This is a genomic window from Variovorax sp. 10L426, from assembly GCF_056395305.1.
In genome coordinates this window covers 1-57,253 of sequence record NZ_JBFTJF010000006.1, presented here as the reverse complement: position 1 = coordinate 57,253, position 57,253 = coordinate 1, and the positions used below count along the sequence as shown (strand labels likewise).

The following is a 57,253-nucleotide window of genomic DNA, read 5'->3' as shown; positions in this document are numbered from 1 at the left end:
CGGCTGCGTCGGCATCACGGTGCCGCGGCCGGATCTGCCGTTTTCTCCTTGCGTGGAAGTCGGGTGGCGGCTGGCGCAACGGTACTGGCGCCAGGGCTACGCCTTGGAGGCCGCCCTCGGCGCCTTGCGCGTGGGCTTCGAGCGCCTCGCGCTCTCCGAGATTGTTTCGTTCACCGCGGTGCCGAATCTGCGCTCGGAGGCGGTTATGAAGCGTCTGGGTATGACGTCCGATGGTGTGTTCGAGCATCCAGCGCTGCCGGTGGGCCACGCGCTGCGCCTGCACAAGCTCTATAGGCTGCGCGGCGACGCCTCGTCCCTATAGGGGCTGTCGTACTTCCCGAGCATGTATGGACCCGACGCTTCTCCTCGAGGAGACGGTGCGCGATCAACCACTGCTGTTCGGAGGCGCATCATGCAAATCGACATTCCTGGCATCGGCTTGGCCAAGCGCGTGTTCCAGCTTCATGGCGCCGATCACCATGGGCATGCGCGGCATCGTTCGAAGGTGGCCGCGCGCCGCGCTATTGCAAGCCGTACAAGAACTGCGGCCGCGGGTGATCGCGATGGAGGCATGCAACTCGGCCCACTACTCGGCGCGGCGCTTTCATGGTGGGCATTGAGGTGCGGTTGATCAGGCCGCAGTACGTGACGCCCTTCGTGAAGACCAACAAGAACATCGACGGTGCTCCCATGTCCGATGGGGGCCAGACCCGGTATCTCGAGGCATCGAGATCGCATCAGCCGACTTCCCGAGGCTAGCCCCGGCCAACCCAGTGAGTCTTCACTATAGAAATCTATATTGCTATATCAGCCATCAACTGATCAAGAAACTGACGCATGAATACAGAACGCTCGCGCGCCATTCTAGCGCCAAATTCCGTCATCATTTCATTTTCCAAATGCAATAGCTTTTCGTGGAAATGATTTACAACAGATGAGGATTTTCCGTGGACAAACTTTTCCGATGCCGTGCTCGCTGGTGTCCACATCGGCTCTCCCAGAAAACCGCCAAACATAAATGCCCTCGCAACACCAACTGCCCCTAGTGCGTCGAGCAAGTCGGCGTCTCGCACTATTTTGGCCTCCAGTTCAATTTCGACGTCCAATACAGTGTCGCCAGCGCACTCGTAATATTCTGTGAAATTGATCGCGCTGCAGATAGCAGCGTAAAGTTCCCTGGGGATGCAGTCAAGACGCTGAAGAATGCTCACAACTTCACCCTCGACTTCCGCCGGCGCGACATGTCTACCGAACCGCTTCTCTGCAAAGCGATGATAGTCGTGAAGGTACGAAGCAGCGACAACAGTAATTGGGTTGCCGCCCGTCGTTTCACGAATTGAATTTGCCAAATGTGCAACGCGATCCAAATGGTGCAAGTCGTGCGCCACGACGGATGCATCAAACAATCCGGAAATTTCTCTAAGAATATTTGAGCGAAATGAATCAAAATCAAATACAACAGATGAACTCTTCACTTCATCGCTCCCTCATCGCTATAAGTGTCTCTTGTAATTCTTTGTAAAGCTGCTTTTTGACGTCACCAATAGTCCTTTCCCCCTTTAGCTCTCGAACGTTAATGGGTTTTCCGATGTTGATTTTGATCTTCGATGGAAAGCCGATGAGAAAATTGAAGCAATGCGCGGGCACGCCACATAGGCTCGGAAGCACAGTAAGCACGCTCTGAGGTGTTACTGGATAGAGATTACGGTCGAATTTGAAAGCTTTTCCTAGGAGCTTCGATGTAAAAAGCGTCGGCAATGCTTCCTCGCAACCAATGGTTGCGACGGGGATAAGGGGTACATCGTGTTCAATAGCGCCACGGATAAATCCGCCGCCGAACTGATGGATAGGACATAGACTTCTACGTTCAGAGAAGGGCTTTGACGAACTGTTTCCCCCTTCCGGGTATGTAAGAACCAACTCTCCTTTCTGCAAAAGGTATTCCAAATTTCTCGGATGCCCTATGGTTGCTCCAAGTCTATTGTTCAAAAAAGGGCCGAACAGTGGGAGTTTCTCCGAACCAATATGATAGAGCGACCTAATGAATCTTTTCGATGACGAGTGTTTTCTGGCGGCCACAGTTAGCATCAAGCCGTCGAGAAGATTGAAGCCAGCGTGATTTCCAAAAAGAATGGCTCCGCCGTGTGCTGGAATGTTCTCAAGGCCCGTGGCTTCAACCCGATGCCAAAACGAATAATAGTGGTTGAAAAAATTCAATGTTTTGTCAATAGTGTTCTTATCAAAACCGAAGGCGTCGTACCGCTCCACATTCGCTCCTTTTTGTTACCGCACCGAGAACTGATCGAGCCAACGATCGGCGATAAAATTCTTTGATCCGTCATTCAATTGTCGAATGCCGGTTCGTGAAATCTTTTGAAGTTGGGAAAGTGCAAAAATGAGCTCAGCCTGAACAAGCATGATGAATGGACCAACTATTCCGCCATGCATGAAATTGGCAGAATTGCCGTCATTGCAAAGCAAGACTTTTTTGCCGTTTTTTTGAACTATTGAAATTCTCGGGTGGGCGGACGGGCTAGCACTTGAAATTGTTGAGTGGTAGTCTTCGATCTCATCATCTCCAGACGTTGCTGTAAAAATCATCGCGTTTTGTTTCATCCGCTGGAAGTCGGTCGACCTCAGCGACTTGTTCCCGGTTGCGCAAAAAAACAGATCTGCCGCCGAGATCAAATTTGCCTTGTCCCCACCTCTGAAGCCATGCGCTAGTGCGAGAGCTTGGCGCGCAGGATTTTTGTCGAATACGTCCACTTGAACGAATTTTGCTCGGAGGTGAGTGGCGATACTGCTCCCGATCTTGCCATATCCCATAACTAAAGCTTTTCTTCCAGTAAGCAATCGACCGGTCTCTCTGAGCAAAGCGTCCGCTGAAAATACGACCGCTTGCCCTACTAAAAAATCTTCTGGATCCTTGAGTCGGCTCCTGGCCACAGAAATCACAGGGCAGGGGTAGGAAGCAGAAGCTTCGAGTAGACACTCGTATTTTTGATGGCCATTTTCAGTATCTTCAACTACCCCCAGCAATTGGCTATTTGATTCGGCTGCCATTTCGAACAGTACATGGGAGAAGTATCCGCCAGTATCGATGATTGCAAATGAATCACCTTTCACGTGGCTCATTATTTTGCAGACGAACTCCTTCTGGTTATTTTTGATTTGATCTCTGGTGTACCTTAGTATGGGTATGAACGGCTGAATTTTGCTTAACACGCCGTGGTCGACCGAATTTGGCTTGGGAATTACTGCGGCGACTCTTATTCTTGAGTTGACGGCAAGTAAAAAATCATCGACTCCCGGGACAAGGTGCGTTACGATCACTAAGCTCTGAATATCACCGGGTACGTGCTCCAGAACCGATTGGAAAAATTGCTGTGAATACATTAATTTATTGTGATTCGTAGTGTTTTTATTTTTTTGATGAGCCGTTTTAAGTTCGGCTCGCTAATGTTCGGTATCTCAATCCAAGAAGCGTGATGTTCGCCATTCATTGCGGCGTGCGGTATTGTGCTCAATAAATATCGAAAGTCGAAATGGAGATGAGTCGGCTCCAATTTTTTGGTGTTTTCTGGTATTTCGTGAATATCAATGTCGATAGGGAAACGGTTTGTGTGATGCCACGAGTGGATACTCGATGTCAGCCCTGTTTCTTCTCGCACCTCACGTTTTGCTGCGGCTATAGGCGTTTCCCCCGGTTCAACATGTCCGCCCGGCTGCAACCATTTACCAAGCACCGGGTGTGCGATCATTAAGAGTGAGTCACCCTGTAAAACGATGCCACTTGCAGTGATGTGGCCGGGAGTATTTTTGCGATCGAACAAGTTTTTCCCACCGGTCGATTTAATGTGATCGAACAGCGGCGCAAGCCGATCCCTTTCGGAAGAAAAGTGATCAAGGTACTGCCTCGTTTCTGCTTCTGAATTTTCCATTGCTCACCTTCCTTTTCTTGAATCAGCGTTTGTAGCGCTGTCGCGTGTTGGTTTGGAATCTAGCCCGAATTTGGCGAGTGCGACTATGTCGGGGAGTACTGATCAGCAAATAGAGAAATTTCTCGAGCGAATTGAGAATGTGCTCGTAGGCCGAGTCATCCCACAACACCGGCATCAATGGCGCTGATTTGCACGCCGCGGTAGACACGGCACCCAGGCGCCAGGTGGGCTAGGCCTTCTCGCGTTCCTGCGCCCAGCTGTTGCCCTGGACTTCAGGCAGGCTGTACATCGCGAGCCGTGGCAGGCCGGCTTCGACCAGGTGGTCGCGCGCGAGCTTGACGAGTTTGAAGTTGTCGGTGGCCGCATAGGGCACGCCAACGGGGTAGTCGGCCGGTTCGGCATATGAGCCGCCCACCGCCACGACCGGCAGCGTGCCGGTTGCAAGTGCCTCGAGCGCAACGCTTCCCTATAGCACCTCGTCGCCAAGCTGCGGAAACACCTTTGAGACTTTCGCCAGCAGGTAGTCGCCGTACTTGCCATTGAACGCATGCACGTTCGCGCGATCCCAGCGCGCGGCGCTGTCGTCGTGCGCGTCGGCGCCCGCGAGTCCCTCGATGCGCTGCACGCGCGCCTCGAAGTTCGGGTCGAAGAAGAGCGGGAAAGAGAGCCTGTCGCGACCCGAGGTGTTGCGCGTCACGCGGTGCGGCGTCGACTTGTAGAGCCCGCCCGTCATGCGGTCGAGCATGTCACCGATGTTGCAGACGAAGGAGCCCGCGATCGGCGGCGCCTCGATCCAGCCTTCCGGCGTGCGCACTTGCAGGCCGCCGACGTCGTCCTGGTGCAGGATCGTGAGCAGGCCGTAGTCGGTATGCTCGCCCACGCCCCAATGCACGTCCATACCCTCGGGCACGGGTTGGGTCGGGTAGTTGAAGATGCGGAACAGGATCAGCGGGTCGGCCGTGTAGCGCTGTGCGAAGTACGCGGCGGGCAGGCCGAGGCTCGATGCGATGCCTTCCATCAGGCGATGGCCGAGCCGCGTGACCTGGTCGATGTAGGCGAGCACCGTCTCGCGGAATCCGTCGATGTCGGGAAACAGGTTGGGCCCGTGCACCGGCGTGCCGGCGCGCACCAACGGATGGTCTGCGGGCAGTTCGGTGCCGAGGTAGAGGCCTTCCTTCCAGTCGGGCCGGCCGGAAGTCAGTTCGCCCGCAAGCGGAAAATAGCCGCGCCAGGCACGGCCCCCGAGCGCCATTCGCCAGCGCATCTTGGCGGGTTCGTCGAGCGAGAAGAAGCGGTGGCTGAGGTCTTCCAACTGATGGACGAGCCCTTCGTCGACACCATGCCCGACGACGTAGAAGAACCCGTGCGCACGGCACGCGGCGCCGATCCGCGCCGCGACTTCGCTGCGTGCGTCGGCGTCGCCGGTGCCCGTGGTGAGTGCGGAAACATCGATGACCGGCAGGCCGCCGGCGGAGGGAAGGGGCATATCTCGCATCCCCGGATGTTGCCCCAACTCTTGGGGACAATGTCGACCATGCAAATTCAGGAAAAACCGCCTTTCGACACCCCGTTCGAGTGGATCGGCGGCGAAACCAAGGTCCACGCACTGGTCGAGCGTTTCTATGACCTCATGGACCTCGAACCCGCCTATGCGCAATTGCGGGCCGTGCACGGCACGACGCTCGACAACGCGCGCCAGAAGCTCTTCTGGTTTCTCTGCGGATGGCTGGGCGGCCCGCAGCATTACACCGACCGCTTCGGGCATCCGATGCTGCGCGCGAGGCATCTGCCGCAGAGCATCGGCGGCCACTCCATCGGCATCAAGGAGCGCGACCAGTGGCTGGCGTGCATGGACCAGGCGATGGGCGAGACCGGCGTGCCCGAAGATTTGCGCGAACGGCTGCGCGGGTCCTTCTTCCAGACGGCCGACTGGATGCGCAATCGCTAGTCATCGCAGTTTTGTTCCTGCGTCCGGAGCTTGACGACGAAATGGCGAGCATGCAGACTCCATTGCCATGAACACGGCGTTCACCTCACCCACCATGCTTGCTCGCGCAGATATGCGGCCGTGCGCGGCTTCCGGTCGTGCGCGCCCGATGCTGGCGCTAGTGATGGTCGCTGTCTCGCGATCGTGGAGGGCGGGTTAGGGTCCCCGTTCACTTCTCATCATCGATTCTTGAAAAAGGCCCGCATCCGCGGGCCTTTCGCTTTTCAGCCCCTTCCTACATCAGGAGTCTTCATGGACGACCACGACGCAATTCCAGCCGAGCGACGACGAAGCGCTACCAACCCGGCCATGCATGTGCGCAAGGCCCGTGTTGCGGATGCCGAGGCGTTCGCTCGGATGATGTCCGATCCTGAGATCTATCCGCACCTGTTGCAGATGCCCTATGGCGATGCCGATCTCTGGCGCCAACGCTTGACTGAGATGTGCGCTCCTGGCAAGGGCGATCTGTTGCTCGTCGCCGAAGTCGACGGTGAAGTTGTGGGAGCCGCAGGGCTCCATTCAACTGGTCCTTCGCCGCGACGTCGTCATGCCATGGGAATGGGTATCCAGGTTCAGCCTCAATGGCAGGGCCGCGGGGTGGGCACGTTGCTCATGCAGTCGCTGTGTGACTATGCGGACCGGTGGCTCGGACTCTCCCGGCTCGAACTGAACGTCTACACCGACAACCTGCGCGCGCAGGGCCTCTATCGCCGCTTCGGCTTTGTTGATGAGGGTGTGCATCGCGCCTACGCGATGCGCGACGGTGAATATGCCGACTCGCTGTCGATGGCGCGATTGAGGCCGAAACCTTGACGGGCTCTCAGCGCCGCGACGGCGCCAGCAGCACCACCAGCGCACCAGCGCCTCCTTCCGCAGGCTTGGCCTGCACGAAGGCCAGCGTCTCGTTCTTCTGGATCAGCCAGCGCTGCACCTTGGCCTTGAGCACAGGCTGTCGGCCCGGAGAGCCGAGGCCCTTGCCATGCACCACGCGCACGCATCGAATCCCCTGCTTGTGCGCTTCGCGAATAAAGGCGCCGAGCGCTTCGCGCGCCTCGTCGCTGCGCATGCCGTGCAAGTCGATCTGGCGCTGGATCGACCATTCACCCGCGCGCAGCTTGCGCGTCACGTCGGTATTGATGCCGGGGCGGCGAAAGCTCATCGCGTCGTCGGCGTCGAGCAGCGTGCTGACGTCGAATTCATCGGAAAGCGATTCGCGCAGCACGCGTTGTTCGTCCAGTTGCTGCTGCACGGGTATCGGCGCTGGCGGTTCGGGCGCGAGAGGAACGGCGGCTTTCTGCCGCAGCGGTTGGGTCGCGCCGATCGCACGCGCGAACAGGTCCTGGTCGGCGGCGCGCTTCTTGTGCGCCGCGGCCCGTGCAGCGGCCTCGGCGGCCTCGCGTTCACGCTGTTCGGCGAGCGAGCGCTGAACGTCCTTGAGGTCTGCAAGGCTCTTGAGGTTCTTGGGCTTGGAGGGCATGCGTGACGGGCGGGTTCAGGCGGCGATGGCGGTGTCGATCGGGCAGCGCAGTTCGAGGGTGGTGCCGATGGTGCTGGAGCGGATCTCCAGCGTGCCACCCAGGCGCGCGGCCCGTGCGTGCATGTTCTGGAGTCCCATGCCGCCGGAAGCACGCGACGTGGTCTCGTGGGCGAAGCCGCGTCCATTGTCCCGCACGGAGAGGCTGAGCTGGCCGTTCACCGCTTCGATCCTGACGTCGACGTGGTCGGCGCCGCTGTGCTTGAGCACGTTGGCCAGCGCCTCCTGCAGCACGCGCAGGAAGTCCAGGCCGCGCTTGCCGTCGAGTCGGCAGGCTTGCAGGCCTTCGAGGTGCCAGCGGCATTCGATGTCCGCGGCCTCCAGCAAGCGTGTGCAGCGATGGCGCAGCGGCACCAGCCGCTCGGCAAGCTCGTCCGTGTCGTCGAAGGCCGAGCTCTCGATGATCAGGCGCAGGTCGTCATTGACTTCCCTGAGCGCCCACAGCGCGATGTCGCCGCTGCTGTCCTGCCGATTGCCGAGCGTGTGGATATGGCTGTTCAAGGTCATGCCCAGTCCGTCGTGAAGATCGCGCACGAGGCTCAGGCGTTCGGTCAGTCGTGTCTGGATCAGCTCGGCGGCGTGTTGCCGGCTCAGGCCTTCGGCCAGGCGCCGGGTCGCTTCGTCCACGCGCTGTTGGAGCTCGACATTGAAATGCTCGACCAGCCGCATGTCCTTGACCATGCGCCAGGTCAGCGCGAAGGAGATGCCCAGCAGCGTGGCGCTCGACGATAGCGCCGCATAGTAGCGATTGCCGGGAAGCCATTCGAGCAACACGAGCGTGTCGTGCGCAGCGGCGACCAACGGGATCGTCAGGCACGCGGCCAGCACGACGGCTTCCAGCCGGCGCGAGGCGAAGGCGTGGCGCACGATCAGCGCGCAGCCGCCGAGATAGGTGAACAGTGCCGCGAGCACGGTGATGTTGCGCACCGTGACTTGCATGTCGGGCGGGCCGAGGGCGACCGCCGCGATGCACAGGCCACCGGACGCGAAGACCACCCGCCGCAACCGTTGCCAGTCGAAATGGCAAAAGCTCAGCGCAAACATGAAGAAGCACACGATGCTGGCGAGCAGCAGGATGTGGTCGGTGCGCTGATAGGCCTCGGTGCTGGTAAACGGCCATGGGCTGACCGCTACGTAGTTGTATGAATACAGCGCCCACAGCAGCGTGAAAAGGCTGAACCAGCCGTACGACACCTCCTTGCGCCGCAGAAGCCAGAGCATGCCGTAGAGGACGCCCATGACCAGCGTCAGCCCGATGCCGAGCAGCGGCAGTGTCTGGCGCGTGAGCCGGCTCTGGTGATACACGCTCTTCACCTCGGCGAGTTGGCCGAGTTGCACGGGACCGAGCCCGGGCTGGTACGCCGACAGGCCCGAGACGCGGATCAGGAGTTCGTTGGCGCCGGGCCGCAGCAGAGGTTCATCGAGCAGCCAGAAGCGCGGCACGTTCCAGGAGCGCGAGAGTGGTTCCGTCAGGCGAGTGTCGCTCCCGATCAGGCCCCCGTTGAGATACACCGCCCCAGCCATGTTGAAGTATTCGATCGCGAGGCCCATGGGGGACACGCGGCCGGACCCGGTGGATTCGTTCCATCGCAGTCGGTACCACACCACGCCGTCGAAGCCGGGCCACCGCGTGGTCCAGCTGTCGGGCAGGGTCACGCGGGTCCAGCCTTCGGATGGGGGAGCGGTGGCGTTCCAGTCGGAACGCACGGCCTCGACTTGCTCGAAGCTGTGGACGCCGGCTGCATCGGCGGGAGCGCCGTGCGCGGCCGTGAGGAAGAAGATGCAGGCGAGAAGTGTGGAAAGAAGGGCGCCCGCCGCGCGCATCAGGGCAGCAAGCCCTGCGTGCGCGCACTGTGCACCGCGCCAGCGCGTGACCGCACCGCAAGCTTGCGGTAGATGTTCTTGGCGTGGCATTCGACGGTGTTGATGGACAGGGACAGGCTGTTCGCGATCTCGCGATTGCTATGGCCCTGTGCAACCAGTCGCAGCACATCCAGTTCGCGCTCGCTCAGTTTCGCAGCCGGTGCAAGGCCCGGCGCGGCGTGGATGGTAGCAAGTGCGGCGGCCGCGGGCTGGGGAGCGGCCATCAGCTGGAGGATGCGGCGCGCGATCACCGGATCGATGGGCGCGCCGCCGCGCTGCATGCTGCCCAGCGAGAGTTCGAGCTCGGTGTCGCTGCCGTTCTTCAGCAGATAGCCCACCGCGCCGCCGCGAATCGCCTCCAGGACGGTGGCGTCGTCGCCCAGGCTGGAGACCACGACCGCATCGACCTCCGGCGCGTTCGCCTGGAGCCACGGCAGCAGTTCGAGCCCGCTGCCGTCGGGAAGGCTGACGTCGAGCAGGGCCAGGTCGAACCTGCCGTTGGCGAGATGTTCGCGTGCCTCGGCCAGCGTGGAGGCCATGGCGCAGCGCGCCTGCGGAGCGGCCGTCGCAGCCACGCGCTCGAGGCGCTGGCGGACGGCGCGGTCATCGTCGACGATCAGGATGTCTTCCACGGTCATGGCGGGCTTGTCGCTTACTTCGGCTTGGAGATTCCCTGATTGATCACGACGCCGCCCGTGCCGCCGTCGATGTGCGTGGCTTGCGAGCTGCTGCTCTTCTGATTGTCCACGTAGACGTCGACCACGCCGCTCCCCTTCTGCTGGGCGTTGGGCGAGACCGGCGCCTTGGCGGTCGGCGCAGGCGCGGCCGTTGGGGTGGGCGGCGGTGGCGTCGACGGCGGCTTGCTCGCGCCGGTCGTGGTACCGGTCGGCTTTGGCGCAGGGGTCGCCGCGGGCGTGGAAGCCGGCGCAGTGGACGAGCCGGTGGATCCGGTCGTGCCCTTCTTGGTCGGCGTCATGCTCGAACCCGAAGCGGACGCCGAGAAACCGACCGTCTGCGAGCTCGATGTGCTCTTCGCTTCCTTCTGGATGAAGGCGCCGCCCGCGTCGGCGGTGACGCCGTTGGCCGCCTTCACTTGCGTGCCTTCGAGCGTCGTGTTGCCGCCGGACGAAAGCTTGATCGCGCCGCCGCTCGTGATGCCGCCGCCGGTCGCGGTGTCGCTGTCGGACTTGGAAGTGCCGACGCCGAGCGAAGCTGCACCGCTGCGGGTGTCCATGGTCTCGCCGCCGGTCTTCTTGCCATCGGTACCGCGCGTGCCGCCGACGTTCTCCTTCTTGCCGCCCGACGCGGATGCGGAAACATCCACGCTGAGGCTGCTGCTGCTTTCCACCTTGTGCGCGGCATTGAAGTTCAGCGCCCCGCCCGCAGAGACCGAGACATCGCCGTTCGTGCTGGAAATCTGCGTGCCGGTGAAGTTCGCGTCGCCGCCGCTCTTGATGGTCAGCGGTCCGCTGCCACTCTGGATGCTGCCGGCCACGTCTTCATTGAGACTGCCCTTCGATTGCGAGTAGCCGACCGCTGCGCTTCCGCTCGCGCCGGACTTGCCTGCGGTGACACCCACGTCGACGCCGGTTTCCTGGCTGCTCGATGAAGCCGTGTTCTTGGCCGCCGCGAAGTCCACCTTGCCGCCCGCATCGACGCTGGCTGCGCCGCCGGCCGAGAGGTTGGTGCCTTCGAGCCGCGTGTCGCCCGTGGTCTTGATCGACAGGTTGCCGCCGGCCTGGATGCCGCCGACGACCGCAGTGCTCGAATTGCTGCTGCTGTTGCTGCCGTCGTAGTTGACGCCGACGCTCACGTCCTTGTTCACGAGGTCCACGCCCACCGAGGCCCCGGCGCTCGTGCTCTTCGAACTGGCGCTGCTGGTGTTCTGGGCGGCCTTGTAGTCGAGCGAACCTGCGCTCAGCGAGACGTCCTGGCCGGCGGAGACCTGCGTGCCTTCCAGCGTCGTCTTGCCGCTGGAAGTGCTGTTCACGCTGCCGCCCATCTTGATCGTCGAGACCACAGCCGTGCTGCTGCTCGACTGGTCGGACGAATTGTCGTACTGGTAGCTTGCGCGGACGCCAGCGCCAGCGCCCGATTCCTTCTGTGCCGGCTTGCCCGCGCCTGGACCGACGGAAGCGTCGGCCGAGGCGCCGACGCCGGCTTCGGCGTACGCGCCGACCTTGGCGGTGTGCGTCGTGCTGCTCGACGAGCTGTACGTGGTGTCCGCCGCGGCCAGGCTGGAGATGGTCTTCGCCGACTGGTTCAGGTTGCCCGCGCCCTCGATCTGCGTGCCCTGGTCGGTGATGCTGTTGGTCGCGGTCCGGTTGATGTTGCCGCCCGACGAGAGGCTGGACGTCATGGCCTTGGTCGAGCCGTCGACGCTGCTGCTCTGCGTGTTCGAGCCGTAGAGCCCGACTTCGATCGACGCCGAGGCCTCGCCCTTCGCGCCGGCCTGGGCGCCCAGCGCCGCGTTCGCGCCGGCGCTGCCGCTTGCTTCGGCCTTGCCCGTCGCGTAGAGGCCGGCCGTCGTCTTGTCGCTCGTGGTGCTGACCTGATGCACGTCGTCCACGGCCTTGAAGCTCATGTCCGTCGCGTTCAGGTTCATGTCGCCGCCGGACTTCATGCTCGATCCCTCGAGCGCCAGCGTGCCGGTGGCGTTCACATTGAGATTGCTGCCGGCATTGATGGCCGAGCCCTGGTGGGTGGTGTCGAGCGTGTCGGTGGTCGTCTTGGTGTGCTGCACCAGGTCGAGGTGGTTCTCGCTCGTTGCCGACGCGTCTGCGCTGGCCTGCGCGCCTGCGCTCGGGGTGCCCTTGCCACCGGATGCCTGTGCGCTCGCGCCTGCATTGGCTTCGGCCTTGTTGTCGGTGCTCGCCATCAAGCCCACCGAGGTCGATGTGACGGTCGTGCTGGACGTCTTCTTGTCCTCGGCCGCGAGCAGGTTGACGTTCTGCGCGTTGACGGTGGCGCTGCCGCCCGCATTGATGGTCGAGCCCTGCAGGTTCACGTCCTTCGACGCATTGATGGTGACGTCGCCGCCGAAGTTGAGGTTGGAACCGACATGCCTGAGGTCGGTGGTGTCCGTCTGCGTGGTGGTCGATGAGCCGAAGGCGAGGCCCGCGGCGCCGGTGCCGGTCGCGCCGGCCGAAGCCTCTGCGGAGGCCGAGGCCTTGCCGCGGCCCGAGGATGCCTCGGCCGACGCACCCGCGTCCGCCGAGCCCTTTGCGGACGCGCTCACCTGCATCACGCCGGTCGTCTTGGTGGTCGTGTGCGTTTCGTCGTAGTTGCGACCGGCCAGCACATTGAGGTTGGTGGCGTTGATCTCGCCGCTGCCCTTCACGTCGAGATTCGAACCCTGCACCGTCATGTCCTTGCCCGCGGTGAAGGTGGCGTTGCCGCCGACCTCCAGGGTGCTGCCGACATTGCGCACGGAGAGGCTGTCGCTGGTCGTGCTGCTCGTGCCGAACAGCGAGTTGTTCATTCCGACACCTGCCGACTTGCTCTCGCTGTGCGTGGTCGTACTGTTCTCGCGCGCGACGATGTTGAGGTCGCCGCCGGCCTTGAGGTCGGCATTGCCGCCGACCTTGGCGTCGGTGCCGGCCAGCGTGATGTCCTTGCCGGCGTCGACGTTCAGGTTGCCGCCGACGGTCAGGCCCGATTTCACCTGTTCGACGGTAGTGGTCGTCGTGGTGGTCCAGCCGCTGCCGCCAGAGACAGCGACTGCGCCCTGCGTGGTGTTGGTGTTCTTGTTCTCGATCGTGTCGAAGGTCACGTTGCCGCCGGCCTTGAGGCTGGCGTCGGTGCCGGCGCTCATGGTGGCGCCGATGTTGGTGATGTCCTTTTTCGCGTCGAGTGCGAGCGCGCCGGTTGACTGGATGCCTGCCGTCTTGCCGATCGTCGTCTGGTAGAACTGGTCGCCGCCGCTGCCGGCGCTCATTGTCTTGTTGACGATGCTGCCGTTGGTCGACGTCAGGCTGACGTCGCCGCCCTTGATCGTTCCCGAAAGATTGGTGATGTCACCGGTCGATGCGACGACCAGCGACTTGCCGCCCACGATGGTCCCGCCGGTGTTGGTCAGCGAGGTCAGGCTCATGTTCGCGTCCTGGGCCGAGATGACGGCGCCGGTCGCGATGTTCGCCTTGGTGCTCTGGGCCAGGTAGACAACCGGTGCCAGCACGACCTTTCCGTCGATCTGGGTGGCGACCATCCAGACGATGTCCTGCTTTAGCGAGGCCTGCTGCTCGGGCGTGAGCGCCTTGCCGTATTCAAGGCCCAGCGACTTGCTCTCGGTGGCGGCGCTTTCCATCAGGCCCTGCATCTGGGCGTCGGCGCTCTGGTAGCGGGCCAGGATCACGCCACCGGTCTGCGCGATGAGTTGCTGCTTGACCAGATAGGCCTCGTAGCTCGCATCGCCGAGGCGCATGCCGAGCTCGTCAGGGTTGTAGCCGAGCAGCTTGGACAGGTAGTCCGATCCCATGGTGGAGGAGCCCACCATGTAGAGCGGATTCGTCTCGACGAGATATTTGGCGCTGGCGTCCTGCGAGCGCACGTAGTAGCCGTTGGGGTTGGTCGGCAAGGCGACGCGAATGCCGCCGAAGGCATTGCCGTCGATCCCGTTGGCTGCGTTGAAGCCCAGAAGCGAGATGCCGTTTGCGCCCGTCACGCCGAGCGAGCCGCCGTAGGACTTGGTTCCGGCGCTCCCGGCGCCGCTTACCGTTCCGCCCATCTGCCCGGAGGACGCGGTCTGGCCGGCTTGCGTTTTCGGTGTGGGCTGCCACGGGGAGCCCGCATTGACAAGTCCGAATCCCGAGGCGTTGAGCGTGTTCGCATAGACACCCGCGCCGATGCTCTGGAGCGTCGAGTCGGAGGTGCTGACGTTGGACGCGTAGTGGCTGTCGTCGGTGTAGGTGAGCCCGCCCGCCGCGACGTACTTGATGTAGTGCTGGTACTGGTCGGTGTACGTTCTCCGCAGCAGGGAGAGGTCGTCGTTGGTGAAAGTCGCCGTTCCGCTTTTGCCCGTGAGATTGAGGACATTGCCGGAGATGACGCCGCCGAGGTTCTGCGCGGTCTGGAAGCTCAGGTCGACCTGGCCGCCGCCGATGATCTGCGGCTTGAGATTGCTGTCCGGCGTGCCGCCGACGTAGTACTGGTCCTGGATCCAGGTGGCCGTGTAGTACCACGCCTCGGTCTGATCCACGCATCCGCAGCCGTTGTAGCCCTTGCCCATGTGGTCGGTTTCGACGACGGTCTTGGGGCCCTCGGCGCCCCATGCGCGCGTGGTGTCGGTGGCGAAGGAGTTTCGAATCGTGTTGGCGTCGATCTGCAGGTTTCCGAGACTGTTGATGGTGCTGTTGTTGACCACCGAATCGGCCTTGAGGACCACGGCACCGTCCGCGTTGATGGTGCCCTGGAACGCCGAGGCGCTGGCGGCGTTGGTCAGCGTGCCGGACAAGGCCTGCGCGGTGAGCGTGCCGCGTGCATACAGGGAGCCCTGGTTCATCAGGTTGCCTGTCGACGCCGTCACGTTGAGGTTGCCGAGGGCTGCCATGCCTCCGGTCAGCCCATTGGTGATCGACGGTGCGGTGACGCCCAGATTGGTGGCCGAGAACAGCAGGCCGTTGTTGATCAGCGCGTTGTCGACGTTGATCTGACCGCTGCCCGTGTTGCCGAGCGCGACAAGCATGCGCGACGCACTGCCGCCCATCGTGAGCGTCTTGGCGTGGAAGGTCAGGTTTCCGTCCGACGCGAGGGTTGCGCCGTCGGCGAGAGTGACATTGCCGGTGTCGATCGCCACATTGGCGCCCCTTGCGGTCTTGCCCTGAGAGATGCTCAGGCTCGAGCCTGTGCCGCCGGTGACGCTGAGCTGTGCGCCGCTTTGCAAGGTGCCGTTGATGGTCGCCGCGTAGTCGCCGGACTGCGCCTGCAGATGGAGATCGTCATTGGCAAGGATGTCGCCGTTGCTGTTCAGTCCGCTGCTGCCGACCGATACCGTCAGCTTGCCGGCGGATTGGAGCTTGCCGTCGTTGTCGATGCGCTTCGCCGCCACGGTGCCGGCCCCGGCGGTCTGTCCGTCGCTCGTTCCGAGGGTGATCACGCCGTTGGCGCGATTTGTGAGCGTCCCGCTCGCAGTGATCGCGCTGTCAGTGCGAAGTCCGCCCTGAATGGCGCCGTCGTTGTCGATGGTGGCGACATTTACTTGCAAGCCGTTGCCCAGCAGTTTGCCGGTCGATTGGTTGGTGAGCGCACTGTTCGCGCCGCCCACCGAGAGTGTGCCGCCGGCCTGAACAGTGCCGGCATTCGTGTAGCCGCCTGCGCCTGCAGTGGTGACCAGGTCGCGACCTGCGCGCAGCGCTGCGCCGGCCTTGTTGGCGATCTTGTCGGCGGTGACCTTCGCATCCTGTTGCGCTTGCAGGATGCCGCTGTTGGTCAACGTGCCGGTCACATTCAGCGTGCTCTGCTGGCCGTTGTCCTGCGTCGAGAGCACCCAGGTGCCGTCGTTCGTCAGGGTGCCTGCTTGCACGGAGCTGCTGTCCGAGGCCTGGATCCAGCCGTTCTGCGCCTGGTTGCTGACAGTTGCCGCCTTGAGCTGCAGATCCTTGCCAGCCAGGAGCAAGCCGTTGTTGTCGACGTTCTGGCTGCCGGCGCCTGCGCGATCGGCGATGTCCAGCGTGGTGGCGGCGTTGATGGTTCCGCTGTTGCCGATCGTGCCGTTGACGCGCAGCGTGGTCGAGCCCGTGCTGGCGGTCAGGACGCCGGCATTCGAGAGGCCCTGCGAAGCTTCGAGGCGCAGATTGCCACCGGTGCTTTGCAGGCCGCCGCCGGTGCCGATGTCGACCTTGCCGCCGGCGCTGACCGCGACGTCGCCACCAGATTGGGTCGCTGCGCCCGCCGCGCTCGTGAAATCACCAGTCGTGGTGGCCGCGAGTGCGTCGGAAGCGACGATCGTGCCCTGGTTGGTGGCCGAGCCCGCGTCGAGCGTGAGACCACCCGCTGACTGCAGGGTCCCGGCGTTGACGAGCGCTCCAGTGAGCGTGACGCGGTCGGCCGCGCCTGCTTGTTGCGAGAGCAGCCAGGTGCCCTGGTTATCCAGGCTCGATGCGTCCACCATGCTGCCGGCGGATGCCTGCACCCAGCCGCTCTGAGGGTCACCCGCAACGGGTGTGTTGGTGATGGTGTCGGCGCGCAGGGAGAGTGCGCCGGCGGTCAGGAGCTTGCCTGTGTTCACGACGTTCTCGCTGCCCGCCCCGTTGCGGTCGGCGATCTCGATGTTCTGGGCCGACTGGATCGTCCCGCTGTTTCGTAGCGTGCCGTCCGCCCGCAGCGAGGCCTTGCCGTCCGTCAGGAGCATCCCGCTGTTGGTCAGATTGGCGGCAGCCAGGTTTGCGTTGCCGCTGGATTGCAGCTTGCCGCTGTTCGCCAGGTTGCCGCTGACGGCGACGCTGTCGTTGCCGCCGGCCTGCTGCGAAAGCAGCCATGTGCCGGCGTTGTCCAGGCTGTCCGCGTTGATTGAGGTACCGGTGCCTGCCTTGACGCGACCCGTGTCGGTGTTGCCGACGCCTGCGGCCGAGATGGTGAGCGCAGTGCCCGCGACAAGGTCTCCGCTGTTGGTCAACGACTGCGTCTGGCTGCCGGCTGCATCGGCAATGTCGAGCGTCGTACCGGCGACGATCGTGCCCGTGTTGCCGATCGACTGGCCGACCCGCAGCGTGACGCTGTTGTTTGCGGAGAGCGTTCCGCCGTTGTCGAGGCCCTGGCCGGCATTGACATTCAGGTCGCTACCGGCAGCCCACTGGGTCGCGCCGACACTGGCAGTTCCGTCGACGGTGACGTTGATGGCGCCGACGGCGCTGCGGGTATTGCTCGCGCCTGCGCTGGCGGTATCGAGCAGGCTGCGTGCGCTCACGCCGAGGTCGCCGCCGGCGACGATCGCACCGCCGCCGATGGTGGCGCCGCCTTGTGTCGCCGAGAGGGCGATGTTCCGGCCTGCCGCCGTGCTGGCGTTCGTCAGCGCAATTGCCGCGGCGTCATTGCTGTTGCTGGCGACCAGCACGTCGCGTTGCGCCGAGATCTTGTTGCTCAGCTCGATCCTGCCAGCGGCCGACAACGTGAAGTCTTCCGCGCTGGCCGCCGCATCGCCAAGCATGCGCACCCCCACGCCGGCCTCGGTCGCCGTGAGCTTGATGCGGTTGGCATACATGCCGCCCAGTGCGGAGCTGTCGATCGCGTAGGTAGGCGCCGTGCCCTGCGCGTCCACGCTGCCTGTCACGGCGCGCGTGCCGTAGTCCCATGAATTCGTGCCCGTGTGGATGCCGAGGTCCTGCGCGTTGATGGTCCCTTCGATCCGTACCGAGCGCGTGACAAGGTCAAGCACCTGCTGCGCCGTCGCATTGAGGCCGTTGCCGGTGACCAGGATGTCGCCCTGGCTCACGTTGAAGCCGCCGAGGCTGCCGTCCGCGCGCATGAAGGGCAGGCCGGTCGTGAGCGTCACGCGGTCGGTGTTGATGAAGCCGCAACTCGAGCAGGTGATGCCGTATGGATTGGCCAGCACTACGTCGGCCTTGCGGCCCAGCACTTCGGTGAAGCCCGCGAGCGTGCTTCGGTTGTTGGCGACCACCTCGTTGAGGATCACGCTCGCCGGATTCGCCATGTTGTAGTTGGCCATGATCTGGCCGGCGAGCTGCGAGCTGTACGTCACCTGCTGCGTGGTCGTGTTGTTGAGGACCAGGCCCATCGCGTTCACGTTGAACTGCTGATAGCGGTTGTGCGAAAGCCCCGCAGCGTTCGGGTTGGCAATGTTCACCACCGTGACGCCGTTGCCAGCGACATAAGCGTTGGTCTGCGCTCCGGGAGCAACGACGACGGAGGCGGGCAGTGTCTGCGACTGCGCGAGACCCACGCCCAGTGCGGCGGCGACCAGGACGGCTGCCGGGCGGGCGGACTTGCTGCTCTTGCTGCGGCCGCGGGCGGTTTCCGCGACGGCGACCCAGGCGCGAACGGCGTTGTTCCAGACGATTCGATAGACGTGGTTCATGGCGTTTCCTTGGTCGGATTCACAGCGAGTAGGAGAGGCGGACGCTGTAGAGCGTCCCTTCGCTCGTCATCGAGGACGGCAGGTGCGCGGCGCGCGAGGCAAAGAGATCCATGCTCAGGCTGCGCCACACGAAGGCGACGCCCAGCGTCACGCCCGAGATCGAACCCGAGGGCACCCCGGGCACCCTGTTGGTGACGTTGCCGATGTCGTAGCCCACGTAGGCCCGGCCCGCCAGCGGCTGATTGCCGAGCGTGATCTGCCATGGCAGCGAGACGTCGTTGCGCCAGAAGTAGCCGTTGTCGCCGCTCAGCGTGTTGACCATGAAGCCGCGCACCGAACTGGCGCCGCCGATCAGGATCTGCTGCGAGCCGTAGAGCGTGTCGGTGGCGTACTGGCCGCTGAATTGGCTGGACCACAGCAACGGTTGACTGCCGGCCTCGAAGCGCCGGTTGAATCCCAGGTCCAGCGCGAACTTGCCGAACTGGGCGTGGGGAAGGTCGGAGGGCAGGTAGGCCGGATCTTCCATCGCGCCCAGCAGGCGCAGGCCGCGCACGTAGACGAAACGTCCGTTGACGATGCCGCCCGCCGCCTGGGTGAAGGTGCTCGCACCGAGGTCGAGCGTGGTGAGCTGGCGGCTGCTGACGGCAAGATATTCGCCGCCGAGGAAGTTGCGGGTGTCCTGGGTTGTCAGCCGGCTGACGAGCGAGAAGCGGCTCGCCTGGTCGCGGAAGATCACGCGGTCGGCCGCGAGGCTCTGTGTGGATGTCGTGCCTTCGGAGGCCAGGCTCTTGCCGCTCGGCAATTGCAGCGTGTTGACGTAGTTGCTCTCGCTCGCATCGAAGGAAAAATTGTTGTAGCCGTACGGAACGGCGACGTGCAGCGCGGTGGCGTCGGCGTTGTGATCGCTGTCATGCGGCACCGACTGGCGGCGCGTGACCGCGATGAGTTCGTTGAGGCCGAGCAGGCTGTCGAAACTCACGGTGGCCGAGGCGCTTTCCCTTCCGGTCGATGGCGTGCCCAGGTTGTCGTAGGTCGCGAAGAGGTTGACCGGCAGCGCCGCCTGGTTGCGCACGACCACCACGCTCTGGCCCGGCTGGGTGCCCGGCTGCACGTCGAGCGTCGCCGAATTCGACGCCAGGCCGTTGAGCTGATCGATGCCCTGTTCGAGGTCGCGCAGGTTCAGGTGATCGCCGGGCCGGGCCGGAAAGGCGCCGCGGACCGAGACGTTTGCCTGGCGGCCCGATTGCTGGAGGTCGAAGCGCTCGATCGTGCCTTCGACCACGGTGATTTCGAGCACGCCCGTGCGCAGGTCCTGCGCGGGCAGGTAGGCGCGGGTCGTGATGTAGCCGCGGTCGATGTAGCTCTTGGTCAGCGTCGCGAGGATGGCTTCGAGATCCTTCGCGGCCAGGCAGTGGCCCGCGTTGTCGCGGATGACGCTTTGGCGCACATCGTCGGGCAGCAGGGTGGCGCCATTGATGTGGATTTCGCGGATGTCGCGGCAGGGGACGCCAAGGTCCGGCACGCTGACCTTCGGCTCGACAGAACGCAAGTCGGTGCCGCCGCGGGGGGCTTGCTGGAGGGCGCGTTCCTGTTCTTCGCGCAGTCTTTCCTGCTGCTGGCGTTCGATGACCTGGTTCTGGCGGTCGATTGCGCGGGGATCGATCTGCGCCTGGGCCGTCAGGCCCGTCAGGAGTGCAGGTAAGGCCAGCAGTGACGCGATCTGTAACCGGGTCGTGGGGCGGGGATGCGGGTCAGGACGTGAGAAGGAGAAAGACATGTGCGCTGCCCCGAAGAGGCCCTGCACCGGCTGCGAAATGCGACCCTTGGAGGGCGGCCGGTCAAGGTTTCTGAGGCGCGCGAACTTTTACATAAAGTTTCACATTTGGGAATCACGGAAAGCTGTGAATTTGTCACACCAGCCCGCGCTCGGCCATCGACAGGCTGGAACCCCTGGAGACGATCACGTGGTCGAGCACGCGCACGTCGATGAGCGCCAGCGCGGACTGGAGCGTCCGGGTGAGCGTCTCGTCGGCGCGGGAGGGCTCCACGCAGCCGCTCGGATGGTTGTGGGCCAACACCACGGCGGCAGCGTGGTGGTGCAGGGCGCGGGTGGCCACCTCGCGCGGGTAGACGCTGGTCTGCGTGAGCGTGCCGCGAAACAGTTCTTCCATGGCGATCAGCCGGTGTCGCGCGTCAAGGAAGAGGGCGGCAAACACTTCGTGCGGACGCGCCCCGAGATGAAGCTGCAGGTAGTGGCCCACTGTTTCCGGCGAATCGAAGACGGGCCTTTCTTTCAGGCGTTCGGCGAGCACGCGGCGGGAGAGTTCGAGCACCGCCGCGAGTTCTGCACGTTTGGCGGTGCCGCCGAGGCCCTTGACGCGCTTCAGGTCATCGAGTCCGGCGTTGAGCAGCCCGGCGAGGCCGCCGAAAAGCTCGAGCAGTTCCTGTGACAGTTGCAGCACGTTCTTGCCGGCAATGCCCGTGCGCAGCAGCAGGGCGACCAACTCGGCGTCGGCCAGCGCGCCCGGGCCGTGGTCAATGAGCTTTTCGCGCGGCCGCGATTCCTCGATCAATTCCTTGAAAGACATGTCCTGTACGGGGTTCGAGCCCCACTCCCTAAAATGTGGGCCCCAGTCTATAGCGACGTCTCACCTTGTCTTCGACCACCCGCCCCGCCGTCGTCACGGCCGGTTCCTTCCTCACCCTGCACTACCGGCTGGCCGGCCCCGCGGGCGACATCATCAACACCTTCCAGGACAAGCCCGCCACGCTGTCGCTCGGCACGGGCGAACTTTCGCCGGCCATGGAGCAGCGCCTGATCGGTATGGAAGAAGGCACGCACGCCACTTTCGAGCTCCCGGCCGGCGATGCCTTCGGCGAGCGCAATCCCGAGATGCAGCAATGGGTGGCGCGCAAGCTGCTCGCGCAGATGGGCGACCCCGACGAGCAATACGCCGTCGGCGACGTCGTACAGTTCCCGACACCCGACGGCACCGGCAGCTATGCGGGCGCGGTGATCGAATCGAACGAGACGGGCGTGCGCTTCGACTTCAACCATCCGCTCGCGGGTCAGCCTGTGACCTTCGAGGTCGAGCTGATTGGTGTTCTGTGAGCGGCGTCGAAGAAGTCATCCTCGCCGAGCCGCGCGGCTTCTGTGCGGGCGTCGACCGCGCCATCGAGATCGTCGAGCGTGCCATTGCGAAGTTCGGCGCGCCGATCTACGTGCGTCACGAGATCGTGCACAACACTTACGTGGTGAACGAGCTCAAGGCCAAGGGTGCGGTCTTCATCGAGGACCTCGCGGACGTGCCGCAAGGCGCGACGCTGGTGTTCAGCGCCCACGGCGTCAGCAAGGCGGTGCAGGCCGAGGCGCGCGAGCGCGGCTTCGAGATCTTCGACGCCACCTGCCCGCTCGTGACCAAGGTCCATGTCGAAGTGGCCAAGCTGGCCAAGGAAGGCTACGAGTTCATCATGATCGGCCACAAGGGTCACCCTGAGGTCGAGGGCACGATGGGTCAGCTCTCCAGCGGCATCCACCTGGTGGAAGACGTGGCGGATGTCGCGCGCGTCTCGCCCGCACAGACGGAGAAGCTCGCGGTCGTCACGCAGACCACGCTGTCGGTCGACGATGCGGCAGAGATTTCCGCCGCGGTGCGCGCGCGTTTCCCGAGCGTGCGCGAACCCAAACAGCAGGACATCTGCTATGCGACCCAGAATCGCCAGGATGCGGTGAAGATGTTGAGCCCGCAGGTCGATCTCGTGATCGTGGTCGGCAGCCCGACGAGCTCCAACAGCAATCGCCTGCGCGAGCTGGCGCAGCGCCTGGGCACCGAGAGCTACATGGTCGACTCCGCGGCCGAGCTCAAGCCCGAATGGTTCGACGGCAAGACCCGCGTCGGCCTGACCGCGGGCGCGTCGGCACCCGAGGTGCTGGTGCACGAAGTGATCGACCGCATCAAGGCGCTCGGCGCCGTGTCGGTTCGCAAGATGGACGGCATCCAGGAAACGCTCAAGTTCCCGCTGCCCAAGGGCCTGAAGCTCGACGACATGCCAACACCGGGACACATCTCGTGAGCGGTGCTGCAACCGACTGGCGCGCGGACATCGAAGCCGCAGCCTCGCGCATTCGCGAGCGCGCACCGAACTTTCTGCGCGAAACGCCGCTGTGGAAGCTCGAAGGCTCCGCTCTTGGTGTGAGCGTGAAAGGCGTTGAAATCTGGCTGAAGCTCGAACATCTGCAGACCAGCGGCAGCTTCAAGGCGCGCGGAATGATGAACCGGTTGCTGGCCAACGACATCCCGGCCAGCGGGGTGATCGTGGCGTCGGGCGGCAACGCAGGCATTGCAACGGCGGCTGCGGCGCAGGCACTCGGCGTTCATTGCGAGGTCTTTCTTCCCATGGTCTCGTCGGAGGCCAAGCGCGCCAGGCTGCGTGCGCTCGGCGCGCAGGTCGTGGTGGGCGGCGAGGCCTATGCCGACGCATTGGCGGCCTGCCTGGAGCGCCAGCGCGCAACCGGGGCGCTGCTCACGCATGCCTACGACCAGCCCGAAGTGGTGGCCGGTGCAGGCACGCTCGGGCGCGAGATCGAGCGCCAGGGCGGGCTGCCGGACGCGGTGCTCGTCAGCGTCGGAGGAGGCGGCCTGATCGGCGGTCTCGCGGCGTGGTTCGAGCAACGCGCGCGCGTGGTCGCGCTCGAACCCGAGCGCGCGCCGACGCTGTTTCGCGCGCAGCAGGCAGGTGAGCCGGTCGATGTCGACGTCGGCGGTATCGCGGCCGACTCGCTCGGTGCGCGGCGCATCGGCAACATTGCGTGGGACATCACACAGCGCCACGTGCGCGATGCGCTGCTGCTGTCCGACGATGCAATCCGGGCGGCGCAGTCGTGGCTGTGGAAGGAACTGAAGCTGGCCGTCGAACCGGCCGCCGCCTTGCCGCTGGCCGCGTTGCAGTGCGGGGCCTACGTGCCGCGCGAGGGCGAGAAGGTGTGCCTCATCGTCTGCGGCGCCAACGTCGATCCGGCAACGCTCGCCTGAGAGCTCAGCTTTGCGCGGGCGTCTGCTCGCAGTTGACCATCCAGGGTACGCCGAACTTGTCTTCCAGCATGCCGAAACCGGCGGACCAGAAAGTCGCCGCATAGGGCATCGTCGCCTTGCCGCCTGCTGACAGGGCGTTGAAGAGCTGTTCGCCTTCCTTCACGTCCTTGGCCTGCACCGAGAGCGAGAAGCCTTTGTAGCCCTCGAACTTGAAGCCGGGCGGTGCGTCGGAGGCCATCAGCTTCTGGCCACGCGCCTCCAGCGTGGCATGCATGATCTTGTTCTTGAAGTCAGCGGGAGTGTCGGCCCCCATGGGGCTTTCGCCGAAGGTCATGCTGAATGCGATCTTGCCGCCGAGGCACTTGGCGTAGAACGCGAGCGCTTCGGCCGCGTTGCCGTTGAATGTCAAATAGGCTTCCATGCGATCTCCTTGAGGTGAACGGGCAGGGGAAGACGATCCTACGCGCACCTAAAATCGCGCAATGCTCGATATCACTCTGTTACGCAAGGACCTCGCTTCGGTCGTGGCGCGCCTCGAAACGCGCAAGAAGAACCAGCCCTACCTCGACGTGGCCAAGTTCAGCGCGCTCGAAGCCGAACGCAAGACCTTGCAGACCCGCACCGAGGAATTGCAGGCCCGCCGCAATGCCCTGAACAAGCAAATCGGGCCGTTGAAGGCCAAGGGCGAATCAGTTGATGCGCTGATGGCAGAAGTCAACGCGCTCAAGGCGGAACAGGAATCCTCGGCCACGCGTCTCGACGAAATCCAGCCCGAACTCCACGCACTGCTGCTGGCCGTGCCGAACCTTCCGCACGCCAGCGTGCCGGTCGGCGAGGACGAACAGGCCAATGTCGAAATCCGTCGCTGGAGCCCGAAGGGCGGCGCGGGCGGGTCCGCAACGCCGCTGTCTTTCACGGCCAGGGACCATGTGGATCTCGGGACACCGCTCGGGCTCGACTTCGAGACGGGCGCCAAGCTTTCCGGGTCGCGCTTCTCAGTGATGAAGGGACCGATCGCGCGCCTGCATCGTGCGCTTTCGCAGTTCATGCTGGACATCCAGACACAGGAGCACGGCTATACCGAGTGCTATGTGCCCTACATCGTCAATGCCGACACGCTGCGCGGCACCGGCCAGTTGCCCAAGTTCGAAGGCGACCTGTTCGCCGCGAAGAAGGGCGGGCAGGACGGCGAACCGGCACCCGACCATTCAGCGCTCTACCTCATTCCGACGAGCGAAGTGCCGCTGACGAACTTCGTGCGCGACGAAGTGGTGGTCGAGTCGCAGTTGCCGATCAGGCTCACGGCGCATACGCCGTGCTTCCGGTCGGAAGCAGGCAGCGCCGGCCGCGACACACGCGGGATGATTCGCCAGCACCAGTTCGACAAGGTCGAGATGGTGCAGATCACGCACCCCGAGAAGAGCTACGAGGCACTGGAAGCAATGGTGGGTCACGCCGAGGCCGTGCTTCAGGCGCTGGACTTGCCATATCGCGTCGTGCTGTTGAGTTCGGGCGACATGGGATTCGGCTCCACCAAGACCTACGACCTCGAAGTGTGGCTGCCGGCCCAGGACACTTACCGCGAGATCAGCTCGGTCTCGAACTGCGAGGCCTTCCAGGCCCGCCGTCTTCAAGCTCGCTTCAAGAACGCACAGGGCAAGAACGAACTCGTCCACACGCTCAACGGCTCGGGTCTGGCGGTGGGGCGTACGCTGGTGGCGGTTCTGGAGAATCACCAGAACGAAGACGGCTCGATCAACGTGCCGGCGGCGTTGCGCCCCTATCTGGGCGGCATCGAAGTGCTGCGCGGCTGAAAAAACGCGATTTCGGGTCTGCTAGAATCGCGGGCTCGACAGACACCGGAGAGGTGGCAGAGTGGTCGAATGTACCTGACTCGAAATCAGGCGTACGTGCGAACGTACCGAGGGTTCGAATCCCTCCCTCTCCTCCAGAAAAACAACCTAGGTAATTGATTTACCTAGGTTTTTTTTCGCCTGCGGGTCATGCCAGGACGTCATCGATGCCCGACAGGGCCCAGCCGTTGCCGGCAGCGATGGCGCTCGCCCGGACCCGGGCCAAGCGCTCCTTCGCCGCTACGTCCACGCCTGATTCCATCGCGGCGGCAATGGCGCGCGCTCGCTCGACCATGAGTTCGATCCAGGGAAGCGGCTCGCTGCGGAACTGGGTCTCCAGCTTGCCGGCATAGTCCAGCGCGGCTCCCGTTTCGCGCGCCGCAAGACTCGCCTCGATGGCATCCCGGTAGAACCAGAGATGACTGTGCGCCAGGCCGGTGGTCTTCAACAGGGCTTCGCCCTCGGCCAAGTGCTGTCTGCGTTGCTCAGGGGTCGCGGCGACGCGTGCAAGCCGCCCCTGCAGGGCGGCGCCGATGAATCCGAGACCGGTCTGCCGGGCGAGTTCAAAGGCCAGATCGAGATCGTCGCGGGCCTGCGCCCGGTCGCCTCGCCGCATGTTGTGCTCCGCCGAAAAATACAACACGGTCGCCTCGTAGCGCCGTGAACCAGCCATTCTCGCCAGTGCAAGCGCCTGCGCGTAGGCAACTCTGGCTTCGTCAAAGAGTCCGGCTTCGGTGAGAACCTGGGTCACCGTCGCCTGGGCGAACACCTGCACCGGCACGACACCGAACCGCAATGCGTCATCGCATGCCGACCGTGCTTCGACGAGGGCGTCGGGCAACTGGTTCTCGTACCAGAGGCAGTGACCGATCATGCAGCGGTTGGGGCCCGCGATCCTGATCTGGCCGTTGCAGAGCGCGACGCAGCGCCTGAAGTATTCGAGCGCGCTGCCCATGCGCCCCTGCGCGTAGCGCGAGTCACCCAGGCCGCTGAGCGCGCGCGCCTGGCTCTCGGCATCGCCACACTGTTCCGCATACTGCAAGGCGAGCACATGCTGGGCGTCGCACTCCTCGATGCGGCCCTGCGAAAAGTAGAGATTGCCGCGCGTGTGATGGATGCGCGAGCGCTCGACGGTCAGCGCCAGTTGCTCGGCGATCGGCTCCGCAGCGCCGAGCGCCTCCATCGCCGCCGCGAATTCGCCCGTGACCCGGTAGCCCGCGGCAATGCCCATCGAGGCGCTGCAACGCTGCAGATCGTCGCCCGCCAGTTCGCGCGCCGCTTGGTAGGCGACGATCGACTCCCTGGAGCGTCCGATCTCGCGCAACACCTCACCACAGAGAAGCGCAAGTTGGCAGCCGACGCGCGCATCGCCCCGCGCCGGGTCGGCCGCCAGTGCACTGCCACGTTCGGCCAACCGGAGGGCGGACTCGAAGCGCATCCGGCTGGCTTCCTGCGTGGCTGCGCGCAAGTAGGCCGGTGCGGCGGCCGCGTCTTCGGCTCGGTCGAGATGCTCTGCCTGAAGCACGCAATCGTCGTCGCCGAACCACCGCGCCGCTGCCAGGTGCAATTCGCGTCGACGGCTCTTGAGCGTCGAGGCGTAGACCGCCTCCTGGATCAGCGCATGCGCGAACATGAAATCAGGGCCATCAGGCCGCACGAGATCGGCCGCCAGGAGAACATTGCAGTTCGCGTTCGGCTCGGCCCCGACGCCGCGCAAATTGGCGAGGGAGAAACGCTTGCCGATGACGGCCGCGGCCTGCAGTGCGGCGCGATCGGCCGCAGCGAGGCGGTCCATGCGTTCGAGCACCAGGCTCTGGATGGTCGGCGGCACCGCCGGCATGAGCCCCGGCGTCTCGTTCGCCTTCGCGGTCCGCAGCAGTTGCTCGAGGAACAGCGGGTTGCCCTCGGCGCGCTCGATGCAAAGAAGCGCGAAGCGGCTCGATGCCTCGACCAGGCTGCCTGCCAGCAACTGCGCCTCATGAGGCCGCAGCGGCGCAAGGTCGATGGTCATGAAGGCGCTGCCGTGGATCGACGCGCGCCATGCCTTGTCGATCGGGTCGCCCTCTATGCGCGAGGTGAGCAGCAGGATCATCGGCGCGCGCGCCGCGGCCCGCGTGACGGCTCCCAGCAGACGCAGCAGTTCCGGCGACGCCCAATGGATGTCTTCGACCAGAATGAGTTGCGGGCAAACGGCGGCCGCGCGCATCAACACGGCTGTCAGCGCATCGCTCTGACGCCGCTGTCGGGTCTCGTTGTCCATTGCCTCGAATATCGCCTCGAGCGCCTTCGGCCGGGGCAGGTCGAGCCACTCGGTGACGAAAGGCAATTCATCGTCGGTCATGAGGCCGCTGTATGTCGCTGTCTGAACCGCCGCCTGCCGCAAGGCCTCGTCATCGATCGCGCCCACGCGCAACACGGCCTTCAACAGCGTCGCTATGGCATCCTGACCCTTGCCGACGCCGAAGTCCAACACCTGCGCAGAAGGCGTATCGAACGACTGTTCACGCGCGCGGGAGCGGAACTCTTCGACCAGCCGCGACTTGCCAATGCCTGCGTCGCCGCGAACCAGCACCGCCGATCCGACGCCCGTCTCGCGCGCCGCATCGAGCACGCCGACGAGCTGCCGCAACTCGGCCTGGCGCCCCACGAAATTCATGCGTTCGGCGCGCGGCGCGTGCAGCCCCAGCACGCGCCATACGACCACCGGAGCGTCGAAGCCCTTCACGACTTGCTCTCCGACGGCCTGGGTTTCGACGATGGAGGAGATCTCGCCAAACAGTGCGTCGGAGATCAGCGTCTCGCCGGATCTCGCGAGCGCGTCGAGACGCGCGGCAAGGTTGACCGTATCGCCGGTGACCGAGTACTTGGATTTGCCGCCGCCGGTGATGGTCGCGGCGACGACCTCGCCCCGGGAGATGCCGATGTGAAGCCGCAGCGGAACGCCAGCGCAGTCGAGCACGGTAGCGGCAGCAGTGTGCATCGCGAGCGCGGCGCGCACCGCCCGCTGCGCGTCGTTGCCGTGCGCAACGGGAGCGCCGAAGACTGCCATGACCGCATCGCCGGCCCGGTCGATGACGCTGCCGCCATGTGATTCGACCACCGCGTCCATTGCATCGAAGAAGCGTCCGAGCATCTCGCGGATCTGCTCCGGATCGCTGCGCGAACACATGGCGGTATAGCCGCTGATGTCCGCGAACAGCACGGCCGCCTGGCGGCGGTCGGCGATCGCGGATTCCGGGAGCCGGGGTCCTCCAGGCGTGACGGGTGCCGGCTTGGCGGCCGCTGCGATTCCCGGCGCCGCGCGTTGGGCTGGCGTCCCGCACTCGCTGCAAAACTTGGCCTGCGCTGGAAGCGCATGACCGCAGTTCGCACACTGACGGGGCAAGGCAGTGCCGCATTCCTCGCAGAACTTGGCGCCCAACGAGTTCGCATGCAGACACTGAGGACATTGCATGCGGGCGAGTTTATCGCTGGGTCCGTGGCGCGCGTCGACTGGATGAAACGCTCGACGAGAGCTCAGATCCCGCTCAAATCCGCACTTTCGATACGACGGGCGTAGGCGGCAAGAACGATGCGCTCGGAATGCACGAGGTAGTCGCCGAGCTCGATCGCGGCCTTGGCAAACTCGCCCGCTTCGGCCAACTCGAGAATCTTCATGTTCATGTCGACGTACGGCGCATGCAAGAACTCGGGATCTTGCAGCAGCCCGAAGGCGAGCCGAAGTTCGGCCAGCACCTGCGCAAACATGAGGTTGAGGCGTTCGCTGTCGGCCAACTCGACGATGGACATGTGGAAGGCCATGTTCGCCGTGCCCACGCCCAGCCAGTCCGACGCGGCGCGGCTGCGTGTTGCCGTTTCCACCGCTTCGCGCATGCGGGCCTTGGCCGGATGGCGCGGATACGCCTGCCGCAGCGCCTGGCATTCGATCAACCGGCGGACGCGGTAGATGTCGATGATCGACGCGATGCTGGGAATCGCAACAAACACACCGCGATTGGGCGCATGCTTGAGGAGGCCGTCCTTGGTCAGCACCCGGAAGACCTCTCTGAGCGTGTTGCGCGAGATCTCCAGCTTCTCGCTGAGCGCTTGCTCGGACAGGCGCTGACCCGGAGAAAACTCGCCCTGGGTGATCATCCGCCGAAGTTGCTCGGCGATGCGTTCACTCAGCGTCAAGAGAGTCGACGGCATCGGCGCAGGTTGTTTCATTGGTGAGCTATTCGATGAAGGTTGCCGGCGGTTGTAGCAGATCGGCCAATCAGTCAACGAGTTTTGCCACTGGGATTGCGGGTTTGCACCAATGATTGACCTTCGATGATGGATCAACAATCTATGTATTGTTCAACAATATTAGATGTTTAAGCCAGTCAATCAAATTGAATGATTGATCGATTGGCACGCATTTTGCGATCGTTGAAACCGGTTCTGTTCAATCCATCGACGTTTTCAAGGAGCGATCCTCATGGCAAGCGACATCCATCTATGGCCCCTGATCGGGGTGGCCGTCATCATTGCGGGCTTCATCCTGCGCTTCAATCCGATGCTGGTCGTGATCGTTACCGCGATCGTGACGGCCTTCGCCGCAGGCTTTCCTTTGGACAAGATCCTCGCCACCATCGGCACCGGGTTCGTCAAGACACGCAATCTGCCGCTCATCATCCTGCTGCCGCTGACGGTGATCGGCTTGCTTGAGCGGCACGGGTTGCGCCAGCATGCACAAGACTGGATCAGCCGCTTCAAATCGGCGACCGCCGGGCGTTTGCTCATCGTCTACCTGGGTGCCCGGCAGTTGACGGCCGCCGTGGGGCTGACCAGCCTCGGCGGGCATCCCCAGATGGTCCGCCCGCTGCTGGCGCCCATGGCCGAGGGTGCGACGGAAGCCCGCTACGGAACGCTGCCCGAGCGTGTGCGGCACAAGCTGCGTGCCTACGCGGCCGCCACCGACAACGTGGGCCTGTTCTTCGGTGAAGACATGTTCGTGGCCTTCGGCGCGATCGTGCTCATGACCACCTTCCTGCACGAGGCAGGCATCGATGTCGAGCCGATTCACGTTGCAGTGTGGGGTATCCCGACGGCGGTATCGGCCTTCATCATCCATGCCTGGCGATTGCGCAGGCTCGACAAGTTGCTGGCCGACGAACTGGCGAAGGCCCCTGCGGCCTCCGAGTCCGATGCGGCGCCAGCCGCCGTCAGCAAGCAAGGGGTCTGATCATGGTGCTGTCCATCGTTCACCTTTATTACCTGGTCGGCGCGATCCTGGCGCTCACCGCAGTGATGACGCTGGCCGACCGCCAGCATCCGAAGCGCTACTCCAGCGCACTGTTCTGGGGCCTGTACTCGCTGGTGTTTCTCGTCGGCGACCAATTGCCGCCCGTCTGGGTCGGCGTGGGCGCGATCGTGATGGCGTTGATCGCCGGGTTCGGCGGCGTCGGCGCGGGCCACCATGCCGCGCGCTCGGTCGCCGAATACGCCGCCAGCGCCAAGCGACTGGGCAACAAGCTCTTCATCCCGGCGCTGGCCATTCCGCTGCTGACCATGGCGGGCACGCTGTCGGCGAGCCACTTGATCATCGGCGGCGTGCCGCTGCTGGACCCGAAGAACACGACGCTCGTGAGCCTCGGTATCGGCTGCATCGTCGCGCTGGGGCTGGCCTGTTGGCTGACCCGCGAGACGCCGGCGCAGGCCATCCGCGAATCGCGCCGTCTGACCGATGCGCTCGGCTGGGCGCTCGTGCTGCCCCAGATGCTGGGCATGCTGGGGCTGGTGTTCTCCGACGCGGGTGTGGGCAAGGCGGTCGCGTATCTCACGACCAGCTACATCAACATGGACGTGCGCTTCTTCGCAGTGGCGGTCTATGTGATCGGCATGGCGCTGTTCACCGTGATCATGGGCAATGGTTTCGCGGCGTTCCCGGTCATGACCGGCGGCGTGGGCGTGCCGATCCTGGTCGGCGTGTACCACGGCAACCCGGCGGTGATGGCCGCGGTCGGCATGCTGTCCGGCTATTGCGGCACGCTGCTGACGCCGATGGCCGCCAACTTCAACATCGTGCCGGCCGCGCTGCTCGAACTGCCCGACAAGAACGCGGTGATCCGCGTGCAGGTGCCGACGGCGCTGACGCTGCTCACAGTGAACGTTTTCCTCCTCTATTTCCTCATGTTCCGTTGAGGACCCTGTCATGAAACAAGCACGCGAATCGGACCGCCGCGTCCTGGTGACGGGCTTCGAGCCCTTCGACCGCGATACGGTCAACCCCTCGTGGGAAGTCGCCAGGGCCCTGGACGGCTGGGTCTGCGAGGGCGCCGAAGTCAAGGCAGCGCAGTTGCCGTGCGTGTTCGGCAGCGCCATCGATCGGCTCGACAGCGCGTTGGCCGAATACCGTCCGACGCTCATCGTCGCGCTGGGCCTGGCCGGCACACGCGCCGAGATCTCGCCCGAGCGCGTGGCGATCAATGTCGACGATGCCCGCATCCCCGACAACGGCGGGCGCCAGCCGATCGATGTGCCGGTGGTGCGCGGCGCCCCGGCGGCGTACTTTTCCACCTTGCCGATCAAGGCGATCGTGCGCGACATGCGCGCGGCGGGCGTTCCGGCATCGGTGTCCAACACGGCGGGCACTTTCGTCTGCAACCACATCTTCTATGCGCTGATGCATCGGCTGGCGACGCGGCCCGAGCTGGCTGCCGCGCGGGGTGGCTTCGTCCATCTGCCTTGCTTGCCGGAGCAGGCGGCCCGCCTCGGTGGTACACCCAGCATGGCGCTCGCCACCCAGATCGAGGGTCTGCGCACGCTGCTGCGAACTGCGCTCACCGTGCGCGAAGATGCGCGGGAAACCGGCGGTCAACTCGATTGACCGCTTGAAGAAAAATCCGGCCGCGTCGCATCGCGCGCGGTGGTCATTCAGGGGCTCCAAATGAACATCGACTTGAACAGCGACCTCGGCGAAAGCCTGGGCGCATGGCGCATGGGCGACGACGACGCCATGCTCGGCATCGTGAGCAGCGCCAACGTGGCCTGCGGCTTTCATGCGGGCGATCCAGCCGGCATTCTCCAGACCCTGAGGCGGGCCAAGGCCAAGCGCGTCGTGGTCGGCGCCCATGTGTCCTATCCGGACCTCATCGGATTCGGCCGTCGTGCGATGGATGTGGCCAGTGCCGACCTGCGGGCGGATGTGATCTACCAGATCGGCGCACTGAAAGGCCTCGCCGCGGCGGCCGGCACCGAGGTGCGCTACGTCAAGCCGCACGGCGCGCTCTACAACACCATCGCGCATGACGAGCGACAGGCGAACGACGTCATCGCCGCGATCCGCGAAATCGATGCCGGCCTGAGCCTCGTCGCGCTGGCGGGCTCGCCGCTGCTGGGCTGGGCGCGTGCGCAGGGCTTGCGCGTCGTGGCGGAAGCCTTTGCCGACCGGGCCTACATGCCGGACGGCTCGTTGGTCTCGCGGCGGCAGGCCGGCTCGGTGCTGCACGATCCGCAGGAAGTCGCCGAGCGCATGTTGCGCCTCGCCAAGGAAGGCGTCGTCACGGCCATCGACGGCAGCACGGTGAGCATCCAGGCCGATTCGATCTGCGTCCACGGCGACAGCCCCGGCGCGGTCGAGATGGCGCGGCAGGTGCGCCTGCTGCTCGAAGGCGCCGGTGTCGTCGTTCGCTCATTCGCTGGCCCGGCCGACGTCGATCAGGGGGCTTGATGCGCTTCCTCCCCGTCAATCTCGACGCCGTGCTCGTCGAGCTGGACGACCTGTCTCAAACGCTGGCGTTGCTGGCGTCGTTGCAGGCCGAGCCCATCACAGGCGTGGGCGAAATCGTACCCGCTGCGCGCACGCTGTTGGTGAGCTTTCGCCCCGCCGCGATTGCGCGTTCGGAGCTGATCGAGCGCATCAGCCTTTGCAGCGTCGACGCACGCGCCGAGGTGGCCGGCGACCGGATCGAGATTCCCGTCACCTACAACGGTGAAGACCTCGACGAAGTGGCCCGGCTGCTGGAGATTTCGCCCGCGGAACTGGTCCGCCGCCATACGGGCAGCGACTACACCGTGGCCTTCACCGGCTTCGCGCCGGGATTCGCCTATCTCAGCGGCGGCCATCCGAGTCTCAACGTGCCACGTCGCGCAACGCCGCGCACGCGTATTCCGGCGGGGGCAGTGGGCTTGGCGGGCAGTTTCAGCGGCGTCTATCCGCAGGCGAGCCCTGGGGGATGGCAGATCATCGGCGTGACCGCCACGCCCATGTGGGACCTCTCGCGTGAACGGCCTGCGCTGTTGCAGCCCGGTCAGCGCGTGCGCTTCGTCGACGTGGGGTCGCAAGCGGCAGCACCCGCCGCATCGGAGCCGGCGCTCAGCGAGGTGCGATCCGCTGCACATGCGGGCGGCGCAGCGCTGGAAGTCCGCCAGAGCGGGTTGCAGGCGCTCTTCCAGGACCTGGGTCGTCACGGCCAGGCAGGGCAGGGCGTTTCGACATCGGGCGCGATGGACTGGGCCTCGCTGCGCGCAGCCAATCGGCTGGTGGGCAATGACCCTGACGCAGCTTGTCTTGAAATCGTCTACGGCGGCTTCCGACTCGTTTGTCGGGGTGAGGCAGTCGTGGCCGTCACAGGTGCCGAGGCGCCGCTCGAACTCATTGCAGGCAACGACGCGCGCTGGCCTGTGCCGCGCCATGCCCCTGTCGCGCTGACCGATGGCGACGCCCTCTTGCTTGGCGATCCACGCGCTGGCATTCGCTCGTACGTGGCGGTACGCGGCGGCTTTGAAGTGACGCCGGTGCTCGGCAGCTGCGCGACCGACACCCTGGCGAACATCGGACCCCGCCCGCTCGCGGCAGGCGATGTGCTGCCGATACGGCCGGTGGCGCGCGGTGCCGTGGTGGCGCTGCCCGAGTCGGCACCGGATGACCTGCCGACGCTCAGCGAAGTCATCACGCTTGATGTCGTGATGGGACCGCGCACCGACTGGTTCACGCCCGAGACCATCGAGTTGCTCGCCAGCCAGACGTGGACGGTCACTCCCCAATCCAATCGCGTCGGAGTCCGCCTCTCGGGTGAGCGACCGCTGGCACGCACCGCAGCCATGGAAGGCGCCGAACTGCCCAGCGAAGGCACGGCGCTCGGTGCGCTGCAGGTGCCACCCAACGGGCAGCCCGTGCTGTTCACGGCCGACCATCCGCTGACGGGCGGCTATCCCGTGATCGCATCGGTCGCCACCTATCACCTCGACCGCGCAGGGCAGTTGCCAATCGGCGCCCGCGTCCGCCTTCGCCCGATATCGCTCGCCAACCATTCACGCTCATGAAAAAAGTCCTCATTGCCAATCGCGGCGAGATCGCCGTGCGAATCGCCCGCGCCTGTGCCGACTATGGCGTGCAGTCGGTCGCGGTCTATGCCGACGCCGACATCGATGCACTCCACGCGCGCATGGCCGACGAGGCCCATGGGCTCGACGGCGACAGGCCGGCCGATACTTACCTGAGCATCGACAAGCTGCTCGCCGTCGCAGCGCGCTCTGGTGCGGATGCAGTGCATCCCGGCTACGGCTTCCTGTCGGAGAGCGCAGCCTTCGCCCAGGCCGTCATCGATGCTGGCCTGACCTGGATCGGGCCGCCGCCCGCCGCGATCGAGCGGCTCGGCGACAAGGTGCAGGCACGCAAGATCGCGCTCCAAGTGGGTGCACCGCTGGTTGCGGGCACCGCCGATCCGGTGAGCGGCGCACAGGACGTGCTGGCCTTCGCGGAAAAGCATGGCCTGCCCATCGCGATCAAGGCGGCCTTCGGCGGCGGCGGTCGGGGGCTCAAAGTGGCCTGGCGCATGGATGAAGTGGCCGATCTCTACGAGTCGGCCGTCCGCGAAGCCGTGATGGCCTTCGGCCGCGGCGAATGCTTCGTCGAGCAATTCCTCGATCGACCCCGCCACATCGAGGCGCAAGTGATTGCCGACACGCACGGTCAGGTGGTCGTGCTCGGCACGCGCGATTGCTCGCTGCAGCGGCGCAACCAGAAACTGGTGGAAGAGGCGCCCGCGCCGTTCATCGACGACGCACAGCGCGAGCGTATTCACCAGGCCGCGCGCGACGTTTGCGCAAAGGCGGGCTATGTGGGCGCCGGTACGGTGGAGTTCCTGCTCAGTGCGTCGGGCGCCATCTCTTTCCTCGAAGTCAATACGCGCCTGCAAGTCGAGCACCCGGTGACGGAGGAAACCTGCGGGATCGATCTGGTCGTGGAGCAACTGCGCATCGCCGACGGACACCCGCTGTCGGTCGCGCAGACGCCAACGGCGCGCGGCCATGCGATCGAGTTCCGCATCAATGCCGAGGACGTGGGCCGCGGCTTTCTGCCTTCACCCGGCCGTGTGCTCGCGTTCGAGCCGCCGTCGGGCCCCGGTGTTCGCCTGGACACCGGCGTGGTGTCCGGCTCGACGGTGCCCGGCACTTTCGATTCGCTCATGGCCAAGCTGATCGTCACAGGTGCCACCCGCGAGCAGGCCATGGCCCGCGCCCGGCGTGCATTGGCGGAGTTCCGCATCGAAGGCGTGGCCTCGGTGCTGCCCTTTCATCGCGCCGTCGTGGCCCATTCCGACTTCGTGGGAGGCGACGGCTTCAAGGTGCACACCCGCTGGATCGAGACCGACTTCGCTCCCGAACTGGCGGCGGCGGCGCGCCCCGAGCCTCTACCCGCTACGGCGCTTCATCGCACGGTCATGGAAATCGACGGCCGCCGCGTTGCGCTGGGCTTGCCGGCCGAACTGCTGCGCGGGATTCAGTCTGCCGGTGCCGCGGATGCCTCCCCGAAACTCGCGCCTGAGGCCGCATCGGATCGCGACGAGGCTGCTGTGGCAGCCCCTGTAGCGGGAACCCTGCGCGCATGGAAAAGCGAGGAAGGCGCCGAGGTTGCGCAAGGTGAGGTCATTGCCGTCATGGAGGCAATGAAGATGGAAATGCAGGTCTGCGCGCACCGTGCCGGTCGGCTTGCGCGCAGCGTCGAGGCCGGTGGGTACGTGAATGTCGGCGCCGTCATCGCGCGGATCGAATAGCAACGCCAACATCCTCGGGCGTGGCGAGCGCAAAGATCGCGCGCGCGACGGACTTGTGCTCCATCACGCGCAATTCCAGATCGTGCAGGATGCGCGCAAGCTCGGTCTGCGTCGGCTCGCCCGCGATCACGACGCGGGCGGCGACGAGCAGGCGGTCCGGCCCGACGAATTCGGCGAAGAAGTAGGTCACGCGTTCGACGCGGGGATCCTTCTCGATCGCTTGCACGGCCATCGCGCTGCGTTCATCCGACAACGGGACGCCAGCCAGAAACCGGCGGTTCTGATTGATGAGGAACAGGCCCGCCACGCCCATCAGGAGCCCGATCAGGATCGACCCCATCGCGTCATAGAACGCCTTTCCGGTGAGCTGGTGCAATGCCATGCCCAGCCCGGCCGCGATCAGGCCGACGAGGGAGATGAAGTCACCGATCACCACCGCACGCAGCTGGGAATCGGACGTGTCGAACACGTGCTTGAAGATGCCCGAGTCTCGTTCGGCGGCGCGTGCCCGCACAAAGCGGACCGCCCGCACGAACGACACTTGCTGGAGCACGAGCGATACCGCGATGACGGCGTATCCGAAGCGGTAGTCGTTGGGCGTCTCGGCGCTGCCGAGCTGCGCCATGCCGCGCCAGATGGCGATCTGGGCGCCGACCACGAACATGACGATCGAAGCGAACAGAGACCACACGAAGGACTCGCGGCCGTAGCCCAGCGGGTGTTGTGGGTCGGCCGGACGGCGCGCCGCAAGGTAGCCGACCACGAGGAAGATCTCGGACACCGTGCCGATCCACGAATGCACGGCCTCTGCGAGCATCGACGCCGAACCCGTCGCCGAGGCCGCCAGTGTCTTGCACACCGCAATGAACGCGCTCCCGGCGAACGCGAGTGCGATCGTGACTCTGAGTTGCCGCACCTGGGCGTCAGTGCCCAGGCGGCGATGGAGGCGACTGAACTCCCTCATGGTGGATCCAGGGTTGATGGCCGCCAACTGTAAGCTCGTCCGGGCGCAGGCATCGGATCGCCGCGCGCGGGATTCTGACGACGGGCTGAGATACCCCGCCGCCAGGCGGGCCTCCTGCCGGATGTCTTGGGCTTGAAACAGGCTTGCCGCAAGATGCGCCTTGTAGACAGTCGATCGGCGCTGGTAGGGGATGCTTCGGCAGCCGCCCGGACCGGGTGGTTCCCCGATGCCATCGACTGTCGTTGTTATGCTTGGAGGGCTATGCTCGACTCATCACTTGAGCCAGACCTTCCGGCTGGCTGGACTTGCAGAATTGACCTGAATCCCTCGCCGGAGGGCACGTACTCGGGCAAGGCGGAGTTGAGCTTCAAGGGCGCACAGCGCTGCGTTCTCGTCATCGCCCAACAGCCGAGCCGCGAGGCGGCGCTGGGGCGCGTGAAATACCGAGCGGAATACTTCGTGTCGGAGTGGACTTCTCGTCCGCATACAGGCAATACGGGATTTGCCGACCTGACCATCTAGCGTTGCCGCGGGCACGTTGTGCGCGCGCGACGATTTCGGGAAGGTCTCGACTGAAGACCCGAGCGCGGGCAATTAAGATGGAGCGCGTGGCAGGCCGCTGCTTGGTGGGCGGTCTGCAGCCGCATGCAGGGCCCCTCGCGAGGGGCCTTTTTTTGCGGCCTGACTGACAGGGGGGCAGTAATGCCATGATGGGAAATTCGTCGTTCGCGGGTCTGGGTAATTCGTCTTTTGCGAGTTTGACGCCGGCGCCTGCTTCCGCCGACGAGGCCGAACCGTGGGTCCGTGGCGAGCTGATTCGCAGCCTGATGCGGGCTTCGCGCGGCTCGTACCTGCTGGCCGCGGCGTTGATGCCCGCGATGGTCGGCTTGAGCTGGGGCTACGTACCGAGCTGGCAACTGATCGCGTGGCTGTGCATCGGCATTGCCGCGACGGGTTGCCGTATCTGGGGCGAGCAGATCTATGCGCGTCACTACGCCGACCGCGACTCCGCGGCGCAACAGTATTTCGTCGACCACTATCGCATTCTCTGGGCCACCAGCGCGTTTGCATGGGGCCTGTCGATCCTGATCTTCTTCGAGCGCACGCCGCTCGTGAACCAGTTCATGAGCTGGCTCATCGTCGCCGGCGTGGCGACCTTTCCGCTCAACGGGCTCGCGCTGCATCCGCCGCTGCTCAAGCGCTACGTCAACACGCTGTTCTTCACGATGCTGGCGTCGATCGTCCTGCGGATGATCGAGCTCAACTTCGAGCGGCCGCATTTCCACTACGGCTTCCTGATGTTGCCGGGCCTGCATTGGTGGCTGCTGCTGCGGGCGGGGCGGCGCATCCACGAGACCGCGCGCAACAGCTTCGAGCTGCTGTTCCACAACCACATCCTGATCAATTCGCTCACGCAGCAGCGGCAAGCGGCCGTGTCGGCCGTGGCGATGAAGAACCGCTTCCTCGCCAGCGCGGCGCACGACATGCGCCAGCCTGTGCTGGCGCTTTCGCTCTACGCCGACTGGTTGCGCAACGAGCCCGAGTTGGTCGCCGAGATCGCGCCGAAGATCGTCCGTGCGACGCACGCGGTGAATGCGCTGTTCGATTCGCTGTTCGACCTTGCGCGCATCGATTCAGGGCAGGTGAGGCTGCACATCGAGCGGGTCGACGTTGCCCAGTTGCTGCACGACCTGGAGCTGCAGTACCGCCCTGTTGCCGAAGCCAAGGGCCTGACCTTCAGGATCCACGTGACGCCCGGGACGGTGCTGACGGATCCGATCCGCGTACGTCGCATGATCGGCAACCTGCTCGCCAATGCCATCAAGTACACCGCCGAAGGCGGTGTGCTGCTGGCATCGAGGCAGACGCGCGACGGATTGCGCGTCGAGGTATGGGACACCGGCATCGGCATCGCGCGGGAGCACCTGCGGGACGTGTTCCTGGAGTTCTACAAGGTGGCCGACCATGCCGGCACCTCTGACGGCTTTGGCCTCGGCCTCGCCATCGTGGCGCGCCTGTCGCACGCCCTGGGCCATCCGGTCAGCGTGCGATCCCGCCTCGGCCGCGGCAGCGTGTTCCGCGTCGCATTGCACGACGCGGACGAAACCCAAGCCCAGACAAGAATTTCAGGCGCAGTCGGCTGACTTCGCCGGAGCCGCAGGCATTGCCCCTGGCAGGGGGCAAGCCTGGTTTAGCTCGAAGACGAGAGCAATCCGTTGGTGCGCGCGTGGTGCAGGGCCTGCGTCCGGCTCTTCACGCCGAGCCGACGGAACAGGCGCCATAGATGCACCTTCACGGTGTGCTCGCTGATATCGAGTTCGGTGGCGATGTCGCGGTTGCTCATGCCTTGATCGAGCATCGCGATGAGCTGGGTCTGGCGCTTCGAGAGCTTGCTGTTGGCTGCTGCCACCGGTTCCTCGGTTTCGGAATCGGCCATCAGCAGGCCGCGCAATGCGGCGGTGAGTTCCGCCGAGCTGGCGGACTTCTCGATGTAGGTGTCGGCGCCAGCTTCGATGCAGGCCTCTTCCATGTCGGCGGAGGGCGACGCGGAATAGACCGCGATCGGTACGTCCGGATAGGCATGCTTCACCGCGACCACGCCGGAGACACCGGTCGTGTCCGGCAGCTTCAGGTCCAGGCAGAAGAGGCCCGGCGCGCCGTGCTGCTTGACCGCGCCAGCCAGCTTGTCGAGGCGTTCGAGCTCGACGATGTTCTCGGCCGGTCGAAGGCGCCGCAGCACCATCACGATGGCGTCGCGCATCAGGGGGTGGTCATCGATGACGTAGATACTCATGGTTTTCTCACTGTGTCGGCGGGTCGGGTGGACTGGATCCCATCGCCGCGCATTGCTGTCACTTTAAATCAACCTTCACTCGCTGCATCCGCAGCCAGCGCCTCCAGTGCGGCGGATGCCGCACTCATTTCCTCGTTGCCCATCGGCTCGAGTTGTTCGGTCAGCTGCGCCAGTGCGGCGCGGCGCTGCTGTTTCAGCGTGGCGATCGCCCGGCCTGCTTCCTGCGGCGACGCAAACCCCCGGCTTTGTACCAGTTGTGTGCCGCTCGCGTCGAGAAGCTTGAAATAGAAAAGACCATCGCTCGCGCGGTACTGCTTGAAGCTGGGCCGCAAGACCTTGGCTGCCTTGCGCGCTGCGGTGCCTTTGTCGCTGGCGGCCAGGTTGCGCAACCCCACGGCCTGCCGAAGCTCGGCAACGAACGGACGCGATATCGCGCGTGCCTTCTCCGCACCGGCCCGCAGGATCTTTTCGATCTGGGCCGGGTCGTTGATCAGGTCGTCGTAATGTTTGCGCATCGGCGCGATTTCGCGGTCGATGCGTTCGAACAGGATCTGCTTCGCGTCGCCCCATCCGATGCCGTCGGCATAGGCTTGGCGCAGCGTCTCGGTCTCTTCGCTGTCGGCGAAGGCCTGGTAGATCTGGAACAGCGCCGAGCCCTCGGTGTCCTTGGGTTCGCCGGGCGCGAGGGAGTCGGTCACGATGCCCGCGATCAGCTTCTGCAAGTGGGCGCGTGGCGTGAAGAGCGGGATCGTGTTGTCGTAGCTCTTGCTCATCTTGCGGCCGTCGAGGCCGGGCAGCGTGGCCACGGCGTCGTCGATCTCGGCCTCGGGCAGGGTGAAGTGCTCGCCGTAGAGATGGTTGAAGTGCTGCGCCATGTCGCGCGCCATCTCGATGTGCTGGACCTGGTCGCGGCCCACCGGCACCTTGTGAGCGTTGAACATCAGGATGTCGGCGCCCATCAACACCGGGTACATGAAGAGGCCTGCCGTCACGTCGGCGTCGGGGTCCTCGCCCTTGGCGGTGTTCTTGTCGACCGATGCCTTGTAGGCATGCGCGCGGTTCAGCAGGCCTTTGCCCGTGACGCAGGTGAGGAACCACGTCAGCTCCGGAATCTCGGGGATGTCGGATTGCCGATAGAACGTGACGCGGTCGGGGTCGAGGCCGCAGGCGAGCCATGTCGCGGCGATCTCGAGCGTCGAACGCTGAATGCGCGCGGGTTCGTCGACCTTGATCAGCGCGTGGTAGTCCGCGAGAAAGTAGAAGCTCTGCACGTCCGCACGCCGGCTGAAGCGCACCGAGTGGCGCACCGAGCCGACATAGTTGCCCAGGTGAGGCGTGCCGCTGGTGGTGATGCCCGTGAGGAAGCGAATGGGATCGGGATCGGAGGAGGTGGCCATGGAGAAAGACTCAGCGGATCAAGGCGATGATGGGTGTGAGCAATAGGTTGACGGCGCTGTAGCCCACCGCCATCAGCGGACGCAGCCAGTAGTTGCTGACGATGCCGGCGAGGACCAACCCCATCACGATGAAGAACCCGTAGGGCTCGATGCGCGCCAGAAAATTCTGCGCGGCGCCGCGCGGCAGTAACCCGGCGAGCACGCGACCGCCGTCGAGCGGAGGCAGCGGAAACAGGTTGAAAGCCCACATCACGAGATTGACGAGCACGCCGCCCTGCGCCATCTTGATGAAAAAGGTTTCATTGATGCCTGCGCCGACGAGGCCGACGAGAAACAGCCCCCACAGGATCGCCTGGATGAAATTGGACGCGGGGCCGGCCAGTGCCACCCAGACCATGTCGCGCTTCGGGTTGCGCAGGCGCCCGAAATTGACCGGAACGGGCTTCGCATAGCCGAACAGGAATGCGCCCGATGTCGCGAAGTACAGCAGCAGCGGCATCAGGATGGTGCCGACCGGGTCGATGTGCTTGAAGGGGTTGAGCGTGACGCGCCCGAGCACATAGGCCGTGTTGTCGCCGAAATAGCGGGCGACGTAGCCGTGTGCGGCCTCGTGCACGGTGATGGCGAAGATCACGGGCAACGCGTAGATGAGTACTGTCTGGATGAGATTGGATATATCCACTGGCGGATTGTCTCAGACCGGTCGGATGTCCCTTGGGCGACTCAGAGACCGAGCACCGCGAGCGATCCGCGGCCCTGGCGGATCAGCACCGGATCGCCGCCCGTGCCCATCGGCGTGAGGTCGACCACGGTGGTCGGCTCCGACGGGCAGGCGCCGGAATCGATCACTGCGCCGATCTGCTTCTCGAAGCGCTCGCGAATCAGCGCAGCATCGTTCAGCGCTTGGGTTTCACCGGGCGGGATGAGCGTGGTGGCCAGCAACGGCTCGCCGTGGAGCGTGAGCAATTCGCAGAGCACCTTGTGGTCGGGCATCCGCAGGCCGATGGTCTTGCGCTGCGGATGGCTCACGCGGCGCGGCACTTCCTTGGTGGCTTCGAGGATGAAGGTGTAGGGGCCGGGCGTGGCCGCCTTCAGGAGCCGGTATTGCTTGTTGTCGACCCGCGCGTAGTTGGCCAGTTCGCTCAGGTCGCGGCAGATCAAGGTCAGGTGATGCTTCTCGTCCACCTGGCGGATGCGCCGCAACTGGTCGACCGCGTCCTTGTCGTCGAGGTGGCAGGCCAACGCATAGCTGGAATCTGTCGGCACGGCAACGATCTCGCCGCGCGCGAGCAGGGCAGCAGCCTGCTTGAGCAGGCGCGGTTGCGGATTGTCAGGATGGACTTCGAAGAACTGGGCCATGGGACCGGGCGTGGGTGGGAGGGCGACATTCTGCCGTGAACACGGCGGTCAAGATTCCGCCGGCTCGATCGGTACGCGGCGCTCGCGCACCGTGAGCCATGCGCCGGCGGCGCCACAGACGGCGATCATCCCCATGCCGGCCAGCGAGAGATGGTCGGGCACGTGCGAGAACATGACCCACCCGCCGAGCATCGCGAAGGCAATCTGTGCGTAGAGATAGGGCGTGAGCGTGGATGCCGGCGCGCGCTGGTACGCGAGGATGAGGATGAAGTGGCCGACCGTCCCCATGAAGCCCATGAGGCAAAGCAGCGCCCACCAGTGCCAGGAAGGCAGCGCGGCCCACGCAAAGGGCACCACGAACGACGCGAGCAGCGTGCCGACCCAGCCGGTGTAGAAGTGCATGGTGAGCGGGTTCTCGGTCTGCGCGAGCTTGCTGGTCAGCACCTGAAACCACGCGTTGGTCAGCACCAGCCCGATCGGCAGCAGCATCGCCCAGCTGAAGGCATCGCCGCCCGGTCGCAGGATCACGAGCGTGCCCGTGAATCCGCCTGCCACCAGGGCCCAGCGCAGCGGCGAGACGTGCTCCTTGAGCGTGGTGGCCGCCAACAGCGTGATCACCAGCGGCGCGATCAGCACGATGGAGGTGAACTCGGCCAGCGGCATGTACCGCAGGCTGAAGAAGGCCAGCGTGCTCGACGCCAGCAGCAATGCGCCGCGCAGCAACTGATAGCGCGGATGCCGCGTGCGCAGCAGTGCCGTGCCGTGCTTCGGCAGCAGCACAAGCGTCGTCGCGACTGCCTGGAAGGCGTAGCGGACCCACACCCCCATGAGGATCGGCACCGCGGCGGTCGACACCTTGGTGGCGGTGTCCAGCGTCGCGAAGCAGGCCACGGCGAGCACCACCAGACCGATGCCGGCGAGGATGCGCTCGGATTCGATGTCGCGGGTGGTCTTTCTCGCGGCCACGACGCCGCTGTTCAACGCCGTCACTGGATACGGTTCTCCAGCAACTCCCAGACGGGCGTGAGCTTTCCCGGAAGCCAGGGCAGCTTGCCCAGGTCGCAATGGCTTTCGTCGGGGCTGTGGAAGTCGCTGCCGCGCGAGGCGGCGAAGTCGAATTCCAGCGCCTTGTCGGCGTATTCGACGTATTCGGCGGGCGTGTGGCTGCCGGTCACGACTTCGATCGCGCGACCGCCGTGCGCCTTGAATTCGACGAACAACGCGTACTCCTCGTTCGCGGTGAACCTGTAGCGGCCCGGGTGGGCGATCACGGCCAGCCCGTTGGCGGCGGTGATCCAGCGCACCGCATCCTTCAGCGAGGCCCAGCGATGCGGCACGTAGCCGGGCTTGCCTTCGGTGAGGAACTTGCGGAAGACCTCCGAGGTGTCGCGGCAGTGGCCAGCCTCCACCAGGAAGCGGGCGAAGTGCGTGCGCGAGATCAGTTCGGGATTGCCGACGAACTTGAGCGCGCCTTCGTAAGCGCCATGGATGCCCACCCTGGCCAGGCCCTCGGACATCTCCTGTGCGCGCTTGCCGCGGCCGCCCCGGGTGTCGTAGAGGCCTTCGGACATGGCGGCGTCATCGGGATCGAAGCCGAGGCCCACGATGTGCACGGTTTCGCCGGCGAAAGTCACCGAGATCTCGGTGCCGGTGAGGTACTTCATGCCGTGCTCTCGGGCGGCGGCGGCGGCGCGGTGCTGCCCGCCGATTTCGTCGTGGTCGGTCAGCGCCCAGAGTTCGACGCCATTGGCGGCGGCGCGTGCCGCGAGTTCCTCGGGAGTCAGCGTGCCATCCGAGACCACGGAATGGCAATGCAGGTCGGCGTTGAGGATGGAAGTCACGCCACGATCTTATTCTTTCTCGAAGTTGCCTGCAGGGCGCATGGCGTCTGAGAGATGCGCTATCGAATAGATAGCAGCCAACGCCGACGGGCGTTCAGCGCTTCTTGCGAAACGCCAGCCAGGCCGCCGCAGCCGTGAAGGTGACGACGATGCAGACCACGATCCAGAAGCCGTGCTTGTGCTCGGCCAGCGGGATGCCGCCGACGTTCATGCCGAATAACCCGGCCAGGATGTTGATGGGCAATGCCAGCACCGTCACCACCGTGAGCACGAAGAGACTGCGGTTGTTGTCCTCGTTCACGTTGTCCGCGATTTCTTCCTGCAGCAGTTTGATGCGCTCCTGCAGTGCGGCCATGTCGCGCAGCACCACCGAGAACTCTTCCGTGGCACCGCTGAGTTCCTGTGCGTCCGAGTCGTCGATCCAGGCGGGCGGATTCTGCAGTAGGCGAAACAGCGCCGCCGGCTCCGGTGCGAGCAGCCTTTGCAGCCGCACCAGCACCCTTCGAAGCATGCCGAGTTGGGCGCGCTTGTGGACGAGCCGGCCGGTGAGCAGTTCGTCCTCGATCGCGTCGACGCGCGTCGTCACGCCGCGCACGACGTTCACGAGCACATCGGCCTGCGCGCGAAGCAGGTGTTCGAGCAATTCGGTGCTGGAGCGCGGTGCGTCGCCGGCCTTGACCGCAGTTCGCAGCGCGTCGACCGAACGCAGCGGCTGGGCGCGGGCCGTGACGACCAGGCGCGGGCCCACGCTGATCCAGAGCGTCGAGATGTCCGACGGCTCGAAGCTGAAATCGAAATGCACGTCGTTGATGACGGCGATCAGCGAATCGTCCGCGCGCTCGATGCGCGTGGAGTGCAGTCCTTCCTTCAGCGTCTCGAAGAAGACGTCAGAGAGCCCGGCGTGCCGCGCGAGCCAGCGCTCGGCCTGCGCGTGGCTGAGATTGAAGTGCAGCCACATGTAGGCGCCGCCGGGCGGGGCGTCTGCGTCGGCTGAGTGGTCGGTCAGCCATTGCGCTGCTTGCACCGAGTTCACGGCGCGAGCCGGCGTTGAAGCGGCCGCGTCGAAGAGATAGCCGCAGATCAAGCCGGCTTCATCGCTGCCGTAGGCGCCGGTCGTCCAGTCCTGAAGAAGTGCCAAGGTCGGGAAATGTCAGAACAGTCAGAACAGATGGGTGAAGAGCCAGTAGAGCGAGCCCGACAGCAGGATGGCGGCCGGCAGCGTGAGAACCCAGGCCAGCGCGAGGTTGCGCAGCGTCGACCACTGCAGCCCCGAGCGGTTGGCCGCCATGGTGCCCGCCACGCCGGAGGACAGCACGTGCGTGGTCGACACCGGGAGGCCATACATGTCCGCCGCGCCGATCGTGACCATCGCCACCAGTTCGGCGGAGGCGCCCTGGGCGTAGGTCAGATGGGTCTTGCCTATCTTTTCCCCCACCGTGATGACGATCCTCTTCCAGCCGACCATCGTGCCGAGGCCCAGCGCAATCGCCACCACCACCTTGACCCACAGCGGGATGAACTTGGTCGCATCGTCGATCTCCCTGCGGAAAGCATTGACCTTGGCCTTTGCGTCCTCGTCCAGTCCTGCCGCGGGGTTTTTCTCGATCAAGCGGATGGCTTCGGAAGCAAGGTACATGTCGTTGCGAACGTTGCCGACGGCCTCCGCAGGGACGCCGGCGATCGAGCCGTGCGCCTTGACTTGCGCGCCGATGCTGCCGGCGAGTACCGCGACGGACGGCACGACGTTGGCGTTGAATTCACGCGTGCGGATGAAGGTGGAAACGGCATCGCGCGCCTGGTCCTGCGGCAGTGGCTTCGTGGCCGGCACGCTCCGGTCGAGCGCGTTCTGCGCCACTTCCGCCACGGCGACGAACTGGACCATCTGGTCGCTGGGCATCGCGCGGTTCAATGCATAGGCCATCGGCACGGTGCCGACCAGGATCAGCATGATCAGCCCCATGCCCTTCTGACCGTCGTTCGATCCATGCGCAAAGGACACGCCGGTGCAAGTCAGCACCAGCAGGCCTCGAATCCACCACGGCGGCGGCTTGTTGCCCTTGGGCTCCTCGTACAGCGCCTTGTTCTTCACGAGCGCCCGGAGCGCGAGCAGCAGCAGACCTGCGCAGATGAAGCCGATCACCGGCGACAGCAGCAGCGAATAGCCCACCTTGGTGGCCTGGCTCCAGTCCACGCCGCTGGTGCCGTCTCGTCCGTGCATCAGCGCGTTGGCGACGCCGACGCCGATGATCGAGCCGATCAGCGTGTGCGACGACGATGCCGGCAGGCCGAGCCACCAGGTACCCAGGTTCCAGATGATCGCGGCGATCAGCAGCGCAAAGACCATCGCGAAGCCGGCGTTCGAGCCGACCTGCAGGATCAACTCCACCGGCAGCAGCGAGATGATGCCGAAGGCAACCGCGCCGCTGGACACCAGTACGCCCAGGAAATTGAAGAAGCCGGACCACACGACCGCGAAGTTGGGCGGCAGCGAATGCGTGTAGATCACCGTCGCCACCGCATTGGCCGTGTCGTGGAAGCCGTTGACGAATTCGAAGCCGAGCGCGATCAGCAGCGCGACGCCGAGCAGGATGAACGGGACGTAGGTCGTGACCCGTGTACCCGTGGCGCTCACGTCTTCCACCAGGCTCCAGGCCATGTAGAGCAGCCCGACAGCCAGCAGGCCGATGAAGATGACCAGCGTGGCCGGCCCGGGTTTCGAATCCAGGTGCGGGCGGCCGGACGGGGGCGGCGAGGTGCCAAGCGATGGCGCGGTGGAAATCGAGCTCATGGTGTTTGGCGTGTCGTGATGAGTCGCCGGATGCTCCTCCCGCGACATGTCAGTCTCGTGACGGCAGTTGCGTTTGCTCACTTTCTGTCACAGGACGGTCATTCGTCGGGCCCACGATGCTGTTTTTCCTGTCCGAGAGACGACCATGACGCTTCCCGACACCCTGAAAGACCATGAAGACCTGATGCAGCGCATCGCGCGCGACCTGGTCGACAGCTACGACGAGGAGATCGAACTCGAACTCGAAGACCGCAGCCTCGAAGAGCTCGAAACGGGCCGGATCACCGACAAGGCGGGCCGGCAGGCCTACTTCAAGGAGTTGTTTCGTCTGCAGGGCGAACTCGTGAAGCTGCAGGACTGGGTGCAACACAGCAAGCAGAAGGTCGTGATCCTGTTCGAAGGCCGCGACGCGGCGGGCAAGGGCGGCGTCATCAAGCGCATCACGCAGCGGCTCAATCCGCGGGTGGCACGCGTGGCGGCGCTGCCGGCACCCAACGATCGCGAGCGCACCCAGTGGTACTTTCAACGCTACGTGGCGCATCTGCCCGCGGCGGGCGAGATGGTGCTCTTCGACCGCAGCTGGTACAACCGCGCCGGCGTCGAGCGCGTGATGGGCTTCTGTACCGACGACGAGTACGAGGAGTTCTTCCGTACCGTGCCCGACTTCGAGAGGATGCTTGTGCGCTCCGGCATCAAGCTGATCAAGTACTGGTTCTCGATCACCGACGAAGAGCAGCACATGCGTTTTCTCGGCCGCATCCATGACCCGCTCAAGCAGTGGAAGCTGAGCCCCATGGACCTTGAATCGCGCCGTCGCTGGGAGGAATACACCAAGGCCAAGGAGACGATGCTCGAGCGCACGCACATCCCCGAAGCGCCCTGGTGGGTCGTCCAGGCGGTCGACAAGAAAAAGGCCCGGTTGAACTGCATCACCCATCTGCTTGGCCAGTTGCCGTACCACGATGTCGAGCACCCCCCGGTGACGCTGCCTGCCCGCGTTCGCAACGAGGACTACCTGCGGCATCCCGTGCCGGCCAGCATGTACGTGCCCGAGGCGTACTGATCCGGCCCCGCGCGGGCCGCGATAGGGCGATCGTCCGGTAGATCGCAGCGGTCGAAGCTGCTACCGTGTCCCGATCGCTCTCCGCCTATCGATGTCCCGCCGCTCACTTTCCCCGCTCACGCGCGCCTACCAGCGCAATTTGAAGGCGCTCACCAAGGCGACCCTCAGCAGCAGCAAGCGCATGGCGAACCAGGTCCAGCGTGCGGCCGTGAAGCAACTCAAGCCGCCTCCCGGGCAGGGCGACTGGCTGCCGGGCGTGGCCTTGGGTCCGGCGGGCGCGCGTCGCTATCACCTCTATCGCCCGCCCGGCCTGCCGCCGGGCGACAAGGTGCCGCTGATGGTCATGCTGCACGGCTGTGGCCAGACCGGGCGCGACTTTGCCGTGAGTACCCGCATGAACCAGCTGGCCGCGCGCGAGCACTTCATGGTCCTCTATCTCGAGCAGGACCGGCTTGCGAATGCACAGGGCTGCTGGAACTGGTACGACCGCCGATCCGGCAAGGCGGATGCCGAGGCCGCGACGCTGATGATCGCCGTCGACCAGGTGCAAATGCTCTATCCCGTGGACCGCGAACGCGTGGCGATCGCCGGCCTGTCGGCGGGCGCGAGCATGGCGGCCTTGCTCGCGACGCGCTATCCGGCGCGCTTCAAGGCTGTTGCCATGCATTCGGGCGTCGCGCCGGGCGCTGCCAGATCGCCGGTCACTGCGCTGGGCGCCATGCGCGGTCAGCACGTGCCGCCGATCACGGCCACAGCAGTGGGCAAGGCCATGGGCGCCGCGGCCGCGTTCACCACGCTGCCGCCCCTGCTCGTGCTGCACGGCGACGCTGACAGCGTGGTCTCCGCGAGCAACGCCACGAGCAGCGCGGCCGTCTGGGCGATGGCGACGGGTGCCAAGGCCGGCGTGACCCGCGTGTTGCAGCGCGGCAAACGCCATCCGATGCGCGTCACGGATTTCGCGCGCCGGGGCCGTACGGTGGTCACGCTGTGCGAGATCGCGGGCCTCGGTCATGCATGGAGCGGTGGCCTCTCCAGCATGCTCTTCACCGATCCGGCCGGGCCGGACGCGACCAAGCTGGTGTGGGCATTCGCCGCGCGACAGTTTCGGCTGAGCGGAGGTCCCACCTGATGCCGACTATCCTCTACGACGCCAGCCGAACCGCGCTCTACTCGCCGGAACGTCACGAGACGCTGTTCGAGAAGGGTCGCGCGTACATGCCTGTCCAGTGGGCCATCGAAGCTGCGCGGCTCGCGTACTACCGCGCCGAGCATGCGCCGACCGAACTGCAGCGTCTGACTGACGCGCTGGCACAAGCGGGCTTCGGGGAGCCAAGCCTTTTTCTCGATGCGGCCATCTTCGCGTTCGGCGCGCTGCACACGGGGGATGGCAGCGCGCTCGTCGCGTTTCGCGGCACGCAGCCCGACGACATCCGTCACCTCGCGACCAATCTCCAGGCGCAGCAGGTCGATTGGACCGAAAGCGGAGGACGCGTGCATGCCGGCTTCGCGAAAGCGGCGCGCGGCGTGCTGCCGCAAGTGCTCGACTGGCTGGCCGGCGAGGGCAGCCCGCGCAGCCGTCTCATCTTCGCCGGGCACAGCCTCGGCGCTGCGCTCGCGACGCTGAGCGCGACCGTGCTGAAGCCCGAATTGCTCGTCACCCTCGGTTCGCCGCGCGTGGGCGATGCGGAATTCGTGGCCGCGCTTGCGGACGTCAACATCGTGCGGCTGGTCGACGGCTGCGACGTGGTCACGCAACTGCCGCCGGCGCTTTCCTTCTATGCGCATGCCGGGGCGGTGACCTACATCACCTGCGTCGACGGCCAGTGCATCGATGATCCCGCGCCGACCATGATCGAGGCCGACCGCGCCCAAGGGCGGGCCCGCTACGCGTCGGAGCATGCGTGGAAAACGGGCTCCGTGCTGCTGCGCGAGTTGGCGGACCATGCCCCAATCAACTACGCGCGCGCCTTTTTTGCGTAAGCAACATTGCAGTTATCGGATTCTCAAAATCGCTTTCATTGCGTTCTCAAAATTGCTACATTTGAAGCAATTTTGAGAACAAGATGGGCGTCGCTGAATATCTTCTGGGTCAGACACGTACGCGCGTGATGGCGGCGCTGCTGCTCCATCCGGAGCAGACCATGCACGTGCGCGAACTTGCCCGTGTGACCGGCGCTTCCCCAGGTTCGCTCCACCGGGACCTTCGAGGGTTGAGCGATGCCGGAATACTGTTGCGGACCGAAGTCGGCCGCCAGGTGCATTACCAAGCCAACGTTCTAAGTCCGGTCTTCCAGGAGCTGTCTGGATTGCTGCGCAAGACGGCCGGCGTTGCCGATGTGTTGCGCGACGCGTTGTCGCCCCTTGGCGAGACGGTCTCCCTGGCGTTCGTCTATGGCTCGGTCGCCGCGGGAAATGAAAGCGCGCGCAGCGATGTCGACGTGATGATTCTTGGAAGCGCTGGCTTTGCCGATGCTGCGATCGCTCTGGGTGAAGCGCAATCCATTCTGGGGCGGGAAGTAAATCCCACGCCCATGAGCGTCGCGGACTTTGCAAAGAAGCTGAAGGAAGAGCAGGGCTTTGCGGCCGGCGTCGCCGCAAGCCCGAAGATATGGATCAAGGGGGATGAGAATGACTTTGCAAAACTTGTTGAGCATCGGGAGGCTCAAGGCGCACGTCGCAACCGCGCTTGAGATCAAGAAGCTGTTGGTGGCTGCCGAGCGGAACATTGCCGATGCGGCCGTGACCGAGATCAGCGACGAAACGCGGTTCGATGCCGCGTACAAAGCCGTGATGCAGTGCGCACTGGCCGCCATGACGGCCTCCGGATATCGACCTTCGACCAGCGAACCTGGACACCATTCGACGCTGATTCAATCGTTGCCGCTAACCCTTGGCCTTGCCCGCGACGCTTGGGTCGTGCTCGATGCGCTGCGTCGCAAGCGCAATTCGAACGACTACACGGGTGACGTCGTCACTTCAGACATGGTGGTGGAATGTGCAGCGCAGGCCAAGGCCTTGCTGGTGCTGGTGAAGAAACACCTGAAGCGACACCACGCAGCGCTGCTCGCCTGAGCAACATCCTGTACGCCACCCGGCGTATTTCCGGCTCGCGACCTCTTCCGCAGACTCCTCTCCATCGTTCACACACCAGGAGAAGGAAGTCATCATGCAACGTCGTTTCACCCTCAAGGCACTCACCGCCGCCGTCGCTTTGGCGAGTTTGTCTGCCGTGCCCGCATTCGCGCAGGACACCATCAAGGTCGGCGTGCTGCACTCGCTCTCCGGCACCATGGCGATTTCTGAAACCGTGTTGAAGGACACGGTGCTCATGGCCATCGACGACATCAACGCCAAGGGCGGCGTGCTGGGCAAGAAGCTCGAGCCCGTGGTGGTCGATCCGGCTTCCAACTGGCCGCTCTTCGCCGAGAAGACCAAGCAACTGCTCGGTCAGGACAAGGTCGCCGTGATCTTCGGCTGCTGGACCTCGGTCTCGCGCAAGTCGGTGCTGCCGGTGGTCGAGGAAATGAACGGCCTGCTGTTCTACCCCGTGCAGTACGAAGGTGAAGAGCTCAGCAAGAACGTGTTCTACACGGGTGCCGCGCCCAACCAGCAAGCCATCCCCGCCGTCGACTACCTGATGAGCAAGGAAGGCGGCGGCGCCAAGCGCTGGGTGCTGCTGGGCACCGACTACGTCTATCCCCGCACGACCAACAAGATCCTGCGCGCCTACCTGAAGAGCAAGGGCGTGGCCGACAAGGACATCGACGAGAAGTACACGCCTTTCGGCCACAGCGACTACCAGACCATCGTTGCCGACATCAAGAAATTCTCGGCCGGCGGCAAGACGGCCGTCGTGTCGACCATCAACGGCGACTCCAACGTGCCCTTCTACAAGGAACTCGGCAACGCCGGCCTGAAGGCCAAGGACGTGCCGGTGGTTGCCTTCTCCGTGGGCGAGGAAGAACTGCGCGGCGTCGACACCAAGCCGCTGGTCGGCCACCTGGCTGCGTGGAACTACTTCATGAGCATCAAGAACCCGACCAACACGGCGTTCATCAAGCAGTGGAGCGACTACGCCAAGGCGCACAACATCGCCGGCCACAAGGACAAGCCGCTGACCAATGACCCGATGGAAGCCACGTGGATCGGCATCCACATGTGGAAGCAAGCGGTCGAGAAGGCGAAGAGCACCGACACCGACAAGGTGATCGCCGCGATGGCCGGCCAGACCTTCACTGCACCGTCGGGCATCGTCTCGAAGATGGACGAGAAGAACCACCACCTGCACAAGAGCGTGTTCATCGGCGAAATCAAGGCCGACGGCCAGTTCAATGTGGTGTGGAAGACGCCGGGCCCGGTCAAGGCGAAGCCTTGGAGCCCGTACATCGAAGGCAACGACAAGAAGCCTGACTATCCGGCCGGGAAATCTCTCTAACCCCCAGGTTGGCTCACTTCGTGTAGCCGCCCACCCCCTTTCAGGGGGCAACACCAGCGGACCGGCAAAGCCGGATCCGCGGTGTTTCTGGAAATGGGAACGCCGTGCACTGTTTTATGCGCTCTATCTACTTTTGGCTGGCGGCGGTTTTGCTGACTGCTGCTTTTCCGGGCTACGCGCTGACTGGCGATGAGGCCAAGGCGATTGCGTCGGGCGATACGGAAGCCCGCATTGCAGCGCTCAACCAGGCGGTCCTCACGGCCGACGAGAAGACTGCGGCCTTCATCCAGGCGATGTCGGATGATGCGGTCAAGTTCACTGAGAACAAGGTCTTCGTCATCAAGGACGACAAGGCCTACGACCCGGTCACCGGTGCGGAGCTCAAGCTGCCGGACGATGCCGAGGACGTGGTCAACAACAACATGATGCGCGGGGCGTTCGATGCCGCGCAGGCGGCGCTCAAGCTCACGAGCAAGGACGATGCGGTGCGCGCCGAGGCCGCGCAGGCACTCTTCAAGGAGCCTGACGAGTCGCGCTTGCCGATGGTCGAGAAAGCGCTGGCCGCGGAGACGAATCCGAAGATCAAGGCACAGCTCGAACTGGTGCGCGCAGCGAGCATGCTGAACAGCACCGACAAGGGCAAGCGCCTGGCCGCTGCGAAAGAGCTCGGTGAAAGCCGCAGCCCGGACACCAAGCTTCTGCTCAATCAGCGCCTTGCCGACGAGACGGAGGCGGACGTCAAGGCCGCCATCGGGGCCTCGATCAGCAGCATCGACGGTTCGCTTGTCTGGGGCGACCGCATCAATGCCATCTTCAGCGGCATCAGCCTGGGCTCGGTGCTGCTGCTCGCCGCACTCGGGCTTGCGATCACCTACGGGCTGATGGGCGTCATCAACATGGCCCACGGCGAGCTGATGATGATCGGGGCCTATGCGACCTACGTGATGCAGGGCATCTTTCAACGCTACTTTCCTGAATCGGCCTTCGGCTGGTACCTGGTCGTTGCGATTCCTGTCGCCTTCCTGGCCTCGGCGCTGGTCGGTGCAGTGCTCGAACGCGGTGTGATCCGCTTCCTCTATGGCCGGCCGCTGGAGACGCTGCTCGCTACCTGGGGGATCAGCCTGATGCTGCAGCAGCTGGTGCGTTCGATCTTCGGCGCGCAGAACGTCGGCGTCGAAAACCCGGCCTGGATGAGCGGTGGCTTCACGATGCTCAGCAACGTCACGCTGCCGTGGAATCGCATCTGCATCATCATCTTCGCAGGCCTCGTGTTGCTGGCGATGGGTTGGCTCATCGGCCGCACGCGTCTCGGTCTTTTCGTGCGGGGCGTGACGCAGAACCGTCCCATCGCCTCTTGCATGGGCGTGAACACGGCGCGCATCGACACCTACGCCTTCGCGCTCGGTTCCGGCATTGCCGGGCTGGCGGGATGCGCGCTCTCGCAGATCGGCAACGTGGGTCCTGATCTCGGGCAGAGCTACATCGTCGATTCGTTCATGGTGGTCGTGATGGGCGGCGTCGGCCAGCTCGCCGGCACGGTGTACGCGGCCATGGGTCTGGGCATCCTCAACAAGTTCATCGAAGGCTGGGCCGGCGCAGTGCTTGCGAAGATTGCAGTGCTCGTCTTCATCATCATCTTCATCCAGAAGCGGCCTCAAGGAATCTTCGCCATGAAGGGTCGGAGTGCAGAGGCATGAGCAAAGTCGAACTACCGTCCAAAGGTCCGCTGCTCAGCGGTAAGGGCTGGACAGCCTTCTTCGTCGCACTGATCGTCGTGTGCGCGCTGGCGCCGGTGCTCAACATCATGGTGCCCACCGGCAGCGCGCTGCACATGAGCGACTATGCGGTGGCGCTGGTCGGCAAGATCATGTGCTATGCGATCTGCGCGCTGGCGATGGATCTCATCTGGGGCTACACCGGCATCCTGTCGCTCGGGCACGGTATGTTCTTCGCGCTCGGCGGCTACATGATGGGCATGTACCTCATGCGGCAGATCGGCCGCGACGGCAACTACAAGAGCGACTTGCCGGACTTCATGGTCTTTCTCGACTGGAAGACGCTGCCCTGGCACTGGACCTTCAGCGACAGTTTCATCGCGACGCTGATCCTGATCGTCGCGGTGCCTGGCGTGATCGCTTTCGTGTTCGGCTTCTTTGCGTTCCGTTCGCGCATCAAGGGCGTGTATTTCTCGATCATCACGCAGGCCATGACCTACGCGGCGATGCTGCTCTTCTTCCGCAACGAGACCGGCTTCGGCGGCAACAACGGCTTCACGGATTTCAAGCGCATCCTCGGCATCCCGATGGCGACGCAGGAAATGCGCATGACGCTGTTTGCGCTGACCGGACTCACGCTGCTGGGCTTCTTCCTGTTCTCGAAGTGGTTGATCGGCAGCAAGTTCGGCCGCGTGTTGCAGGCCATCCGCGACGCGGAATCGCGCGTGATGTTCTCGGGCTACAACCCGCTCGGCTACAAGCTCACGATCTGGGTGATCTCCGCCGTGATGTGCGGTGTGGCCGGCGCGCTGTACGTGCCGCAGGTCGGCATCATCAACCCCGGCGAGATGAGCCCGGCCAACTCGATCGAGATCGCCGTGTGGGCGGCAGTCGGCGGGCGTGCGACGCTGATCGGACCGATCATTGGCGCCTTTATCGTCAATGGCGCGAAGAGTTGGCTCACTGTGGCCTATCCGGAATATTGGCTGTACTTCCTCGGTGCCCTGTTCATTGCCGTCACGCTGTTCCTGCCGAACGGCATCGTCGGGCTGGTGAAGAAGTGGGCGTCGCGGGAAAAGGCGACGCGCGAAGAAGCGGCACCGGGCGAAGGCCGGCGCGAGGCACAGCGGGCCGTGGCGGCGGAGCATGGTGTCGAGCCTGCGGCGCTGACACCGTCTCTCGCAGTCGAACCGAAGGGAGCACGGGCATGACCCCCGATCTGATGGACGCCGGCGCCGAGCGTGTCGCCAGGCACATGGCCTTTGACCATGCGTTGCAGACCGAGTCGGGTGGACGCGCGGCCGGCTACGGCAGGCACATGACGGCGGGCGAAGTCGACACGACGCACGGGCGCATCCTGTACCTCGAAGACGTGAGCGTGAGCTTCGACGGGTTCAAGGCGATCAACAAGCTGTCGCTCGACATCGCGCCGGGTGAGCTGCGCTGCATCATCGGGCCGAACGGCGCGGGGAAGACGACGATGATGGACATCATCACGGGCAAGACGCGGCCTGACGAGGGGACGGTTTTCTTTGGCAGCACGATCGATCTGCTTCGGCACAAGGAAGCGGAGATTGCGCAACTTGGCATTGGGCGGAAGTTTCAGAAGCCTACTGTCTTTGAACACCTCACCGTGTTCGAGAACCTTGAGCTGGCGTTGAAGACCGACAAGGGTGTGAAGGCTTCGATGCTGTTCAGGCTGGATTCGGAGCAGTGCGATCGGCTGGCCGAAGTGCTCCATACGATTCATCTTGATGGCAGCGTGTTGCGGTTGGCGGGGAATCTGAGTCATGGGCAGAAGCAGTGGCTGGAGATTGGGATGCTGCTGATGCAGGACCCCAAGTTGCTGCTGCTGGATGAGCCGGTTGCGGGGATGACGGATGAGGAGACTGCTCGGACTGCGGAGTTGTTTCTTTCGTTGAAGGGGAAGCACTCGTTGATGGTTGTTGAGCATGACATGAGCTTTATTCGGACTATTTCTGAGATCGTTACTGTGTTGTGTGATGGGGCTGTGTTGGCTCAAGGGACCTTGGATGAGGTTCAGGCGGATGAGCGGGTGATTGAGGTTTATCTTGGAAGGTGACTTTTGTTTTGAGGCTGTTGGCCGGGACTCGCCCCGGCGGGCGACTTACTTTTCTTTGCTTCGCCAAAGAAAAGTAAGCAAAAGAAAGGCGACCCTGCTGTGGGCGTCCCTTCGCTTCGCTACGGGCAACCTGCGGTGCTCGCTTTTCGCGGGGTCCGCGCGAAACTCGCTTCGCTCAAACACGCGCAGCCCTGATCCGCGAAAAGCTCCGCTCCTCAGCACCCCCAGAAGGGAGTGCTCGGGCCTTTGCTTCGCTCGGCCTGCCGAATACCAATACCAACAACCAAACCCCAACCCAAAACACAAGGACGCGCCATGGCGCGTTCTGCCTTGGTATTGGTATTCATCTTGGGGTCCCCTCTGTGCGTGCCGAGGAGCGCAGCTTCAGGCGGATCAGGGCCGCGTGTGTTTGAGCGAAGCGAGTTTCACGCGGACCCCGCCTGAAGCGAGCACCGCAGGTTGCCCGAAGCGAAGCGCAGGGACACGCACAGTGGGGTCGCCTTTCTTTTGCTTACTTTTCTTTGGCGAAACAAAGAAAAGTGAGTCGCCCC

47 protein-coding genes, 1 tRNA gene and 2 pseudogenes (1 of these 50 cut by a window edge) are annotated in these 57,253 nt (G+C 64.4%); 26 read left to right on the top strand and 24 right to left on the bottom strand.

Going from position 1 to position 57,253, the window contains the following annotated elements; genetic code table 11:
• Together AC1DHL_RS10530 and AC1DHL_RS10525 are read left to right on the top strand one after the other, a co-directional pair.
• Positions 1–322 carry the 3' portion of a GNAT family N-acetyltransferase gene (locus AC1DHL_RS10530; RefSeq protein WP_478161974.1) on the top strand. 230 nt of this gene lie to the left of the window's left edge, so only the last 322 of its 552 coding nucleotides appear in the window; its start codon lies beyond the left edge, outside the window; its stop codon occupies positions 320–322.
• A 129-nt stretch (positions 323–451) separates the two neighbouring features.
• A pseudogene (locus AC1DHL_RS10525) lies at positions 452–675 on the top strand (IS110 family transposase); the annotation flags it as partial.
• A 119-nt stretch (positions 676–794) separates the two neighbouring features.
• On the opposite strand, the gene AC1DHL_RS10520 reads toward AC1DHL_RS10525, so the two are convergent.
• The 6 genes and pseudogenes from AC1DHL_RS10520 to AC1DHL_RS10495 all read right to left on the bottom strand — a co-directional run bounded on the left by AC1DHL_RS10520 (position 795) and on the right by AC1DHL_RS10495 (position 5,427).
• The gene (locus AC1DHL_RS10520; protein ID WP_478161973.1) at positions 795–1,475 is read right to left on the bottom strand and encodes an HD domain-containing protein; all 681 of its coding nucleotides are present in this window, start codon (positions 1,473–1,475) and stop codon (positions 795–797) included.
• Between the two features lies 1 nt (position 1,476).
• A complete protein-coding gene (locus AC1DHL_RS10515; RefSeq protein WP_478161972.1) occupies positions 1,477–2,268 on the bottom strand; it encodes a 1-acyl-sn-glycerol-3-phosphate acyltransferase in 792 nt (263 codons plus the stop codon).
• A 15-nt stretch (positions 2,269–2,283) separates the two neighbouring features.
• Entirely contained in the window at positions 2,284–3,396 is a 1,113-nt protein-coding gene (locus AC1DHL_RS10510) for an adenosylhomocysteinase (RefSeq protein ID WP_478161971.1), read from the bottom strand.
• Positions 3,396–3,941, bottom strand: a complete 546-nt coding sequence (locus tag AC1DHL_RS10505; RefSeq protein ID WP_478161970.1) for an NUDIX hydrolase — start codon at positions 3,939–3,941, stop codon at positions 3,396–3,398. The genes AC1DHL_RS10510 and AC1DHL_RS10505 overlap by 1 nt, the downstream gene beginning before the upstream one ends.
• A 232-nt stretch (positions 3,942–4,173) precedes the next feature.
• Positions 4,174–4,392 (bottom strand): annotated as a pseudogene (locus AC1DHL_RS10500) (xylose operon transcription regulator XylR); the annotation flags it as partial.
• A gap of 15 nt (positions 4,393–4,407) precedes the next feature.
• On the bottom strand, positions 4,408–5,427 hold the full coding sequence (locus AC1DHL_RS10495) for an isopenicillin N synthase family dioxygenase (protein WP_478161969.1): 1,020 nt from the start codon (positions 5,425–5,427) through the stop codon (positions 4,408–4,410).
• 48 nt (positions 5,428–5,475) lie between these two features.
• Here AC1DHL_RS10495 and AC1DHL_RS10490 point away from each other — a divergent pair, with 48 nt between their 5' ends.
• Positions 5,476–5,889, top strand: coding sequence for a group II truncated hemoglobin (locus AC1DHL_RS10490; RefSeq protein ID WP_478161968.1), 414 nt, complete (start codon positions 5,476–5,478; stop codon positions 5,887–5,889).
• A gap of 291 nt (positions 5,890–6,180) precedes the next feature.
• Positions 6,181–6,741, top strand: coding sequence for a GNAT family N-acetyltransferase (locus AC1DHL_RS10485; RefSeq protein ID WP_478161967.1), 561 nt, complete (start codon positions 6,181–6,183; stop codon positions 6,739–6,741).
• Between the two features lie 7 nt (positions 6,742–6,748).
• Here the strand turns inward: AC1DHL_RS10485 and AC1DHL_RS10480 are convergent, their stop codons facing one another.
• The 6 genes from AC1DHL_RS10480 to radC all read right to left on the bottom strand — a co-directional run bounded on the left by AC1DHL_RS10480 (position 6,749) and on the right by radC (position 20,944).
• Complete coding sequence (locus AC1DHL_RS10480) at positions 6,749–7,405, bottom strand: Smr/MutS family protein (protein WP_478161966.1); 657 nt, start codon at positions 7,403–7,405, stop codon at positions 6,749–6,751.
• 15 nt (positions 7,406–7,420) lie between these two features.
• Positions 7,421–9,376 (bottom strand): sensor histidine kinase, encoded by a 1,956-nt coding sequence (locus AC1DHL_RS10475; RefSeq protein ID WP_478161965.1) that lies wholly within the window; start codon positions 9,374–9,376, stop codon positions 7,421–7,423.
• Positions 9,286–9,963, bottom strand: coding sequence for a response regulator (locus tag AC1DHL_RS10470; RefSeq protein ID WP_478161964.1), 678 nt, complete (start codon positions 9,961–9,963; stop codon positions 9,286–9,288). Before AC1DHL_RS10470 ends, AC1DHL_RS10475 begins: the two co-directional genes overlap by 91 nt.
• Before the next feature lie 14 nt (positions 9,964–9,977).
• Positions 9,978–18,356 carry a hemagglutinin repeat-containing protein gene (locus AC1DHL_RS10465; RefSeq protein ID WP_478161963.1) on the bottom strand — a complete coding sequence of 2,793 codons (8,379 nt, stop codon included), beginning with the start codon at positions 18,354–18,356 and terminating at the stop codon, positions 9,978–9,980.
• Positions 18,357–18,375: 19 nt separating this feature from the next.
• Positions 18,376–20,133, bottom strand: a complete 1,758-nt coding sequence (locus tag AC1DHL_RS10460) for a ShlB/FhaC/HecB family hemolysin secretion/activation protein (protein ID WP_478161962.1) — start codon at positions 20,131–20,133, stop codon at positions 18,376–18,378.
• Positions 20,134–20,266: 133 nt separating this feature from the next.
• Positions 20,267–20,944, bottom strand: coding sequence for a RadC family protein (gene radC / locus AC1DHL_RS10455; RefSeq protein ID WP_478098207.1), 678 nt, complete (start codon positions 20,942–20,944; stop codon positions 20,267–20,269).
• A gap of 65 nt (positions 20,945–21,009) precedes the next feature.
• Here radC and AC1DHL_RS10450 point away from each other — a divergent pair, with 65 nt between their 5' ends.
• The 3 genes from AC1DHL_RS10450 to AC1DHL_RS10440 are packed head-to-tail and all read left to right on the top strand — an operon-like array spanning position 21,010 to position 23,389.
• A complete protein-coding gene (locus AC1DHL_RS10450; RefSeq protein WP_478161961.1) occupies positions 21,010–21,468 on the top strand; it encodes an FKBP-type peptidyl-prolyl cis-trans isomerase in 459 nt (152 codons plus the stop codon).
• Positions 21,465–22,430, top strand: a complete 966-nt coding sequence (ispH, locus tag AC1DHL_RS10445; RefSeq protein ID WP_478161960.1) for a 4-hydroxy-3-methylbut-2-enyl diphosphate reductase — start codon at positions 21,465–21,467, stop codon at positions 22,428–22,430. Before AC1DHL_RS10450 ends, ispH begins: the two co-directional genes overlap by 4 nt.
• Positions 22,427–23,389 carry a threonine/serine dehydratase gene (locus AC1DHL_RS10440; RefSeq protein ID WP_478161959.1) on the top strand — a complete coding sequence of 321 codons (963 nt, stop codon included), beginning with the start codon at positions 22,427–22,429 and terminating at the stop codon, positions 23,387–23,389. The genes ispH and AC1DHL_RS10440 overlap by 4 nt, the downstream gene beginning before the upstream one ends.
• A gap of 4 nt (positions 23,390–23,393) precedes the next feature.
• Here AC1DHL_RS10440 and AC1DHL_RS10435 read toward each other — a convergent pair whose 3' ends face one another.
• Positions 23,394–23,810 carry a VOC family protein gene (locus AC1DHL_RS10435; protein ID WP_478161958.1) on the bottom strand — a complete coding sequence of 139 codons (417 nt, stop codon included), beginning with the start codon at positions 23,808–23,810 and terminating at the stop codon, positions 23,394–23,396.
• 61 nt (positions 23,811–23,871) lie between these two features.
• Here AC1DHL_RS10435 and serS point away from each other — a divergent pair, with 61 nt between their 5' ends.
• Both serS and AC1DHL_RS10425 read left to right on the top strand, forming a co-directional pair.
• Complete coding sequence (gene serS / locus AC1DHL_RS10430; RefSeq protein WP_478161957.1) at positions 23,872–25,203, top strand: serine--tRNA ligase; 1,332 nt, start codon at positions 23,872–23,874, stop codon at positions 25,201–25,203.
• A gap of 47 nt (positions 25,204–25,250) precedes the next feature.
• A tRNA-Ser gene (locus tag AC1DHL_RS10425) sits at positions 25,251–25,340 on the top strand.
• Between the two features lie 50 nt (positions 25,341–25,390).
• Here AC1DHL_RS10425 and AC1DHL_RS10420 read toward each other — a convergent pair.
• Both AC1DHL_RS10420 and AC1DHL_RS10415 read right to left on the bottom strand, forming a co-directional pair.
• A complete protein-coding gene (locus AC1DHL_RS10420; RefSeq protein WP_478161956.1) occupies positions 25,391–28,696 on the bottom strand; it encodes an adenylate/guanylate cyclase domain-containing protein in 3,306 nt (1,101 codons plus the stop codon).
• A gap of 62 nt (positions 28,697–28,758) precedes the next feature.
• Entirely contained in the window at positions 28,759–29,448 is a 690-nt protein-coding gene (locus AC1DHL_RS10415) for a GntR family transcriptional regulator (protein ID WP_478098707.1), read from the bottom strand.
• Positions 29,449–29,701: 253 nt separating this feature from the next.
• Here AC1DHL_RS10415 and AC1DHL_RS10410 point away from each other — a divergent pair, with 253 nt between their 5' ends.
• From AC1DHL_RS10410 to AC1DHL_RS10385, 6 genes are read left to right on the top strand one after another with little or no spacing between them, the layout of a single operon-like run.
• Entirely contained in the window at positions 29,702–30,448 is a 747-nt protein-coding gene (locus AC1DHL_RS10410) for a DUF969 domain-containing protein (protein WP_478098197.1), read from the top strand.
• A 2-nt stretch (positions 30,449–30,450) separates the two neighbouring features.
• Positions 30,451–31,407, top strand: a complete 957-nt coding sequence (locus tag AC1DHL_RS10405; RefSeq protein ID WP_478161955.1) for a DUF979 domain-containing protein — start codon at positions 30,451–30,453, stop codon at positions 31,405–31,407.
• A 10-nt stretch (positions 31,408–31,417) separates the two neighbouring features.
• Complete coding sequence (pcp, locus tag AC1DHL_RS10400; protein WP_478161954.1) at positions 31,418–32,092, top strand: pyroglutamyl-peptidase I; 675 nt, start codon at positions 31,418–31,420, stop codon at positions 32,090–32,092.
• A gap of 60 nt (positions 32,093–32,152) precedes the next feature.
• A complete protein-coding gene (locus tag AC1DHL_RS10395; RefSeq protein WP_478161953.1) occupies positions 32,153–32,935 on the top strand; it encodes a LamB/YcsF family protein in 783 nt (260 codons plus the stop codon).
• Complete coding sequence (gene pxpB / locus AC1DHL_RS10390) at positions 32,935–34,530, top strand: 5-oxoprolinase subunit PxpB (protein WP_478161952.1); 1,596 nt, start codon at positions 32,935–32,937, stop codon at positions 34,528–34,530. The genes AC1DHL_RS10395 and pxpB overlap by 1 nt, the downstream gene beginning before the upstream one ends.
• Complete coding sequence (locus AC1DHL_RS10385) at positions 34,527–36,263, top strand: acetyl/propionyl/methylcrotonyl-CoA carboxylase subunit alpha (RefSeq protein ID WP_478161951.1); 1,737 nt, start codon at positions 34,527–34,529, stop codon at positions 36,261–36,263. The genes pxpB and AC1DHL_RS10385 overlap by 4 nt, the downstream gene beginning before the upstream one ends.
• On the opposite strand, the gene AC1DHL_RS10380 is transcribed toward AC1DHL_RS10385, so the two are convergent.
• A complete protein-coding gene (locus AC1DHL_RS10380) occupies positions 36,244–37,227 on the bottom strand; it encodes a cation diffusion facilitator family transporter (protein WP_478098188.1) in 984 nt (327 codons plus the stop codon). The genes AC1DHL_RS10385 and AC1DHL_RS10380 overlap by 20 nt on opposite strands.
• 261 nt (positions 37,228–37,488) lie before the next feature.
• Between AC1DHL_RS10380 and AC1DHL_RS10375 the strand changes: the two genes are divergently transcribed.
• Together AC1DHL_RS10375 and shkS are read left to right on the top strand one after the other, a co-directional pair.
• A complete protein-coding gene (locus AC1DHL_RS10375) occupies positions 37,489–37,749 on the top strand; it encodes a hypothetical protein (RefSeq protein ID WP_478098186.1) in 261 nt (86 codons plus the stop codon).
• A 185-nt stretch (positions 37,750–37,934) separates the two neighbouring features.
• The gene (shkS, locus tag AC1DHL_RS10370; RefSeq protein WP_478098182.1) at positions 37,935–39,371 is read left to right on the top strand and encodes a surface-behavior sensor histidine kinase ShkS; all 1,437 of its coding nucleotides are present in this window, start codon (positions 37,935–37,937) and stop codon (positions 39,369–39,371) included.
• Between the two features lie 47 nt (positions 39,372–39,418).
• Here the strand turns inward: shkS and AC1DHL_RS10365 are convergent, their stop codons facing one another.
• The 8 genes from AC1DHL_RS10365 to AC1DHL_RS10330 form a co-directional block, all read right to left on the bottom strand.
• Positions 39,419–40,021, bottom strand: a complete 603-nt coding sequence (locus AC1DHL_RS10365; protein WP_478098179.1) for a LuxR C-terminal-related transcriptional regulator — start codon at positions 40,019–40,021, stop codon at positions 39,419–39,421.
• A gap of 68 nt (positions 40,022–40,089) precedes the next feature.
• The gene (locus AC1DHL_RS10360; RefSeq protein ID WP_478161950.1) at positions 40,090–41,418 is read right to left on the bottom strand and encodes a tryptophan--tRNA ligase; all 1,329 of its coding nucleotides are present in this window, start codon (positions 41,416–41,418) and stop codon (positions 40,090–40,092) included.
• 10 nt (positions 41,419–41,428) lie between these two features.
• Positions 41,429–42,100, bottom strand: coding sequence for a site-2 protease family protein (locus AC1DHL_RS10355; protein WP_478161949.1), 672 nt, complete (start codon positions 42,098–42,100; stop codon positions 41,429–41,431).
• A gap of 41 nt (positions 42,101–42,141) precedes the next feature.
• Positions 42,142–42,777, bottom strand: a complete 636-nt coding sequence (locus tag AC1DHL_RS10350) for an L-threonylcarbamoyladenylate synthase (protein WP_478161948.1) — start codon at positions 42,775–42,777, stop codon at positions 42,142–42,144.
• Between the two features lie 48 nt (positions 42,778–42,825).
• The gene (locus AC1DHL_RS10345; protein WP_478098705.1) at positions 42,826–43,758 is read right to left on the bottom strand and encodes a DMT family transporter; all 933 of its coding nucleotides are present in this window, start codon (positions 43,756–43,758) and stop codon (positions 42,826–42,828) included.
• Positions 43,759–43,763: 5 nt separating this feature from the next.
• Complete coding sequence (locus AC1DHL_RS10340; protein WP_478098171.1) at positions 43,764–44,618, bottom strand: 3',5'-nucleoside bisphosphate phosphatase; 855 nt, start codon at positions 44,616–44,618, stop codon at positions 43,764–43,766.
• A gap of 94 nt (positions 44,619–44,712) precedes the next feature.
• The gene (locus AC1DHL_RS10335; protein ID WP_478161947.1) at positions 44,713–45,756 is read right to left on the bottom strand and encodes a transporter; all 1,044 of its coding nucleotides are present in this window, start codon (positions 45,754–45,756) and stop codon (positions 44,713–44,715) included.
• A 21-nt stretch (positions 45,757–45,777) separates the two neighbouring features.
• The gene (locus AC1DHL_RS10330) at positions 45,778–47,406 is read right to left on the bottom strand and encodes an inorganic phosphate transporter (RefSeq protein ID WP_478161946.1); all 1,629 of its coding nucleotides are present in this window, start codon (positions 47,404–47,406) and stop codon (positions 45,778–45,780) included.
• A 145-nt stretch (positions 47,407–47,551) separates the two neighbouring features.
• On the opposite strand from AC1DHL_RS10330, the gene ppk2 reads away from it, so the two are divergent.
• The 9 genes from ppk2 to urtD all read left to right on the top strand — a co-directional run bounded on the left by ppk2 (position 47,552) and on the right by urtD (position 56,702).
• Positions 47,552–48,469, top strand: a complete 918-nt coding sequence (gene ppk2 / locus AC1DHL_RS10325) for a polyphosphate kinase 2 (protein WP_478161945.1) — start codon at positions 47,552–47,554, stop codon at positions 48,467–48,469.
• A gap of 91 nt (positions 48,470–48,560) precedes the next feature.
• Entirely contained in the window at positions 48,561–49,598 is a 1,038-nt protein-coding gene (locus tag AC1DHL_RS10320; RefSeq protein WP_478161944.1) for an extracellular catalytic domain type 1 short-chain-length polyhydroxyalkanoate depolymerase, read from the top strand.
• Positions 49,598–50,449 (top strand): lipase family protein, encoded by an 852-nt coding sequence (locus AC1DHL_RS10315; protein WP_478161943.1) that lies wholly within the window; start codon positions 49,598–49,600, stop codon positions 50,447–50,449. The genes AC1DHL_RS10320 and AC1DHL_RS10315 overlap by 1 nt, the downstream gene beginning before the upstream one ends.
• An 83-nt stretch (positions 50,450–50,532) precedes the next feature.
• On the top strand, positions 50,533–51,159 hold the full coding sequence (locus AC1DHL_RS10310) for a nucleotidyltransferase domain-containing protein (RefSeq protein WP_478161942.1): 627 nt from the start codon (positions 50,533–50,535) through the stop codon (positions 51,157–51,159).
• On the top strand, positions 51,098–51,541 hold the full coding sequence (locus AC1DHL_RS10305; RefSeq protein WP_478098162.1) for a DNA-binding protein: 444 nt from the start codon (positions 51,098–51,100) through the stop codon (positions 51,539–51,541). Before AC1DHL_RS10310 ends, AC1DHL_RS10305 begins: the two co-directional genes overlap by 62 nt.
• Before the next feature lie 94 nt (positions 51,542–51,635).
• Entirely contained in the window at positions 51,636–52,904 is a 1,269-nt protein-coding gene (gene urtA, locus AC1DHL_RS10300) for an urea ABC transporter substrate-binding protein (protein ID WP_478098160.1), read from the top strand.
• 116 nt (positions 52,905–53,020) lie between these two features.
• Positions 53,021–54,601 carry an urea ABC transporter permease subunit UrtB gene (urtB, locus tag AC1DHL_RS10295; protein ID WP_478161941.1) on the top strand — a complete coding sequence of 527 codons (1,581 nt, stop codon included), beginning with the start codon at positions 53,021–53,023 and terminating at the stop codon, positions 54,599–54,601.
• Positions 54,598–55,830: an urea ABC transporter permease subunit UrtC gene (gene urtC, locus AC1DHL_RS10290; protein WP_478161940.1), complete on the top strand. Its 1,233-nt coding sequence runs from the start codon at positions 54,598–54,600 to the stop codon at positions 55,828–55,830. The genes urtB and urtC overlap by 4 nt, the downstream gene beginning before the upstream one ends.
• Positions 55,827–56,702, top strand: coding sequence for an urea ABC transporter ATP-binding protein UrtD (urtD, locus tag AC1DHL_RS10285; RefSeq protein ID WP_478098155.1), 876 nt, complete (start codon positions 55,827–55,829; stop codon positions 56,700–56,702). Before urtC ends, urtD begins: the two co-directional genes overlap by 4 nt.
• Positions 56,703–57,253: the final 551 nt, after the last annotated feature.

What these genes read in the sequence shown, in the direction of transcription:
- AC1DHL_RS10510 (WP_478161971.1), bottom strand. Translation starts at nt 3,396, where the DNA reads ATGTATTCACAGCAATTTTTCCAATCGGTTCTGGAGCACGTACCCGGT.
- AC1DHL_RS10505 (WP_478161970.1), bottom strand. Translation starts at nt 3,941, where the DNA reads ATGGAAAATTCAGAAGCAGAAACGAGGCAGTACCTTGATCACTTTTCT.
- AC1DHL_RS10495 (WP_478161969.1), bottom strand. Translation starts at nt 5,427, where the DNA reads ATGCCCCTTCCCTCCGCCGGCGGCCTGCCGGTCATCGATGTTTCCGCA.
- AC1DHL_RS10490 (WP_478161968.1), top strand. Translation starts at nt 5,476, where the DNA reads ATGCAAATTCAGGAAAAACCGCCTTTCGACACCCCGTTCGAGTGGATC.
- AC1DHL_RS10485 (WP_478161967.1), top strand. Translation starts at nt 6,181, where the DNA reads ATGGACGACCACGACGCAATTCCAGCCGAGCGACGACGAAGCGCTACC.
- AC1DHL_RS10480 (WP_478161966.1), bottom strand. Translation starts at nt 7,405, where the DNA reads ATGCCCTCCAAGCCCAAGAACCTCAAGAGCCTTGCAGACCTCAAGGAC.
- AC1DHL_RS10475 (WP_478161965.1), bottom strand. Translation starts at nt 9,376, where the DNA reads ATGCCACGCCAAGAACATCTACCGCAAGCTTGCGGTGCGGTCACGCGC.
- AC1DHL_RS10470 (WP_478161964.1), bottom strand. Translation starts at nt 9,963, where the DNA reads ATGACCGTGGAAGACATCCTGATCGTCGACGATGACCGCGCCGTCCGC.
- AC1DHL_RS10465 (WP_478161963.1), bottom strand. Translation starts at nt 18,356, where the DNA reads ATGAACCACGTCTATCGAATCGTCTGGAACAACGCCGTTCGCGCCTGG.
- AC1DHL_RS10460 (WP_478161962.1), bottom strand. Translation starts at nt 20,133, where the DNA reads ATGTCTTTCTCCTTCTCACGTCCTGACCCGCATCCCCGCCCCACGACC.
- radC (WP_478098207.1), bottom strand. Translation starts at nt 20,944, where the DNA reads ATGTCTTTCAAGGAATTGATCGAGGAATCGCGGCCGCGCGAAAAGCTC.
- AC1DHL_RS10435 (WP_478161958.1), bottom strand. Translation starts at nt 23,810, where the DNA reads ATGGAAGCCTATTTGACATTCAACGGCAACGCGGCCGAAGCGCTCGCG.
- serS (WP_478161957.1), top strand. Translation starts at nt 23,872, where the DNA reads ATGCTCGATATCACTCTGTTACGCAAGGACCTCGCTTCGGTCGTGGCG.
- AC1DHL_RS10420 (WP_478161956.1), bottom strand. Translation starts at nt 28,696, where the DNA reads ATGCAATGTCCTCAGTGTCTGCATGCGAACTCGTTGGGCGCCAAGTTC.
- AC1DHL_RS10415 (WP_478098707.1), bottom strand. Translation starts at nt 29,448, where the DNA reads ATGAAACAACCTGCGCCGATGCCGTCGACTCTCTTGACGCTGAGTGAA.
- AC1DHL_RS10410 (WP_478098197.1), top strand. Translation starts at nt 29,702, where the DNA reads ATGGCAAGCGACATCCATCTATGGCCCCTGATCGGGGTGGCCGTCATC.
- AC1DHL_RS10405 (WP_478161955.1), top strand. Translation starts at nt 30,451, where the DNA reads ATGGTGCTGTCCATCGTTCACCTTTATTACCTGGTCGGCGCGATCCTG.
- pcp (WP_478161954.1), top strand. Translation starts at nt 31,418, where the DNA reads ATGAAACAAGCACGCGAATCGGACCGCCGCGTCCTGGTGACGGGCTTC.
- AC1DHL_RS10395 (WP_478161953.1), top strand. Translation starts at nt 32,153, where the DNA reads ATGAACATCGACTTGAACAGCGACCTCGGCGAAAGCCTGGGCGCATGG.
- pxpB (WP_478161952.1), top strand. Translation starts at nt 32,935, where the DNA reads ATGCGCTTCCTCCCCGTCAATCTCGACGCCGTGCTCGTCGAGCTGGAC.
- AC1DHL_RS10385 (WP_478161951.1), top strand. Translation starts at nt 34,527, where the DNA reads ATGAAAAAAGTCCTCATTGCCAATCGCGGCGAGATCGCCGTGCGAATC.
- AC1DHL_RS10380 (WP_478098188.1), bottom strand. Translation starts at nt 37,227, where the DNA reads ATGAGGGAGTTCAGTCGCCTCCATCGCCGCCTGGGCACTGACGCCCAG.
- AC1DHL_RS10375 (WP_478098186.1), top strand. Translation starts at nt 37,489, where the DNA reads ATGCTCGACTCATCACTTGAGCCAGACCTTCCGGCTGGCTGGACTTGC.
- shkS (WP_478098182.1), top strand. Translation starts at nt 37,935, where the DNA reads ATGATGGGAAATTCGTCGTTCGCGGGTCTGGGTAATTCGTCTTTTGCG.
- AC1DHL_RS10365 (WP_478098179.1), bottom strand. Translation starts at nt 40,021, where the DNA reads ATGAGTATCTACGTCATCGATGACCACCCCCTGATGCGCGACGCCATC.
- AC1DHL_RS10360 (WP_478161950.1), bottom strand. Translation starts at nt 41,418, where the DNA reads ATGGCCACCTCCTCCGATCCCGATCCCATTCGCTTCCTCACGGGCATC.
- AC1DHL_RS10350 (WP_478161948.1), bottom strand. Translation starts at nt 42,777, where the DNA reads ATGGCCCAGTTCTTCGAAGTCCATCCTGACAATCCGCAACCGCGCCTG.
- AC1DHL_RS10330 (WP_478161946.1), bottom strand. Translation starts at nt 47,406, where the DNA reads ATGAGCTCGATTTCCACCGCGCCATCGCTTGGCACCTCGCCGCCCCCG.
- ppk2 (WP_478161945.1), top strand. Translation starts at nt 47,552, where the DNA reads ATGACGCTTCCCGACACCCTGAAAGACCATGAAGACCTGATGCAGCGC.
- AC1DHL_RS10320 (WP_478161944.1), top strand. Translation starts at nt 48,561, where the DNA reads ATGTCCCGCCGCTCACTTTCCCCGCTCACGCGCGCCTACCAGCGCAAT.
- AC1DHL_RS10315 (WP_478161943.1), top strand. Translation starts at nt 49,598, where the DNA reads ATGCCGACTATCCTCTACGACGCCAGCCGAACCGCGCTCTACTCGCCG.
- AC1DHL_RS10310 (WP_478161942.1), top strand. Translation starts at nt 50,533, where the DNA reads ATGGGCGTCGCTGAATATCTTCTGGGTCAGACACGTACGCGCGTGATG.
- AC1DHL_RS10305 (WP_478098162.1), top strand. Translation starts at nt 51,098, where the DNA reads ATGACTTTGCAAAACTTGTTGAGCATCGGGAGGCTCAAGGCGCACGTC.
- urtA (WP_478098160.1), top strand. Translation starts at nt 51,636, where the DNA reads ATGCAACGTCGTTTCACCCTCAAGGCACTCACCGCCGCCGTCGCTTTG.
- urtB (WP_478161941.1), top strand. Translation starts at nt 53,021, where the DNA reads ATGCGCTCTATCTACTTTTGGCTGGCGGCGGTTTTGCTGACTGCTGCT.
- urtC (WP_478161940.1), top strand. Translation starts at nt 54,598, where the DNA reads ATGAGCAAAGTCGAACTACCGTCCAAAGGTCCGCTGCTCAGCGGTAAG.
- urtD (WP_478098155.1), top strand. Translation starts at nt 55,827, where the DNA reads ATGACCCCCGATCTGATGGACGCCGGCGCCGAGCGTGTCGCCAGGCAC.